Annotated in this window: 42 protein-coding genes and 1 pseudogene (1 of these 43 running past the window's edge); 14 read left to right on the plus strand and 29 right to left on the minus strand. The window is 51.9% G+C overall.

Annotation, left to right across the window (positions count from 1 at the left end; all coding sequences use genetic code 11):
- Positions 1–831 carry the end of a hypothetical protein gene (locus QSJ36_RS06095; protein ID WP_285467674.1) on the plus strand. Its footprint begins 8619 nt before the window's first position, so 831 of the gene's 9450 nt are visible here — the last part of the coding sequence; its start codon lies beyond the left edge, outside the window; its stop codon occupies positions 829–831.
- A 124-nt stretch (positions 832–955) separates the two neighbouring features.
- On the opposite strand, the gene QSJ36_RS06100 is transcribed toward QSJ36_RS06095, so the two are convergent.
- From QSJ36_RS06100 to ykgO, 4 genes are all read right to left on the minus strand, one after another.
- Positions 956–1366 (minus strand): OsmC family protein, encoded by a 411-nt coding sequence (locus QSJ36_RS06100; protein WP_022397240.1) that lies wholly within the window; start codon positions 1364–1366, stop codon positions 956–958.
- Between the two features lie 181 nt (positions 1367–1547).
- Positions 1548–1859 (minus strand): DUF1330 domain-containing protein, encoded by a 312-nt coding sequence (locus QSJ36_RS06105; protein WP_102722751.1) that lies wholly within the window; start codon positions 1857–1859, stop codon positions 1548–1550.
- A 279-nt stretch (positions 1860–2138) separates the two neighbouring features.
- Positions 2139–3302 carry a homoserine O-acetyltransferase gene (metX, locus tag QSJ36_RS06110; protein ID WP_102729200.1) on the minus strand — a complete coding sequence of 388 codons (1164 nt, stop codon included), beginning with the start codon at positions 3300–3302 and terminating at the stop codon, positions 2139–2141.
- 86 nt (positions 3303–3388) lie between these two features.
- Positions 3389–3553: a type B 50S ribosomal protein L36 gene (gene ykgO / locus QSJ36_RS06115; RefSeq protein WP_065529996.1), complete on the minus strand. Its 165-nt coding sequence runs from the start codon at positions 3551–3553 to the stop codon at positions 3389–3391.
- A 523-nt stretch (positions 3554–4076) separates the two neighbouring features.
- Here ykgO and QSJ36_RS06120 point away from each other — a divergent pair.
- The 3 genes from QSJ36_RS06120 (at position 4077) to QSJ36_RS06130 (ending at position 7614) form a co-directional block, all read left to right on the plus strand.
- Entirely contained in the window at positions 4077–4799 is a 723-nt protein-coding gene (locus QSJ36_RS06120) for a LamG-like jellyroll fold domain-containing protein (protein WP_102729199.1), read from the plus strand.
- 590 nt (positions 4800–5389) lie between these two features.
- Positions 5390–7258 (plus strand): glycosyltransferase family 9 protein, encoded by a 1869-nt coding sequence (locus QSJ36_RS06125; protein ID WP_285467683.1) that lies wholly within the window; start codon positions 5390–5392, stop codon positions 7256–7258.
- A gap of 74 nt (positions 7259–7332) precedes the next feature.
- Positions 7333–7614, plus strand: a complete 282-nt coding sequence (locus QSJ36_RS06130) for a helix-turn-helix transcriptional regulator (protein ID WP_102722744.1) — start codon at positions 7333–7335, stop codon at positions 7612–7614.
- A gap of 33 nt (positions 7615–7647) precedes the next feature.
- Here the strand turns inward: QSJ36_RS06130 and pflA are convergent, their stop codons facing one another.
- Entirely contained in the window at positions 7648–8430 is a 783-nt protein-coding gene (gene pflA, locus QSJ36_RS06135) for a pyruvate formate-lyase-activating protein (RefSeq protein ID WP_022397234.1), read from the minus strand.
- A 16-nt stretch (positions 8431–8446) separates the two neighbouring features.
- A complete protein-coding gene (gene pflB / locus QSJ36_RS06140; protein WP_285467684.1) occupies positions 8447–10714 on the minus strand; it encodes a formate C-acetyltransferase in 2268 nt (755 codons plus the stop codon).
- Between the two features lie 423 nt (positions 10715–11137).
- Here pflB and QSJ36_RS06145 point away from each other — a divergent pair, with 423 nt between their 5' ends.
- The 3 genes from QSJ36_RS06145 (at position 11138) to QSJ36_RS06155 (ending at position 14584) form a co-directional block, all read left to right on the plus strand.
- The gene (locus tag QSJ36_RS06145; RefSeq protein WP_285467732.1) at positions 11138–11767 is read left to right on the plus strand and encodes a GDSL-type esterase/lipase family protein; all 630 of its coding nucleotides are present in this window, start codon (positions 11138–11140) and stop codon (positions 11765–11767) included.
- A 155-nt stretch (positions 11768–11922) separates the two neighbouring features.
- The gene (locus QSJ36_RS06150) at positions 11923–12711 is read left to right on the plus strand and encodes a GDSL-type esterase/lipase family protein (RefSeq protein ID WP_102722747.1); all 789 of its coding nucleotides are present in this window, start codon (positions 11923–11925) and stop codon (positions 12709–12711) included.
- Between the two features lie 85 nt (positions 12712–12796).
- Positions 12797–14584 carry a sialidase family protein gene (locus tag QSJ36_RS06155; protein ID WP_285467685.1) on the plus strand — a complete coding sequence of 596 codons (1788 nt, stop codon included), beginning with the start codon at positions 12797–12799 and terminating at the stop codon, positions 14582–14584.
- 32 nt (positions 14585–14616) lie between these two features.
- Here QSJ36_RS06155 and QSJ36_RS06160 read toward each other — a convergent pair whose 3' ends face one another.
- Together QSJ36_RS06160 and QSJ36_RS06165 are read right to left on the minus strand one after the other, a co-directional pair.
- A complete protein-coding gene (locus QSJ36_RS06160) occupies positions 14617–15978 on the minus strand; it encodes an ankyrin repeat domain-containing protein (protein ID WP_022397229.1) in 1362 nt (453 codons plus the stop codon).
- Positions 15979–16225: 247 nt separating this feature from the next.
- Positions 16226–16486: a hypothetical protein gene (locus QSJ36_RS06165; protein WP_285467686.1), complete on the minus strand. Its 261-nt coding sequence runs from the start codon at positions 16484–16486 to the stop codon at positions 16226–16228.
- Between the two features lie 18 nt (positions 16487–16504).
- On the opposite strand from QSJ36_RS06165, the gene QSJ36_RS06170 reads away from it, so the two are divergent.
- Positions 16505–17329 (plus strand): Cof-type HAD-IIB family hydrolase, encoded by an 825-nt coding sequence (locus QSJ36_RS06170; protein WP_285467687.1) that lies wholly within the window; start codon positions 16505–16507, stop codon positions 17327–17329.
- A gap of 150 nt (positions 17330–17479) precedes the next feature.
- Here QSJ36_RS06170 and QSJ36_RS06175 read toward each other — a convergent pair whose 3' ends face one another.
- On the minus strand, positions 17480–18571 hold the full coding sequence (locus QSJ36_RS06175; RefSeq protein ID WP_285467688.1) for an MBL fold metallo-hydrolase: 1092 nt from the start codon (positions 18569–18571) through the stop codon (positions 17480–17482).
- Between the two features lie 193 nt (positions 18572–18764).
- On the opposite strand from QSJ36_RS06175, the gene QSJ36_RS06180 reads away from it, so the two are divergent.
- Both QSJ36_RS06180 and QSJ36_RS06185 read left to right on the plus strand, forming a co-directional pair.
- Complete coding sequence (locus QSJ36_RS06180) at positions 18765–19079, plus strand: NADH-quinone oxidoreductase subunit A (protein ID WP_285467689.1); 315 nt, start codon at positions 18765–18767, stop codon at positions 19077–19079.
- A gap of 230 nt (positions 19080–19309) precedes the next feature.
- Positions 19310–20470 carry an MFS transporter gene (locus tag QSJ36_RS06185; protein WP_102736466.1) on the plus strand — a complete coding sequence of 387 codons (1161 nt, stop codon included), beginning with the start codon at positions 19310–19312 and terminating at the stop codon, positions 20468–20470.
- 83 nt (positions 20471–20553) lie between these two features.
- On the opposite strand, the gene QSJ36_RS06190 is transcribed toward QSJ36_RS06185, so the two are convergent.
- Positions 20554–20925 (minus strand): hypothetical protein, encoded by a 372-nt coding sequence (locus QSJ36_RS06190; protein ID WP_253231370.1) that lies wholly within the window; start codon positions 20923–20925, stop codon positions 20554–20556.
- A 727-nt stretch (positions 20926–21652) separates the two neighbouring features.
- On the opposite strand from QSJ36_RS06190, the gene QSJ36_RS06195 reads away from it, so the two are divergent.
- Together QSJ36_RS06195 and QSJ36_RS06200 are read left to right on the plus strand one after the other, a co-directional pair.
- Positions 21653–23035, plus strand: coding sequence for a tyrosine-type recombinase/integrase (locus QSJ36_RS06195; RefSeq protein WP_285467692.1), 1383 nt, complete (start codon positions 21653–21655; stop codon positions 23033–23035).
- A 419-nt stretch (positions 23036–23454) separates the two neighbouring features.
- The gene (locus QSJ36_RS06200; RefSeq protein WP_285467694.1) at positions 23455–25383 is read left to right on the plus strand and encodes a hypothetical protein; all 1929 of its coding nucleotides are present in this window, start codon (positions 23455–23457) and stop codon (positions 25381–25383) included.
- Between the two features lie 951 nt (positions 25384–26334).
- On the opposite strand, the gene QSJ36_RS06205 is transcribed toward QSJ36_RS06200, so the two are convergent.
- Genes QSJ36_RS06205 through QSJ36_RS06220 form a run of 4 tightly spaced genes read right to left on the minus strand, consistent with a single transcriptional unit; the run spans position 26335 to position 28202 of the window.
- Positions 26335–26817, minus strand: a complete 483-nt coding sequence (locus tag QSJ36_RS06205) for a hypothetical protein (protein WP_285467696.1) — start codon at positions 26815–26817, stop codon at positions 26335–26337.
- Positions 26818–26840: 23 nt separating this feature from the next.
- On the minus strand, positions 26841–26999 hold the full coding sequence (locus tag QSJ36_RS06210) for a hypothetical protein (RefSeq protein WP_285467698.1): 159 nt from the start codon (positions 26997–26999) through the stop codon (positions 26841–26843).
- A gap of 9 nt (positions 27000–27008) precedes the next feature.
- Complete coding sequence (locus tag QSJ36_RS06215) at positions 27009–27305, minus strand: hypothetical protein (RefSeq protein WP_285467700.1); 297 nt, start codon at positions 27303–27305, stop codon at positions 27009–27011.
- A gap of 45 nt (positions 27306–27350) precedes the next feature.
- Positions 27351–28202 (minus strand): DUF932 domain-containing protein, encoded by an 852-nt coding sequence (locus QSJ36_RS06220; RefSeq protein WP_285467701.1) that lies wholly within the window; start codon positions 28200–28202, stop codon positions 27351–27353.
- 180 nt (positions 28203–28382) lie between these two features.
- On the opposite strand from QSJ36_RS06220, the gene QSJ36_RS06225 reads away from it, so the two are divergent.
- On the plus strand, positions 28383–28676 hold the full coding sequence (locus tag QSJ36_RS06225) for a hypothetical protein (RefSeq protein WP_285467703.1): 294 nt from the start codon (positions 28383–28385) through the stop codon (positions 28674–28676).
- Positions 28677–28771: 95 nt separating this feature from the next.
- Here QSJ36_RS06225 and QSJ36_RS06230 read toward each other — a convergent pair whose 3' ends face one another.
- The 3 genes from QSJ36_RS06230 to QSJ36_RS06240 all read right to left on the minus strand — a co-directional run bounded on the left by QSJ36_RS06230 (position 28772) and on the right by QSJ36_RS06240 (position 31095).
- Positions 28772–28969, minus strand: coding sequence for a hypothetical protein (locus QSJ36_RS06230; protein ID WP_285467705.1), 198 nt, complete (start codon positions 28967–28969; stop codon positions 28772–28774).
- 190 nt (positions 28970–29159) lie between these two features.
- Positions 29160–29924 carry a hypothetical protein gene (locus QSJ36_RS06235; RefSeq protein WP_285467707.1) on the minus strand — a complete coding sequence of 255 codons (765 nt, stop codon included), beginning with the start codon at positions 29922–29924 and terminating at the stop codon, positions 29160–29162.
- 13 nt (positions 29925–29937) lie between these two features.
- Positions 29938–31095 (minus strand): radical SAM protein, encoded by a 1158-nt coding sequence (locus tag QSJ36_RS06240; RefSeq protein ID WP_285467709.1) that lies wholly within the window; start codon positions 31093–31095, stop codon positions 29938–29940.
- Between the two features lie 85 nt (positions 31096–31180).
- Here QSJ36_RS06240 and QSJ36_RS06245 point away from each other — a divergent pair, with 85 nt between their 5' ends.
- Positions 31181–31645 carry a DUF6088 family protein gene (locus QSJ36_RS06245; protein ID WP_285467710.1) on the plus strand — a complete coding sequence of 155 codons (465 nt, stop codon included), beginning with the start codon at positions 31181–31183 and terminating at the stop codon, positions 31643–31645.
- A 129-nt stretch (positions 31646–31774) separates the two neighbouring features.
- Here the strand turns inward: QSJ36_RS06245 and QSJ36_RS06255 are convergent.
- The 12 genes and pseudogenes from QSJ36_RS06255 to QSJ36_RS06310 all read right to left on the minus strand — a co-directional run.
- A pseudogene (locus tag QSJ36_RS06255) lies at positions 31775–32713 on the minus strand (nucleotidyl transferase AbiEii/AbiGii toxin family protein).
- Positions 32706–33311, minus strand: a complete 606-nt coding sequence (locus tag QSJ36_RS06260; protein WP_285467713.1) for a type IV toxin-antitoxin system AbiEi family antitoxin domain-containing protein — start codon at positions 33309–33311, stop codon at positions 32706–32708. Before QSJ36_RS06260 ends, QSJ36_RS06255 begins: the two are co-directional and overlap by 8 nt.
- Before the next feature lie 303 nt (positions 33312–33614).
- Positions 33615–36755 (minus strand): DEAD/DEAH box helicase family protein, encoded by a 3141-nt coding sequence (locus tag QSJ36_RS06265; protein ID WP_285467714.1) that lies wholly within the window; start codon positions 36753–36755, stop codon positions 33615–33617.
- Between the two features lie 13 nt (positions 36756–36768).
- On the minus strand, positions 36769–37941 hold the full coding sequence (locus tag QSJ36_RS06270) for a restriction endonuclease subunit S (RefSeq protein ID WP_285467716.1): 1173 nt from the start codon (positions 37939–37941) through the stop codon (positions 36769–36771).
- Between the two features lie 17 nt (positions 37942–37958).
- Positions 37959–39458, minus strand: coding sequence for a class I SAM-dependent DNA methyltransferase (locus QSJ36_RS06275; RefSeq protein WP_285467717.1), 1500 nt, complete (start codon positions 39456–39458; stop codon positions 37959–37961).
- A gap of 270 nt (positions 39459–39728) precedes the next feature.
- Positions 39729–40598, minus strand: coding sequence for a PD-(D/E)XK nuclease family protein (locus QSJ36_RS06280; RefSeq protein ID WP_285467719.1), 870 nt, complete (start codon positions 40596–40598; stop codon positions 39729–39731).
- Positions 40599–40600: 2 nt separating this feature from the next.
- Positions 40601–41182, minus strand: coding sequence for a hypothetical protein (locus tag QSJ36_RS06285; protein WP_285467721.1), 582 nt, complete (start codon positions 41180–41182; stop codon positions 40601–40603).
- Positions 41183–41755: 573 nt separating this feature from the next.
- Positions 41756–41974 (minus strand): hypothetical protein, encoded by a 219-nt coding sequence (locus QSJ36_RS06290; protein ID WP_285467722.1) that lies wholly within the window; start codon positions 41972–41974, stop codon positions 41756–41758.
- Positions 41971–42291, minus strand: coding sequence for a hypothetical protein (locus QSJ36_RS06295; RefSeq protein ID WP_285467724.1), 321 nt, complete (start codon positions 42289–42291; stop codon positions 41971–41973). Before QSJ36_RS06295 ends, QSJ36_RS06290 begins: the two co-directional genes overlap by 4 nt.
- Before the next feature lie 80 nt (positions 42292–42371).
- Entirely contained in the window at positions 42372–42704 is a 333-nt protein-coding gene (locus tag QSJ36_RS06300; RefSeq protein ID WP_285467726.1) for a hypothetical protein, read from the minus strand.
- A gap of 71 nt (positions 42705–42775) precedes the next feature.
- Positions 42776–43066: a hypothetical protein gene (locus tag QSJ36_RS06305; RefSeq protein ID WP_285467728.1), complete on the minus strand. Its 291-nt coding sequence runs from the start codon at positions 43064–43066 to the stop codon at positions 42776–42778.
- An 18-nt stretch (positions 43067–43084) separates the two neighbouring features.
- Positions 43085–43359 (minus strand): tetratricopeptide repeat protein (locus QSJ36_RS06310; protein WP_285467729.1); only part of this gene is annotated, 275 nt, incomplete at its 5' end.

The raw sequence follows: 43359 nt of genomic DNA on the forward strand, positions 1-43359 counted from the left end.
GGCACCGGGTCTTATGCCAAGCTGGACACCAAGGGGGATGAAAGCGGCTATGAGCTCACCACCTGGGGCGGAACGGTAGGCATGGACGTGGACATCAACGACAACTTCACCGCTGGCGCGGCCTTCACGGCCAACTACGGAAGCCTCACGGCGAATGCGGCGGATACCGCGGACGGTGACCTGGACAGCTACTACGTCAACCTGTTCGCCCGGTACCAGTCCCGTAAATGGTCCCACCTGCTTATCCTGACGGGCGGCTGGAATGATGCCAAACTCACGCGCACGGTGGATTACGGCTCGGGCTCCTACCAGGCCCACGGCAGTACCACCGGGTCCGGCTTCGGCGCCATGTACGAGCTGGCGTACGACATCGCCCTCAATGAAGACAAGAGCGTGATTCTCCAGCCCCTGTTCAACGCCTCCATCGTGACGACGCGCATGGACGGCTACAGTGAAAGCGGCTCCGCCGGAAATGCCGGGCTGAGGGTGGAGGACCAGGAACTGACCACGGCCGCAGTCGCCGTGGGCGCCAGACTCTCCGGCCTCATGGGCTCCAACGTCTTCGGGCGTGAAGCGCTGGGTGAAATCCGGGTGAACGTCTCCCAGGACATGGGCGACCGCCGCGGGCAGGCCAATGTGGGCTTCCTGGCGGACCCCTCCTACACGCGTCCGGTGTACGGCGCCAAGGTGGGAAGCACGGCCTTCCAGGCCGGTGTGGGGTTGAGCGTCCCCGTAGGCACCCAGGGCGTCATCTTCGTGGACGGCAATGCGGACATCCGCAGCGGTTCCAGCTCCATCAACGGAAGCATCGGCTACCGCTACAACTTCTAAAGGAAGAAAACGTCAGTTAATCAGAAGGCCGCTGCGGAATAATCCGCAGCGGCCTTCTTCGTGAATGGGCGGGATTTCTTTATAGGATAACGTGAAGAGTGATTTCCGCCCTCTCATGGGCGGCTTACTTCCATTCCCATTCAACGGGCGTTTCCATGTCCGGCCTCAGCGCCTGGCGGACCGGGCAGCTCATGGCCGTTTTTTCCAGCATGGAACGGAGGGGATGGCTGCTTTCCAGGGGCATTACGGCCTTCAGCTCAATCTTTTCAATCCCCTTGGAGGATTCCACCGCGCGCGCCAGAACGCGCATGCCTTTCAGGTCCACGCCCTTTCTGGCCGCGACCACGGAAACCAGGCTCATCATGCAGGAGGCGAGCGTGGAACCGAGCATCACGCCGGGGGAGGGAAACTCCGCGCGGCCTTCAAAAGAGGCGGGCAGGTCCGTGGCAAAAGTGATGTTGGAGGGAATGTAGGTGGTTTCACAGCGGAATTGCCCGACGTTCTCCGTCTCGGAGGTGTAATGAGTATCAGTCATAGGAGTGTGACAGCGGAACCCTGGATCGAGTTCACCTGAATTTGGTTATTTTTTTAGTTGGGCCGTCGCGGAAATCCGATTTGCAGGGGTGCCGGTCCATTCCGGCATGCGCGGCAAAGCCCCCCCTTATCCCCGTTCTCCTGTGCTTGCCAGGAAATCAATCCTGATCTGATGCAGCCCTTCACCGAGCTTCATCACCATCCGTTCCTTTCACGATGATGGCGTGGCTGTCAACGGAATCTTCACGCAGTGACTTGATCTGCCGGTATTCTTCCGAAGAAAAGCAGCGTTCCAGGCTTTCCCTGGAGGGAAAACGGATGACGATCACGCGGTCCGGCTTCCACCCGGAGCTCAGCGGAATGACCTCATTGGTCCTGACCAGGTATTCGCCGCCGTGTTTTTCAACAATGGGCTTCACTTCCCGGATGTAGGAATCGTATGGAGTGTCTGCATCGGAGCTTAAAGAAACCGTTACGATAAAATAATAGCTCATATCCTTCCTTTCCCTGGTGGCCGGCCCCTGTGCGGCTGCCATGAAATGCTCCGTGGGGAATTCGCAGTTTTCATGATTCGCCGGAAGCGTCCGGTGCCTTGACAGGGAGACTAAAGCCGGAGGGCTTTGCTGTCAATCCGTCTTCCGGGCTTGCCCGGACCCGTGGCGCCTCCTTGTTTGTGGGAATCGCTTTACAAGGGCAGGGGCCCTTGTTTCCGGGGATGCGGTTATCAGGAGAACGGATGGGGAGGGAGGTTTCCCCGGCTTGAACGGAAAAGCTTACGGAGTGTGTTCCGGGTGCCCTTCCGCCAGAATGCGCCGGATGGGTTCCGCGTAAAGCTCCGGCTCCAGCAGGAAGGAATCGTGCCCTTTTGTGGAAACGATGGTATGGAACTCCACGGGAATGCGCGCGGATTCCAGCTGCGCCACAAAATCCTGCTGTTCCGCCGGGCGGAAGCAGCAATCCGTATCAATGGAAAAGACGAGCGAGGGAATTCCTGCGCGGCGGAAGCCTTCCAGAGCGGTTTTAAACGTTCCGTCCGGAGCGTGGTCGCGGATGTCGAACTCCGCCCACATGTCCGCAATGCGGATGTAGGCGTTCGCGTCAAAGCGTTCCGCAAACTTGGTCCCCTGGTGCAGCATGTAGCTCTGTGTGCTGCGGGTGGGCGTCATCCATGTGAGCAGTCCGGACTTGCCCCCCACTTCCTTTCTGGCGCGCTGTTCCAGGCCTTCCTGGTATACGAACGACTTGTGGCCGATGATGCGCGCGAACGCCAGCCCCTTTTTGGGGGCCGGTCCCTGGTAATAGTCGCCCCCGCGGAAATCCGGATCAAGCTCGATGGCCAGGATTTGTTCAAACAGGGACAAACGGTGTTCAATGGAAGCCCGGTAGCCGGAGCCGATGGAAATGAAGCTCCGGACCCGTTCCGGGAACTGGCACGCGAAGCTGAGGGCGATCAGGCCGCCTACGGACGGTCCTGCCAGATGGATGCGTTCTATTCCCAGGCTGTCCAGCAGAAGAGCCTGGAGGCGCGCCTGGTCCGCCGCCTCCACATGCGGGAAACGGGAGCCGTAGGGCAGGCCGTCCGTAGGGGATGGGCTGGCCGGTCCGGTGGTGCCGTAGCAGCCCCCCAGGTAATTGGCGCAGATGATGCAGAAGCGGTCCGTATCCAGCGGCTTGCCGGGGCCGATGATGCTGTTCCACCAGCCCTCGTGGTTTTCCGGCTTCCAGAGGGACCCGGTGCCCGGAACTTCCGGATTGTAACCGTAGGCGTGCTGGCTGCCGGAAAGAGCGTGGAACAGCAGGATTACGTTGTCCTTCTCCGGCGTCAGGGCGCCGTACTGCTCGTAGGCCACGCGCACCTTGTCCAGCACGGCGCCGTTCCGCAGGGAAAAGGAGCCGGGCAGGTCCAGAAATCTGGTTTGGACGGTGGGAAGCTGCATGGATGTGCGGGAAGGGGCTTTGTCAGCAAAAAAAGACCGGCACCCGGCGGGCGGCGGTCTTCTTGAAATCTGTGTTGGGCCAGGGTTTACTTGACGCCCTTCTTGGAAAGACGCGTACCTGCCGTGGCGCCCTGGCGGGCTTTAAACTTGGGATTGCTCTTGCAAATCACATACAGCGTGCCCTTGCGCTTCACGATTTGGCAGTCTGCGTGGCGGCGCTTCATAGAGGCTAAGGAAGAAAGAACTTTCATGGTGTGTAACTCCGGTTTGGTGTTCGGTTCGGGAGACGGAATATACCGTTTGGTTAAGAATTGTAAAGTCATTTCTTTACCAAAAGTAAAATTGCAGTTCCGGACGAACTGCTTCTGCGGCTTGCGGAAGAGAAGATAGTACGCATGGACGGATTTGTAATCCGAAGTCAAGCCTACAAAATTGAAAGAAAAAAGGTTTGGGCAAATTTCGCTTGCCGGTGCCCGGTGATTTTGCGGCTCCGTCGCCTGGGAGCGGAAGGCTCCCGCCTTTCGTGGTTGAAACCCGTTCTGTAGCGCAGCGGAAGCTTCCGTTCAATAACCGTTGCCGCATACCGCCTGGCTGGGGAAAGGAGCTGGGTAATATCAATTAAGGTTCGTACCCACGATGCCGGAGTTTCGCGAAGGACAGCTTTTCCCGACTGTAGAATCAATACCGGATTACAAATCCGGTATTGGTTTTGCATGGAAGGGAAGGTTCTGGATATTCCCTTCAACCAACTGACGATCAACTCTGTTTAAGATAATGAAAAAGACATTCTTAACCATCATGCTGGCTGCCGGCATTGGTTCCGCCTGCGCCGCAACTGCCGCCGCCTGGGAATTTTCTTCCGGCACTCCCTCGGAACAATTCATGACGGGAAGCGGCATCAATCTGGAAGGATGGAGCATTTCCTCCCCGGTCAATTCAGCGGCTTCCTATACGGACTGGGCGACGGTGACGGGCGGGGACCGCAACATTTCTACGCAGACGGTGGGCATGTGGCTGGATTTGTCCTCCCTGGGGTCTGCCGCCACTATTTACAGCTTTGGAGAGACGGGTTCTCTCCGCGGCCTCCAGCTTGTTTACAACGGGGACGGCACGTTTACTTCCAGGAGAACGGGAGAAGCGGGCCAGACCTTCACCATTGGGCAGGACGTCATTGACGGAGGATGGTTCAACCTCTCCATGTCCCTCAGTACGGATACCACCACCCGGAAAACGGATTTCCAGATTTTCCTGAACGGGGAAAACATCGTGGATACCCCCCAGTTGTTCGCGGGGCTCAACGGCGGCCAGAACGGAACCGTGACCGTCGGCGGAGGCACGACGGATGAACATTCCTTCAGCATCGCGGATTTCAAGGCTTATGGTACCGCATTGACGGGACAGGAAATCAAGGAGGCGTGGAACATGGTTCCCGAACCAGCGGCCGCCTCCTTGAGCGTTCTGGGACTGATGGCGCTGCTGGTGCGCCGCCGGAAGTGAGAGAGGCGGAAAAAATACATTTCAAACGGCAGGCAGCAGGGCGGACATTTCCGGTGGGAATGTCCGCTTTTTTATTGTTTCACGGAACTGTTGCAGAAAGACGGCTCTTCTTTTTCCAATGGCGGCTCTGGGCCGCCATGTACTGGTGAGTTTCTGTTTTTCCCGGCCCTTCCTTCGGACGTGCAGATGTCATGTAAACGGTATCCGCTGTCCGGACGGGATACATCTTTTCCATGATCTGCTGCGGTCCGGGTCCCTGTATGGCCCCGTGCTGCAGCTTGCGGCAGTTGCAGCCTTCCGGAAGCTTTTCCCTGCATTTGGGGGAGTAACAGTTCATGGTGAAATCTGGAACGGGGCGGGAGGGCGGTGCAGTTTCCGTTCCGGCAGCGGTTCTTTTCCGCCGTGGGAAGGAGGCATGGAACGGGGCTTCCCGGGACGGCAGGCCGCCGGAACGCGGGAGGGAAGCCGCATGCGGGAGAATAAAGGGTTTGTGGACCGGAAGGGATTCGTATAAAATGTTCTCCGGTTTTCTTATGACGAGCTCCCCTTCATCCTCTCCTTCCCGCCCTGCATTTGCCCATCAGCTGGGAATGAAAGGATTCCTGATCATGGAAGGGCTGCTGAAGCTCGTGGGCATGAAAACGCTTTACCGCCTGGGGCGCGTGGCGGGCGGCGTGGCGTGGTACTTGCTGCCGCAACGCCGGAAAATTGTGGAAAGAAACCTGCGCATTGTGCTGGATCCGGCCCTGCGCGGCAGGGAACTGCAAAAATTGAGCAGGGAAAATTTCAAAAGGACGATAGCCAATTTCCTGTGCTCCGCGAAGACGGCCACCCTGACGGATGAGCAGTTGAAAAAATGCGTCACCATCGCGGGGCATGAAGAATTTGCCGCTCCTGCGGCGGAAAGGCGCGGGCAGGTATGCGCCATAGCCCATTCCGGCAACTGGGAGGCGCTGGCGAGGATACGCGTGTTCTTTCCAGAAGTGGAACGTTACGGGTCCATGTACCGCCAGTTTGACAACCCGCTGATGGAGGAATACGTATACAAGCGGCGCACGGAGCGGGGCACGCGGATGTTTTCCAAGGAAGGCGGCATCAAGGCTCCCATGAAGATGGTCAAGGAGGGCGGCGCCCTGGGTGTGCTGAGCGACCAGTTCGTCTGGGAGGGGGTGTATGTCCCCTTCTTCGGCAAGGTGACCGGCACGACGCCGTTGCCCGCTTTGCTGCGGAAGAGGACGGGAGCGGATATGGTAGCCATAGCCATCGCAGTACGCACGGATTCTCCCGGACACTGGATAGCGGACATGGGGAACGTGGTGGATTTTTCCAACTCGGACGGTTCCCTGGCGGGGGACACCATTGAAGTGAACCGGAGCCTGGAAACGTTGATCCGCAAGTCCGTTCTGGACGTGTTCTGGATGCACCACCGCTGGAAGTCCATCGACCGCTTTGCTCCGCAGGATAAAAAAACGGACGGCCTTCTGGAAAACATGGAGCTGCAGCCGTACCGCATTCTGGTGGCTGTTCCCAGGGCGCTGGATGAAGCCCTGGTGACCGTTCCCCTGGTCCGTGCGCTGAAAGCCGTCCGGCGCGACATGCAGGTGAACGTCATCTGCCCGTCCGCGCAGGCGGGGGTATGGAAGGCGGTCCCGGAAATCACCCATGTTCTGCCGCACGATTCCCTGAATCAGCTCCGGGAGGCGCTGGCCGCGGATGAATTTTACAATGACGGTCCGCTGGACCTGGGCGTCATGCTGGACCAGGACATGGAAACGCTCAAGGCGCTGGAACCGTACGGGCCCATGATGTTCTCCGGGCTGGACACGCATCCCGGCGCACGGAAATACAAATTCCGGGTGAAGGCTCCCGTCCTGCGCGCCGCTCCCCCCATGCACCGGGTTCAGCTTTATCTGCAACTGGGGGGGCTGCACGGGCTGGATGCCTGGAATCCGTCCCTGTTCCCGGTGAAAAAGGCGGCTGCGGCGGAAAACGCCCCCATCCTGCTGGCTCCGTTCTCCAGCTTGGGCAGCGCCAGTGAATGGAGTGAGGAACAATGGGCGGAGCTGGTTTCCCTTCTGCCGGGCAGGCCCGTACTGGCCGCTCTGGAAGAAGACCGGGAACGCGCGTCCGCTCTGGCGGAACGCCTGAATGTGGAGCTGGCGGTGGGAACTCCGGAAGCCTTGTTCCCCGTGATGGATGCCGCCGTGGCGGCCGTGGCTGTGGATGGTGACATTCCGTCCCTCTGCTCCTTCCGCGGTCTTCCGGTGGTGACCCTGTTTTCCACCCGCCTCCCGGACGTTTGCCGGCCCATGGGCCCCTTCAACCGCTCCCTGTACAGCCACCAGTGCTGTTCCCCCTGCTTCCTGAAGGAGTGCGACCGTGATGTTCCCTGCAACCGCCATATTGCCGTGCAGGAGGTATTGGATGCTCTGAGGGAAATAACAACCTCTGAAATTTAACGGGTTTCTCTACCAAGAAAAGAGCTTAGTCCTTTTTCTTATGATGAAGAAACGCCTGTGTTAAACAGGAAGTCATGTCTAAAGGCATTAATTTTAAAAAGTTGAGAAATGATGCCGGTTTAACGCTGGCACATCTTGCTGAATTGTCTGGATATGACGTGACCGATATAGTTCGTTTGGAACAGGGAGAAAAAATTCCTCCCTGCATACGGGAATGTATTCTTGCGTTGCTGTTACAAGCACGGGAGGAGGGTCTGGCTTTGGATGTCAGAATATGGCGTGAACGTGCTTTAAAAGCTGAATATAAGGTAGAGATTTTACTTGGAATGGTAAAAGGAGGAATGGATGTTTTATAAACGCCTCATGGTTGAAAAGAATTTTTCCTGCCTTCAATGCACGGAACTTTTTAAATTTTCTTCCTGGCGGAAGATGTCGCGGACCTGTTCCGTCAGTTCCTCGGAAGGTTCCGGAACGTCCTTCAAGGTGTAGTCCAGCTTCAGTTCATCCCACTTGAAGCGCCCCATCTGGTGGAAAGGGAGCACGTCCACGCGCTCCACGTTGCCCAGGCGCGCCGCATGGCGGGAGAGCTCTGTGATGTCTTCCATGTTGTCCGTGAGGCCCGGAACCAGGACGTAGCGCAGCCAGACGGGTTTGCGGAGGGCGGCCAGGCGTTCCGCGAATTCCAGGGTGGGGCGCAATTCCCCGCCTGCCAGGGCCCGGTACCGTTCCGGGTTCCACGCCTTGATGTCCAGCAGGACGAGGTCCGTATTCGCCAGCAGTTCTTCATCCGCGTTCGCGCCCAGATGGCCGGAGGTGTCCAGGCAGGTGTGCAGCCCCAGTTTCTTGCATCCTTTCAGTACGGTTCTCGCAAAATCCGGCTGGAAAAGGGGATCTCCCCCGGAAAGGGTGACGCCTCCGCCCGCCGCCAGCAGGAAATCCCGGTAGCGGGCTATTTCTTCAAGGACGTCGGCCACGCTTCTGCGGCGTCCCCTCCGCACGTAGGAGGTGTCCGGATTGTGGCAGTAGCGGCAGCGCAGGCTGCACCCGGACAGGAAGAGGACAAAGCGGATGCCTGGACCGTCCACGGTGCCGCAGGATTCCACGGAATGGACCAGTCCGGTGACGGCAGTTTCACCGTCCGGGGCCGGATTCTGGGAGAAAGCCTGCGGCATCCGCTTCCTGGCTGGGTTAACGGGTATGGAAGGTGCGGTTGATGACCTCCTGCTGCTGTTCCCGGGTCAGCTTGATGAAGTTCACGGCATAGCCGGAAACGCGGATGGTGAGCTGAGGGTATTTTTCCGGGTGGTCCATCGCATCAAGGAGGGTTTCCCGCTCCAGCACGTTCACGTTGATGTGGTGCCCGGTGGCGGCAAAGTAGGCGTCCAGCAGGGAGACGAGCTTCGTGCGGCGTTCCCCTTCTTCCTTGCCCAGGGCCTGCGGCACGATGGAGAAGGTGTAGGAGATGCCGTCCAGGGAGTCGCCATAGGACAGTTTGGCTACGGAGAGCATGGAGGCCACGGCTCCGTTCCTGTCCCTTCCGTGCATGGGGTTGGCGCCGGGCGCGAACGGTTCCCCGGCGCGGCGGCCGTCCGGCGTGTTGCCCGTCTTCTTGCCGTACACCACGTTGGAGGTAATGGTCAGGATGGACTGGGTGGGCAGGGAATTGCGGTAGGTGTGGAGCTTGCGCAGCTTTTCCATGAAGTTGCTGACTAGGCTGCATGCGATTTCGTCCACGCGCGGGTCGTTGTTCCCGTAGCACGGGAATTCCCCTTCCGTCTTGAAATCCACAATCAGGCCCTCTTCATTGCGGACGGCCTTCACGGTGGCGTACTTGATGGCGGACAGGGAGTCCGCGGCCACGGAGAGCCCGGCGATGCCCGTGGCCATGGTGCGCAGGATTTCCGGATCATGCAGCGCCATTTCAATGCGTTCATAGCAGTACTTGTCGTGCATGTAGTGGATGATGTTCAGCGCGTCAACGTAGGTTTTGGCAAGCCAGTCCTGCATCTTGTCGTACAGGGCCATCACTTCGTCGTACTTGAGCACTTCCTCCGTATAGCGCGGGGAGGGCGGGGCCACCTGTTTCCCCTTGAGTTCGTCCACGCCGCCGTTCAGGGCGTACAGCAGGCACTTGGCGAGGTTGGCGCGCGCGCCGAAGAATTGCATCTGCTTGCCGATGCGCATGGCGGACACGCAGCAGGCGATGCCGTAGTCGTCGCCCCAGTGCGGGCGCATCAGGTCGTCGTTCTCGTACTGGACGGAGGACGTTTCAATGGAAACCCTGGCGCAGAAATTCTTGAAGGCTTCCGGCAGGTTCCCGGACCACAGCACCGTCAGGTTCGGCTCCGGAGCCGGACCCAGGTTGTACAGCGTCTGGAGCATGCGGAAGGAACTGCGGGTGACGAGGGTGCGCCCGTCTTCCCCCATGCCGCCGATGGATTCCGTCACCCAGGTGGGGTCCCCGGAGAACAGGTTGTTGTAGTCCGGCGTGCGGATGAAGCGGACGATGCGCAGCTTCATCACGAACTGGTCAATGATTTCCTGCACTCCCTCTTCCGTGATGAGGCCCTGTTCCAGGTCGCGGGTAAAGTAAATGTCAAAGAAGGTGGAGACGCGGCCCAGGGACATGGCCGCGCCGTTCTGTTCCTTCACGGCAGCCAGGTAGCCCAGGTAGGTCCATTGCACGGCTTCGCGGGCGTTCCCGGCGGGGCGGGTGAGGTCGCAGCCGTAGGAGGCGCCCATCCGGGCGAGTTCCTCCAGGGCGCGGATTTGTTCGCTCATTTCCTCGCGCAGGCGGATCAGCTCATCCGTAAGGGGGGAATTTTCACGGTTTTTGAGATCCTTGCGGCGTTCGGCAATCAGCTTGTTCGTGCCGTACAGGGCCACGCGGCGGTAGTCCCCGATGATGCGGCCGCGGCCGTAGGCGTCCGGAAGTCCGGTGATGATGCCGGCGGAGCGGGCGGCGCGGATGTCGGAGGTGTAGGCGTCGAAAACTCCCTCGTTATGCGTCTTGCGTATCTTGTTGAAAATATCCGCCGTTTTTTCGCACATCTTGAACCCGTAGGATTCCAGGGCCTGCTGGGCCATGCGCAGGCCGCCGAAGGGCATCAGGGCGCGTTTCAGGGGAGCGTCCGTCTGGAGGCCCACCACCACTTCCTGCTCCTTGTCAATATAGCCGGGCTTGTGGGAGACGATGGAGGAGACCACTTCCTGGTCCGCATCCAGCACGCCGCCGTTGTCTATTTCCCGTTTCAGCAGGACTTTCAGTTCCTCCCAGAGCCGGAGCGTGCGTTGGGAAGGGCCGGAAAGAAACTCTTCATTGCCGGAATAGGGCGTGTAGTTGTTCTGGATGAAATCCCGTACGTCAATGGACTCCGTCCATGCTCCCGGCTTGAATCCCTGCCATTCCTGCGGAAGGGCGGGGGACTCCTTCAAGTCTTTTACTATGCTGATCATAAATAGGATGTAGTGAAGAAGACCGGAGAAAGACGCTCCGCGCCCGCTGAAAGCCCGGAAGCGGCGAAACTCCGCACCGCCTGATTATACCGGGAATGTTAGCGGTCAACAAGGCCAATTCTTCCAGGAGGGGGAACGGGAGCGGTTGCGCTGGTCTGTTTCAGGCATCTGGCTGTTCCGGAATAAAAAATGAGGGAAATTTACGGTTATGGGGGATAGTTTTTTCTTTACTCTCCAAATTGCCGCCAACAATATTTAACTATCATTTTGATGAAATCCCATTCATTCCTCTGTTTGTTGCTGGCGGGAGTTTCTTGCGCGGCCTTTTTCTCCGGCGCGTGCGCCAATGAGCTGCCGTCTACGCTAAAGCCTCAGGTTAACGAGCGCGCCGTTTATGACTGGAATGGCCGTCATAAGGCCGTGATGGAGAGGAACCGGAGCGTTAATCCGGAATATGCCGTCTTTGGCGACAGCATTACCCACCGCTGGGGAGGGGAGCCTTCCGGAGACAACAGGGCCCTGGGGACGGGAAAGGAGGCATGGAAAAATCTTTTCTCCCCTCATACGGTGACCAATATGGGGTTTGGCTCAGATTACGTGGACAATGCCTACTACCGTGTGCAGCTTGGGGAACTGGACGGAATCTCTCCGCGCGTGATCATCGTGCTTTTGGGAACCAATAATCTTGGCGGCAGGAAGGATACTCCCCGGGCATGCGCGGACAACCTCAAGGCTTTTGTGAGCCTGGTGGGCCGGAAGTGCCCGGCCTCTAAAATCCTGCTCCTGGGCATTCTGCCCAGGAAGGAAAAGGCGGTGGCGCCCCTGATTGTGGAAACCAATAAAATGATATCCGTTCTTGCTGATGGAAAGAGGGTGTTTTTTGCCAATCCGGGCACGGCGTTTCTGGCAGAAGATGGCGTGTCGCCAAAGAGCGGCCTGCTGGTGGATGGCTTGCATCCCAGTGCTGCGGGATATGACGTGCTGGGGAAGGAATTGAGTTCGCTTCTGGAGAAAATAGACGGCAGATACAAGGGAGGTTCCGTAGTTCGGTAAGACAGGAATGGGAGGATGCGCGTCCTGATGTTCCGGCACGGCATGGCCGGCTGTCGGGGCAGTGGTCTTTTTCTTCCGGGAAAGGCCGCTTCAGCATGTGGTCTTGATGCGCGGAAGTATTTCCTTAAACTGCTTTTCAATTCCGTTTTTCCGTCATGAATTCCCTGCTGTATACGTTCACTGCGCTGCTGGGCGCCGCCTGCCTGGCGCTCCCCGCATTTTCCGCTCCTGCGGCCGCGCTGCCCGCCACCCTGAAGCCGGAACCCCACCAGCGGGATCCGTATGACTGGAATGCGCGGCATGAAGCCGTCAAGAAGCGGAACCGGGCCGTGAAGCCGGAATACGTGATGATAGGGGACAGCATCACCCATCATTGGGGAGGGGAACCCTCCGGAGACAGCAGGAAGGCGGGGGAGGCCTCCTGGGAGAAATTGTTCGGTCCCCATGCGGTGACCAACATGGGCTTTGGCTTTGATTATGTGGACAACGCCTATTACCGCGTGCAGGACGGGGAACTGGCCGGCATCTCCCCGCGGGTCATCATTATTCTGCTGGGAACCAACAATCTGGGGCACCGCAAGGATGCGCCGCAGGCCTGTGCGGACAATATCAAGGCATTTGTCCGCCTGGTGCATCAGAAATGCCCCTCTTCCAAAATCCTGCTGCTGGGCATTCTGCCCAGGAGGGAGAAAAACCTGGCGGAGCCGGTGAAGCAGACGAACAAGCTGCTCGCAAAGCTGCAGAATGGAAAAAACGTCTTTTTTGCCGATCCGGGGAAGGCTCTCCTTTCCGCGGACGGCGTTTCTCCGCGCAATGAATTGATGAAGGATGTAGTGCATCCCAATGCCAAAGGGTATGAGGTGCTGGAGAAGGAACTGTCCGTACTTCTGAAAAAGCTGGATGCGAAATACCGCGGCGGGAAATCCGCGGACAAGCATTCCTGACGGTGGTCTTTTTGCGGAAGGAGGGAATTGTGCTTGAAGGGAAAGTCCTGTTTGAGGAAAATGTACCGCCTTTAGTATTTGATTTATGAAAAACCTGTTGTTTGCGTTGTTTGCCGGTTCCGTCTGCTGCTGTTATGCCCAGCAGAACGCCGCTCCCGCTCCGGAGCCTGAAATTGTCGCTACGCCGCCGTCCGATGCCGGACGCGGCCTCATCCGCGTGAACTCCCGTGAAATCCGCCATTACTCCGGCACCCGCAAGGAACCGGACTACCTGGTCAGCAAGGACAACGGAAAGACCTGGGAAATGAAGGCGGCCCCGAGCGGCTACCCGCCCAACTATGGAGGCATTCCCAAGGAATCCCCGGCGATTGCGCGCAACCCCGTGACCAGGGAATTCATCCGCGTGCAGCCCATCGGAGGGTTCATCTTCCTCTCCAAGGGAGGCCTGGACGGCAAGTGGTTTGCGGTCACGAACGACGGCAAGCTGGAGGAAGACTGGAAAAATCCGGAGAAGCAGAAAAATCTGAAAAAACTGGGCGGCATCATGCGCACGCCCACCTTTGTCAACAAGGGCAGGAGGGTGATCGTGCCGTTCCATAACATGGGCGGCGGCACCAAGTTCCATATTTCCGACGACGGAGGCCTGACCTGGCGCGTGTCCAAAAATGGCGTTACCTCTCCCAAGCATGAAGCCAAGCCGCCCCACCAGGGCGTCAGGTGGTTCAACAATGCCGTGGAAGCCACGGTGCTGGAAATGAAGGACGGCACCCTTTGGGCGCTGGCCCGCACCTCCCAGGACCAGGCGTGGCAGGCTTTCTCCAAGGATTTCGGTGAAACATGGAGCAAGCCGGAGCCGTCCCGTTTCTTCGGAACCCTGACCATGAATACGCTGGGGCGCCTGGATGATGGAACCATCGTCTCCCTGTGGACGAACACGATGGCCCTGCCTGAAAACGCCACGGCAGGCAACGGCACGTGGGAGGACGTGTTCACCAACCGTGATTCCCACCACATTGCCCTTTCCAATGACGAGGGCAAGACCTGGTACGGATTCCGGGAAATCATTCTGGACGAACACCGCAACCATCCCGGCTATGCCACCCTGGACGGTCCGGAGGACCGCGGCAAGCACCAGAGTGAAATGGTGCAGCTTGACAAGAACCGCATCCTGGTTTCCCTGGGGCAGCACAAAAACCACCGCCGCCTGGTCATCGTGGACCGCCGCTGGGTGGCTGCCAAGACGCGCGCCACGCAGACGGGCAGGGACCTGGACGGCCAGTGGACCATCCATACCTATATTCCCCAGAAAAAAGGCCATTGCAGCTATAACCGGAAGCCCTCCGCTGAACTGGTGCCCGACCCCTCCGGAGGTGGAAAAAAAGTGCTGCAAATCAAGCGCCTGGACGATACGGAACTGGTTAATGAAAAAGCCGGGGTAGATTACCAGAACGGGGGCGCCACCTGGAACTTCCCGAACGGGACCACGGGGCTGGTCAAGTTCCGCTTCCGTGTGGCGGACGGGGACCAGGCGGACGATTCCGGCCTTCAGGTTTCCCTGACGGACCGCCTGTTCAATGCCTGTGATACCACCACGAAGGATTACGCCCTGTTCACCTTCCCCATCAAGCTGAAGCCCGCGCCCCATCTGCTGCTGGGCATGAAAAAAGTTCCTTTTGCGCCCGGCGCGTGGCATGAAATTTCCATTCTGTGGCAGGGGCCGCAGGCTGTGGTCTCCCTGGACGGGAAGAAGGCCGGAACGCTGAAAATGGCCAATCAGTCTCCCAACGGAGCCAGTTACATCCATTTCATCAGCACCGGTTCCAAACCGGATGCCGGCGTCCTGCTGGATACGGTGAACGCCCGGGTGAAATAAAAGGCGTCCTGCCGCAGGGGGGCGGCAGGAACTCAGCGGCCTCTCTTTTTCGGAAGCGGTGAAGCGTTTAACTCCGGCAGGTTCTTCAGGACCATGTGCAGATGGTCGTTTGACCGGTTGCCTATCTGCTGAAGGACCGTGCGCCCGTACTTGTCACGCAGGGAAGGGTCTGCCTGGTGGTCCAGTAGCAGGCGTGCAATGCCCAGTTTCAGGCGGTCAAGGGAATCGTCCCCCAGCAGCATGTCACGGCAGCACAGCATGAGGGCCGTTTCTCCGGCTGCGTTTTGATGGTTGACGTCCGCCCCCTCGCTGATGAAAAGATTGACCAGTTCCCTGATTTGGGGGAGATGGGATATATCAATGAAAGCCAATTGGCGGCACAGGTTCAGCAGGGCCGTGTCTCCCCCGGAATCCGGCGGAGCCGTGTTCATGGGCATGGCCGCGTTGACGTCCGCCCCGTACTCCAGCAGGGTATGCGCGATTTGCAGCGCGGTTTTCGGGGTGTTCAGGTTCAGGGAAAGAAGGGGAGGGGTCATCTCTCCGCGGAAATTGGGATCATACCCGGCTTCGCAAAGCTTGCGGACCAGAAGAGGGTATCCGGCAGCGGCGGCCCAGGTCAGCAGACTGGTTTTTTTACCCCTCAATTCCGGCTGGAGGGAAATATCCGCCCCGCATTTCAGAAGAAACAGAGCCGTTTCCTCATAGGGCGCACCTCCGATGCCGGCTACGCAGGTCATGACGAGGGGAGGCCAGCCCATCGGGCCCGGTTTGTCCACATCCGCGCCGTTCTGGATCAGCAGGTTAAGGCAGGAAAGCCTGTTGTGCACCGGCAGGGGCCTGGTATCGTCCATTCCGGGCTGGCAGGCATAAGTCAGGGGTGTATCCCCCTGTTCGGACCCCGGGATGGAGGGAAGGGCTTGGTGCGGCAGGATGATCTGGAGGTTCGGGTCCGCGTTGCGCTGCAGAAGGCGGCCCAGCAATTGCACCTCTCCGAGCCCCGCAGCTAGGTGCAGCAGGGTTTCGTGGGACGAGGTGCTGCAGCGGCCGTCCGCGCTCTCCGCCGTATTCCGGATCATCTGGAGCCTTTCCCTGATTTCGTCCTGCATGTACTGGCGCATGGAAACCTCGGAAAACATGTGCCAGTCAATATGGCGGGAATTGGGGGAAAGCCCGCGGAAAATGAAACGCTCCGGGCTGCGGTGCGCCGTGAAATCCGCTGCGGTAAGAATTTGCTCCCTTTCCGCTTTTGTCCAGATAGGGTTGAATTTCCATTCCGCGGGGGAAGGGTCATTCCTGAGGAACCAGAAAATGGTGGAGCCTGCAACAAGAGCCGCAAAAACGCTCAAAGCTCCAAGAAACCAGAGGGTTTTCTTTCTTAAGGTCGTGTGTATCATAAGCAGGGGAACTGCAAAAAGCCATGATGCAGGAATCCGTAACTTCGGGCAATGAAAAAATGGTACGCGCAAGGAATGCCCGGAGCGAATTATATGGAAATTTAAACGGCGGATTGTGAATCCGGAGGGAGATTTTTTCCCGCCTGATATGGAAAAGAAGCCCGTGGATAAAGTCATTTGCGAGGGTGGCGGAAAATATGGTGTCATGCCCCGGACGTCATATTGGACATGGGTCTTATGATGTGGTTCATTTAATTCCAATTATTTGAATTATGTCCGGATTCACAATCCGGTATGATGCGTTAGGCGTTGTGGTTGTGACGTCTGTCTTAAAATTTCTTTCATTTGCTGTTGTTGCCATTGAAGTTAAAAAATGCAGGGAGCACCAGTTTTCCGTAAAAACAGCCGGAAAAAAGGCGGTATTTCCGTTACTGTGTGCTGAAACGTCTCTTCCGCCGCCTGGCCCGTGCTGTCTGAAGCCGCTCTTGCCTTGGAAGAAACGGCGCATGATGATTCAGGCAACGTTATGGACTCCGTCAAACTTATTGCGTCCGATATGGATGGAACGCTGCTCAATGGGAAGGGAGAACTGGACCCCGCGTTTTTCTCCCTCTTTAAAAAACTTGAACATCGGGGCATCCGCTTTGCGGCGGTCAGCGGGCGCCAGTATGACGGACTGCGCCGGACTTTTGCCCCCGTGGCGGACCAGATGCTGTTCATTGCCGAAAACGGCGCCTATGTGGCGTCTGGTTCCAGAGAATGGCTGGTGCTGGACATGGACCGTGAAACGGTGGCCGGGCTGATTGCCATGATCAGGCGCATTGAAGGGACGTGCATTGTCCTTGCGGGCCTGGACTCCGCATATATTGAAGATAAACAGCCGGAATTCGTCCGGGAGGCCCGCCGGTATTACACCCGCTGCAAGGAGGTGGATGACCTGCTGGACGTGCAGGGGGACAAGCTGCTGAAAATAGCCGTATATGACTTCAAGGGAGCGAAGGAAAACAGTTATTCCCGCCTGAAGCATTTGGAGCATGGCTTCCAGGTGGCCGTCTCCGGAGAAAAATGGATGGACATCAGCCGGAAGGGGGCCGATAAGGGCGCCGCCCTGGAGCTGATTCAGCGGAAACTGGGCATTTCTTCGGAGGAAACGATGGTCTTTGGGGACCAGATGAATGATGCGGAAATGATGCGGCAGGCCCGGTTCAGCTATGCCGTGGCGAACGCCGTGCCGGAAATCCGTGCCATGGCCGCGTTTGAGGCCCCGTCCAATCAGGAAAACGGAGTCATGCAGGTGCTCGGAAAGTTGCTGGAGGTCCATGCTCCGCAGGGTGGGGCCGGGGACTGCTGAGCCGTCCGGTCCATATTGCCGGGAGTAGGGAAACTGGTAAAACAAGGGCATGGGGCATGCTGGCGTGGCTGGCAGGCTTATGTTCCATGCCGGTGATGGCCGTGTTCGCCTGCGTGGGCGGCGTTTTGCCGGGAACTGGCTTTCTGCTGTTCAAGCTGGAGGATCCCCTTCTTGGGATTCTGGCGGGGTGTCTGGTTCTGATGGAAGCGGCTGGGGACTGGGTTCTCCATTTGATGGGAGCGTAAACCCGTTGTCCGCGGCAATGAAGGATGCTTCCTCCACGCCTTCCCGGCGAAGGGCTTCCCGGAAATCGTCCAGCGTTTCCTGGTAGCCGTCGTCCGCCAGTTGCCAGGTGCCGAAGTGGAAGGCCATGCCCTGCCTGGCGCGCAGCGTTTTAAAGGCCCGGACTGCGTCGCGCGGCGACAGATGGACGCCTGCCATGAGTTCTTCCGGAAGATAGGACCCGATGGAAAGAAGGGCCAGGTCCGGAGAGCCGAGGCGGTCCCGTATTTCCGCGAAAAAGCGTGTCCGGGCCGTATCTCCGGCAAAATAAATGCCCGGACCGTCCGCCGCGCGCAGGAAAAAGCCTCCCCACAGGGACCGGTTGGCGTCTCCGTGGAATGGACTGCGGCCGCTGTAATGCCGTGCGGGGGTGAAGGTGACGGTGGTTTCCCCATCCCCGGACGGCAGGGCGGCGGACTGCCACCAGTCCAGCTCGCGGATCTGCGCCTGTGCGCCGCAATGGCGGAGAAGCAGGCGGCGCAGCCCCAGAGGAACAAGAAAGACGGGGTGGAAGCGTTCCTCCAGCCTTTTCAGGGTGGGCGCGTCAAAATGGTCGTAATGGTCGTGTGAAACCAGTACGACGTCCACTTGCGGCAGATCCTCCCATGCGATACCCGCGGGCCGCTTCCGTTTGGGGCCCATCCATGCCACGGGGCTCACGCGGCCGGACCAGACGGGGTCCGTCAGCACGTTCAGGCCGTGCAGCCGAATCAGGATGGTGGCATGATTGACCATGACGGCCTCCCATTGCCCCCGTTCCACGGGAACATGAAAGGAGGGAATACGGGCGTTTTCCGCCACGGACGGATAGGGGCGCGGACGGCGCGTGAGCATCCATTTAACGATGCTCCAGTGGCTGCGGTGCGGTATCGGTTCCGGAGAGTGGAACCGTTGCGCCGCCCGTTTTTCTAAGGAAAATGTGCGGCAGAGCCGTGACTGGAGGAAGGAATGCAGGGACATGGGGAACGCGGTCCATCATAACGGTTCCGGTTCCGGGAGGAAACGGGCGCCCCCGTCAGCATGAAAGCCGCCGCCCTTTTTAGTTTTGCTTTTCCGGGGCGTATATGGTACATCCGTGCCAGACGTCATGAATCAGGAATTCTTTTCAGTGCTTGTGCAAGTGGTGGCAGCCTTGGGGCTGGCCGGCATTATCTTGTTGCTCAGTATCTTGATGGGCAAGCGCTCCTCCGTGCGCAAGCCTGCGGACATTCCCTACGAATGCGGGATGATTCCCATGGGGGAAGGCGCTCCCATGTTCTCCGTGAAATTCTACATGGTGGCCATGCTCTTCGTCATCTTTGACCTGGAAGTGGTATTCCTCTATCCCTGGGCCGTCAACTTCCGGGACTATGTGATGATGAATCCGGAATCCTTCACGGCCATGTGCATCTTCATCGGCATTCTGCTGGTGGCCTACCTGTACGCGCTGGGCAAGGGGGCCCTGAACTGGCACCACGATCCCCGCTGACCCTTCCTTATTCCATTTCATCAAACGCCGTGCTCCGTCGGGAACGCGGCGTTTTTCATGGGGAAGAGAGGGGACAACCCTGGGAAATCCTATGGCGGGGAAAAATCCCCTTAAGGCTTATTCCTTGCCTCTATGTCTCTTTTGCGGATAAATTCTTATTGTATGAAAGATGATTTCTCTTGCCAGGGAAAGGGAATGGGGATAGCGTCTGCGTGACCAGGAAATCCAGCATGAATCTGCCTCTTCCCAAAACGACGCAGGGCGTCTACCGCCTGTCGGTCAGCACCTTCTATTTTCTCCAGGGCCTGGTATTCGCCAGTTGGGCGTGCCGCATTCCGGACATCAAGAATGCGCTGGGACTGAATGACGCCGACCTTGGCTCCGTGCTCTTTGCCGTTCCGGTGGGGCAAATGTCCGCCATGGCGCTGTCCGGCTATCTGGTGGGCCGTTGCGGCAGCCGGAGGATACTGATAGCGGCTTCCATCTTTTATCCCGCCGTGCTTGTGTATCTGGGCATGGCGTCCTCCTTCTGGGAACTGGCGGCGGGGCTGTTTTTCTTCGGGGTGGCCGCTAATTTGACGAATATCTCCGTCAACACGCAGGGCGTGGGAGTGGAGCGGCTGTACCAGTGCAGCATCATGGCCCGGTTCCATGGCTTGTGGAGCCTGGCGGGATTCTTCGGCGCCCTGCTGGGGGCGTTGATGGTGGACTGGAAGGTATCCACGGAAATGCACTTCATCGCCATTTTCCTGATGTGCATGGTCATTCTGGCCGTCTTTTCCCCCTCCCTCCTGCCGCGGGATGCACGCCGCTCCTCCACCCAGGGCGGAGGCATGTTCCGGAGCATGGATGCCTATGTCTTGGTGATCGGACTGATCGCCTTCGGAAGCATGGTGAGCGAGGGAACCATGTTTGACTGGAGCGGCGTGTACTTTGAAAGCGTGGTGCAGCCCGGTCCCGGACTGGTGCAGATGGGCTACGTGGCGTTCATGAGCACCATGGCCCTGGGACGCTTTACGGCGGACCGCATGGTGATGCGCTTCGGCCCCGTGCGCGTGCTGCGCGCCAGCGGCATTCTCATTGCCTCCGGGCTGCTGGTCTCCGTCCTGTTCCCCATGCTGTGGTCCGCCACGCTGGGCTTCCTGCTGGTGGGCTTCGGTACCTCCTCCATCGTTCCCCTTTGCTACAGCATGGCCGGAAAATCCAAAAAAATGATACCAAGCGTAGCCCTGGCTTCCGTCTCCACCATCGGCTTTCTGGGCTTCCTGCTGGGGCCTCCGGTCATCGGCCACATTGCCCATGCTTTCTCCCTCCGGTGGTCCTTCTCCCTCATTGCCCTGGTGGGGCTGGGCACGGCGTTCATCGCCCCCTTCCTGAAAAAGTTCAGGTAAACTTCCGGAAAAGGGAATGAAAAAACTCAGGGCTGCTTGTTTGCCAGGGAAAAGGAAATGAGCGCGGGCATGCGGGTACGTCATTAAGCGCAACCTATGCAGCCCTTATTATCTATTCCAAAGTTATCTACAGGCAATTCTTCTATTTCTATGATGTTGTTTATGAGAATATCGCATTCCGGCAATTTTTTGATTTCCACTTCATATAGATTGTTGCTGCCGAGGTGGGCATAGACTAGATAGATTTTACGGGGATCGGGTGAATAGCCTGGATTGTCCGGGTAAAGAGACTGGATAGCTTGATAAATATCAGCTGGTGTGAGGGGTCCGCAATTGGCGTGATGAACATGGGCGCATGCTTGAGCGTGTATGTCTGTCGATGTGTAGATGACCGAAACGCACGATCTCAGGCCGACGGAGGACAATACTGCCGGATTGGCGTCAAATGTTAACAAGCCTTTATAATTGGTAATCAGCGGGTTGGTTTTTACTCTCCGCCTTCTGGGAATAAATGGAGCCGGGCCCTGATAGCGGCTGGGAGACAGTTGTGACCGTATTGTTGGGGGTATGGTATGAAATTTCCGATATTAACGGGTTCTATTTTCTCTTGGGTATGGTATGCATGATTGTTTTTTTGTATTGATAATAAGGATTTTAAATTAATTTTTAATAAGGATTTTAGAATATTCTCTTTGCCGGAGGCACGAATTGACTTCCAAATGTACGGACAGGGCAGGCGAGTGCGAAGGGCGGCCGCCGGCTTTTCTGTTGGGAGCCGTCAGCCGGGTACTTCTTGTCATTACTGCGGAGTAATTCATTCAATCGCCTTACCTGATGGTGACAAGCGTAGATAATGATGAATAAGGCACTGGATTGTTGTTTTACATGGCGGCCAAATACCCGTGCATGATGTAGCTTGCATGGCGGAAATACCTTGTCAAATAGGGGCGAAAGCGGCTTGAAAGGGTCCAATTTTTCACCATAAACAAAAACCCCCCTTCAAGTTGTTTACTTAAGGAGGGGCATAAATGGTGCGCCTGGCAGGACTCGAACCTGTACGCCTTTCGGCACCAGATCCTAAGTCTGATTCTGTACGTTAACTATCAATTAGTTATATGACTGTACACACTTTGTACACACTTTTGGTTTGTCAATATAAATGATCATGGGATACTTTCAACCGTGAGAAGATCCCGAAAAAATCAATACGGTTCACATGCCTCTCTTTCCCCGAGAAAGCACCGGGGAAAGAAAAAATGGCTGGTGCGTGATATGTCCGGCGACCGGGAAACTCACCGACTCTTTGATTCCTACGAAGAAGCTCTTGATGCCTATCAACGGCTTCAGCATCAATCATTGGACGATATGTTGCCGGAACACTTGCGAAAGCAGGAATGGAGGGAACATGTAGATGAACAGGACTACAATGCTATTCTTTTATGGAGAGAATTCAGGAACATCTATGATGAAGTAACCCAACAATCTTCTCTCCCTTTGTATCTGGTAGTACGTGAAGCCTTGAAGAACCTGAAGCGGGAAATAGCCAGTGGCGCGATTTATGGTCGGAAAGACGCTAATGGCAACTGGATGGTAACGCGTACGGACGAGGAAAATTTGAACAGGCTGGAAGAACTGACCAATTTGTTTTCTCTGACCAGATTCCTTGCAAACAAGAAAGAACAGGTCAAAGTTGACTTCAAAAGAAAGTTCGGCACCCTCGCAGAACAATATCAGGAAGTTATCGATAAGAAGCTCGAATCTAACCTGATCAAAAAAGCCCATCATGACAGCATGATCATGGAACTGCAGAAATGGTCACTGGGATGGGAAGACCTTCCGCTCAATCAGATAATGCCGGACATGATTGAAGAAAAGCTGGCCTCATTCCGATATCGGAAACAACCACTCAGTAATGCTACCAAACGGCGTTACCGTACAACCCTGCATGGATTCTTTGTCTGGGCGCAGAGCAGGGACCTCATTGCGTATAACCCGGTTGAAAGAACGCTTGCTCCGAGAGCGGAATCTGTCCAGATTGGTATCATCTCTCCGTCTGAACTGAAGAAACTCCTGCAAGCTGCCCTTGAGCACGACAGAGGAATGTTGTTCCGATTGGTCCTGGCCGCCTTTTGCGGGCTGCGCCGTTCCGAATGCGTTAGAATAACGCCGGATGCCATCCTTGATGAAAAGGATGAAGTATTTGTCTCGGCCTCCATAGCCAAAACCGGGAAACAACGTTTTGTTCCACTTCCTGCTGCCGCCAAGGCTTGGCTCGCCTTGGCAGAATATAAACCAGCTCCTGACGAAATTGACAGATTATACGAGAATCGCCATGGACGCTGCCTCAAAAAAATGGCAGAAATTGCAGGCATAACACTACCGCATAATGCCCTACGCCATTCGTTTGCCTCATATGCTGCAGCCAAAACACACGATATACCCCGGGTATCCATGTGGCTAGGGCATTCAGGAACTAACATGACGGAAAAGCACTACCGGGAAGGTGTTCGTGCAATTGAAGGCGAAGCATGGTTCAATGTGTTGCCGAAGGAAGCAGGTCATTAACTTGTTGTTCTTGTTGACCTTTTTCTTTGGATATAGTAATTGATTTCTGTTGTCTGTCAGTCGCTATTAAGCGCAGGACTTCTTGACGCTCTCAAGCGTTTCATTGGGTTTTCTATAAACCCGGAACGTACAAGGAATGGTGGTCTAGCTCCTCATACCCGTTCCTTGAGTTCCACCCCCAGCGAGTTCGCCGGGGTTCCACGACAGGGGCATTTTTCATATTACTTAATAAGGTTAATTGTCCTGCGTTCTTGATGAAGGCAGGCACTCCGGTATAGCCGGGAAGGAGACTCGCTGAGTCTCATAAAACTTGAACGGGAGATCCAAACGAGATCCCACATTATTTTCCCCCTTCAGTATCAAGAGCGCCTGAAGGTACCATTTTCACTAGCAAAGTATGCTCTTGCTTCATACCAATCATGAGTGCCCACAAAAAACAAAGGAAGCGTTCCGACGCATCAATCGAAGCACAATATACCGAAATAAGAGGAAACTACACGCCTTTCCCTCGGATTATGCTTTCATTCTTCGAAGATCACAACCAGGCAGTTGTCTGGTTCTATCTTTACGCACGCGATTGCTTTTCCGTACATACCATCAGTTCAATCAGTAAAGCAACAGGCATTTCCGTAAGAACCCTGCCTTCTGTACTAAATGCCCTCGCGAGAAATAGTTGGTGCAGTAAACAGCAAATACCAAAAAAAGAAGGAACGCCTCTGTATTATCATGACCTGCAAAACTGGAGGGCCAGGGCCGCTTTCCCTGATAATTGGATGGGAGTAGCCAAAGGAGGTGTTCCTAGAGATTTTACCACTTACGATCGCCAAAACTATCAAAGTTCCACGCAAATCATTCGAAATATCGACAAAAGAGGAATAAAGAATATAGAAATCCCCGTTCCCAACGGGCCAATGTTGGATACTCGACTTACTGCCAAGGACCGGGCATTCTGGCTCTGGTTATACATCCATTGCCAGACGACACCTCCGAAAAATCATACCCTCAAGGCTATTCATCAGAAACTGCCTCATTTTTTGAACAAGAATATCACTGTGTCTGCGCTGAAGTCTCGCCTTAACAAGTTACGAAAAGCCGGGTATCTGGAAGAATCACCTCTCCGGAGCAAAAGGGATGTTCGAGCTACCCTTTGTCTATACAAAGCTGTTTCGAACCCTCCTCTGAAGATACCTGATGGACGTCGGGTACGAATTGAAGCTATGCAAAACCAAGATGAAAATTTGCGTATGACCGAGATGAAGAATTGCGTCGTAAATAATAAAAGTCTGGTAACGATAGGTCTCGGCCTTGCCTCTAACCTATCGTTACCGACGACTTCGACGAGAATGAATAGCTCGCCTGCGGCGGCAGGGCTGCGCCCTGACCGCCCCAGTCTCGACTCTTCCCCCGGGATACAGGGTGATGAGCCGCTGATCCCGGAATGGGTTCCTTATCGAAAGGAAGGAGAGGAGGTTTCCTTGCGGGAGCTGAACAGGCTGCTTCAACAGTGGCAGAGAGCTGCCATGGCCGATGTAAGAAAGGCTATTGCACTGTACAAAAATGAAGAGAACCTGTCTCCCGGTGCTATCATTTTATGGCTGCTTGAATATACCCATTGGGCCCGGCTTCTCTTTGATTCCACCATGACGGACTACAAAGACTATCTGGATGATCTTGGAGCTTTTGCTCTCAAGTGCTCGATTCAATTTGTCGATTGGATTGTCCAGAGATTTAACGTTAGCAAGCAACCGTTCAGAGTGATTCATGAAATTCATGATTCTCCCGAATTTTATCACCCTCAAAGGATAGGTTCCTGGCTGTCAAAAATAACAGAGCGCATATGCCGTATCGTATCTCTGTGCCCGGAGATGTTGTCGGAATTCAAGGAATGGCCAAAACCGGCTGACGGGCACCAGATCCCCTCCTGGACAGAAGATGGGCTGCGGTTGTATTTGAAAGACCAACGCGAAACCCACCTCAATGCCAGTATTAAACATTGGGAAACAGGCCCATTTGACGACAAAGGAATTCCTTGCTGGTACGGCTTTAATTCGGATGGTATCGAAGCGTATGTGTTGGGCCACTACCTGGGCAAGATCAAAATCCCGAATAAACAGGTGCAGGAATTTCATCAGTCACAAAACTGGAAAGAACTTTTCGAATATCCTGACCTTTTCAGGTATCTGGAGGAGAAAGCAACAGACATCGATTATCAAATTTTGTTCGGAATGAAAAGATGGCAGCTCAATGCGCTAAAAGCCGAGTTTGTCAGGAACCTTGTGGCCGAACTTATGCAGTTGCGAACCTACGGACTCGACCTCATGGAATATCAGGGTGGTTCAAAAAAATAACCTGTTTGCAACAAGCAATCCACACGGGAAGTCTGCTTGTGGTAGAGAATCCTCGATATTTGAGCATAAATGGCTTCAGGCCGCTTTGGAAGGCGCTGTTCTGAATGTCTTCATCTTCGGAGGACAAACGGGCGTCCTGGGCCATTCTAAAGCTAAAAACTCTCACAGCCCCCGGAGAACCATCTCCGGGGCTGTGAGAGAATGCTGCAAGATGGTCGCAATTATTCGGCAGAAGGGAATTTATTTCTTTTCGTTGTCAGCAACGCACTTCTTCTTTAGAAGAAGTGCGTGAGGAAAGTTTGCCTGTGCGGTTTTATTCCGGGAGGAATGTTTCGTACGCGTGTTATTTCAAGAGTTATGGTGTACCGATCTGCTACACCATAACTCACTTTTCGACAACAGACTAATCATCAATCATTCGCACCGAATAGCCCTCATTAGACTGTTGCCATTCTGTGCCTTCTGTGCAACATTTACCCTGTTTCAGTGCAGGATTTTGTAAGAAAGTGTTGCACTGAGTGCAACACTGGGTTCAGTGACAGCACCGGCAGCATGGAGGTTTGCACACCCGGCTTCTCCTGCGAGGATCTTCCGGGATACGTGCAATGATCTTCCTGTCGAAGGTATTGTACTTGGCTTGCTTGATCTTCTCGATCCGCACTATCTGCCAGCCATGGTTTTCGAGGTACCTGACACGCTCATTCACTTCCCTTATACTTGTTGTACTCATGTTTTTCATACGTATACGTATTCCGGAATCGGAAACTGGAATCTCCCTATGGCAGCTAAAAAACAGCCCGACTTCATGAAGAAGAGCTGCTGAATGAAGGCATTCATTTACATTTGCCTTCCAATGCCCTGACAATAGCCTGGGCTCCTCGTTTGTACACGGTCACGGCCAACAGTTCTCCGTCGCGAAAGACGGCCCAGAACCGGGTGCCCTTGTACTTTTCAATCGTCAGCATCAGGCAAGTCCTCCTTTCCTGGGTGATGGTGTGAGCCGAACAGGTGTTTCAGCACTGCCCCGATATTGGCTTCATACATGTCCCGCGTGTGCTTGTTGCAGGCTATGGCGTACAGGCAACGGGCATCAAGGATGTCGATGCCTTCACCACAGAGCCGGATACAGCTTTCCAGTGTATCCAGTTCCGTTTCCGAAATCGGTGAGGTAAGCAGGATGCTTTCGTCTTCGTCCAGTGACTCCTGCTGTTCTTCCGTCAGTTCCGGGAGGTTCACCAGTGCCGTCATGGATGGGCCGCGAATCGTCAGCTTGCTCAACCCCAGTGAGGGATCGTTCTGATGGCTGCTGTAAAGCGACACGGCTCTCTCGATCCGGGCCAATAGTTCCGCGTCCAGTTCCATGTACACATACGGAGCATCCGTATCGTATCCACTCGTGGAGCGCAGTTGCGCGATGATGGGAATCGTCTTCATGTCTCGTTCCTTTCCTGTCAGAGTTACTTGCAGAAGAAGGCGATGACGCCCAGGATCAACAGCACGGCAAGTAGATACGGAGCCACGGCCACCAGAGCCGACAGGATTCCGATTACGACCGGCCCCAGCAGACACAGCAGTACGAGTGCTACCAAAGCGATGATGATATCTTTCATGTTCATGGCCGTGTCTCATGCGGGAACTCTTGTCCTGGATGATCGACGAGTCAGAGCCGCAGAAGACACCCATTGCTTGAGCGCCAGCCGTCCGGCATACGTAATCAGCCAGCAGTCGGCACGAAGCAGGAATTCTTCCTTCGTACGGATGATGAACTCACTGTCTGCTAAACCACGGATGGCATGCCTGACGCTTTCCTGCTCGATATTATGGCATTCCGCCGTGATTTCCTCATCGCTTCGTTCAAAGTCGCCGTGAAGGTACAGGAGAATGGATAGTTCCAGCCCGGTCAGGGATGGAATCCGCCCCATACGCTTCAACCGTAGATGATGTTTTCTTCTCATGGTCCTCTCAGGTCAGTTGTTCAGGGTATAGCTGTCAGCCAGATCCCAGAGCTCCCGGTTCAGGCGTGTGTTGCCGTCGATGCCATTGAGCACCCGCAGGGAACGGCGACGATATACGCCGTCCTTCTGTGGCTTCAACGGAACGCCTCCCCGTATCAGGTTTTCCTGAACCCGGTTGAAGCACTGCCAGACGGTAGCCGGGCCCCCCGCCGTAAAGCCAATGTCGTTCCAGCGCCGGGACGATAGAAGGGCTTCAGGACGTATCCTGTCTTCGTAGTCGTCTCCCATACGTAGCTGTGCCGCTTCATGAACGAAGTCTACCTGTCGCTTGTAGTGTAGTTCGACTCCCTGCATGCGATGGATGTCGTCCATGATGCGGGGCGTTTCTCCGGCCAGCCGGAGACTGGCGGCAATCACATCCTCACCGGTATGGCCCATGTGGCGGATGTTGATGGCGGCGATGCGTGCCCCGACAATCAGGCCGTTGGTGCAGACCAGCCGGAAGATCCCGGCCATGAGCTGGTAGGAGCAGCTGCCGTTGTGACTGTTGATCATGACCACTTCGATGCGCTGGTCACGGTTGTGTTCCAGCACATCCCGGTGGGCGAAGCGAATCAGGTGCTTGCGAGTGGGAGTGCCGTCCGGTTTCCGGGTACGCTGTTCCTGGGCTCCGACGACGAGGAATCCAGCCTCTTCCATCTGGTCAAGCAGGGAATCGGAGGAGACGAAGCGGTATTTGCCCGAACGGCTGTCGTCCTCGCGGTCAGCGAAGACGGAGGGGGCGACGCGCCGGATCTGGAATCTGTCCAGAGGGCTGTTGTCTCGGTTGCGATAGAGTTCACGTGTGGATGTATGAGTATTCATGTTTTTGATGATTGGTTTGTTGCAACAAAAAGCCCGCCTCCCGGAACAAGGCCGGGAGGCGGGCACAGACAGGAAGCGGAGAATCTACTTCCTCAGGAATATATGACGTGAGGAGAGGGGGATTTTCAGGAGCCCCAGTTCGGAATTGACAGAAAATATGATAATATTTATATTATAAATATGGTTACTACAGACTTTAAGGAATGGCTCGGCGATAGAGTCAAGGATGTTGATGAAATGCATAGCGTATATAGATCGGTCTCAGAGAAAAGCGCTTATGGTTGTTATTCTACTGAAGAGAAAGGGGAAAGGCTCTTTCTCTCTGATAATGGTGATTTAGATAATATTCTCCTGCTAGCCTCAGAAAAGGCCGTTAAATATTTTCTAAAATATATAAACGATGATCTCTATGGGCAAGAGGGAGGCATCGAAGCCGCATACGCGTACTATCAAGCAATGAGTAAAGAAGACTAACAAGAAGCCATGCCTTTACAGCAGACTTTTGAATAAGAACTGCTTTGTTATCTCCCACACCACCCGGCACATTCTCTGTGCTGGCACCATGTGTATTACATCCCGGGCTGAGAGTGGAAACGTTCAGTAGTGATGCCTTCATAGACGATCCTGTACAGGTCGGTGATGCGCTGCTTACGCTTTTCGTTGGCTGGCGGGATTTTGACTCGGATTACCTGCGAAGTCTTCGTTTTGAACAGGTAGATCAGATCCAGCGACGGAGGCGTGTCTCCCGTGGCTTCTTCGATCATCATCTGGTAGGTGACCAGCTGAAGTTCATGATCAAAGGCGGCATGCCCGGTGTCCGGTTTGGCTGCAGCAGATTTGTAACCTTAACACCTATTATTGTATAAGTGACTTGCTAAAAATGAACCTGCTAGTTACCATAAGGTTACCGAACGAGGGGTAAAGAATTAATATTGATAACTACTTGTCAATTATTTGTCACATGGGAGGGGTATTAACTTTTCCCTTTGGCAATGGAGTAGAGTCATTCCATAGGTGAACATAATAACTTTCAAAAAAATGTTGAAACCATCGTTCATTTTTCTGTAATTCAAAGAATGGAACAGTCGTATGGTTATCTTTATAGGCTTTAAGCTCTAATCTCATTTTACCATATCGTTTTGTAGGATCGCAAAAAGTCAGTGTAGGATTGGGTATATCGACTCTATATCGAATTTCAATAGAATCATTCACGTTAATAGATTGTAATTTTTCTATAGTTTTTTTAGCATTTGAAAAGTGGTCGTGTACAACTTGTTTCCCATAAACATTTCGTTCGTCATGACTGTTTACAATTGTTTTATAATGCCCCTGAACAGAAGGATTAACTAACAATATTTTAAATTTAGTTCCTTTAGCAATCGCTGATTTTATAGTTTGCAATTCAGATACAGCTAAAAATCCTAAATCAATCCCGATTATCATTACTTCTTTTGATTCTGAAATAAATTCTCTGAATTGAGTCATATTTTTATCTCGTGATAATAGAGTAATTTTTTCTGGTTGCTTGCTTTCTATAAGTCGCTCGTATATTTTATCTAAAATCCCTATTCTTTCTAAAAAAATATCTAAGGCTAGAATAGAAATTAATGTAGTAATTAGAGAATTTATTATATCACGATCTTTTATGAAAAGACTTGCTATCCCAATAATTATTATAAATAGAGTCGGTATGTTCCTTGTTTTAAATATTTTCTTAATCATAATATATAAATTTTCAAATAAAATAATCCAATTTAGTTTCCTCGTTAGATAAAGAAATTATATTATCCATATTGTTTAATAAATAGATATTCATTAAATTTCTGTTGCAAAAAAAATTACATTCTTTCTGAGGAGTAACACTAGAAACAATATTTTCTTTTAGAATACCTTCCCATCGATTGCAAAATTCTTCTGCAGATTCAAATAATTTATGTTTAGGATCGCCTCGAAAATAATTGCATGGATAAATTCCGTGAGGAGTTATAAGCAAGCGATAAGTTATTATGAGGCAGCGATTATATAACTTTTCTGAAGGAGATAGTTTTCCTTTCAGAACAAGATGAAAAGATTCTGGATAAATTACGCGAAATGACTCAGTGATCAATGAATTTACTTTATCCATCTCATCTTTTATTTTTTGAATTGTATCGTAAGGAAGTTCAACTAAAAAATGGAACTTATTTAATATTGGCTTTATTTCAAAATAATCACATCCTATTTCTTTTGCAAGTCGAGCAGATTGATATATTTCATCAATATTTGAAACACGAGAGAATGGAGGGCTATGCATTAAAAAACTGAAGCCGACTTTTCCTTTTTTATTTTTATTCAAATTGGATATATTTGATATGACTTTTTTGAATGAATCATCCCCTGTATTTTTTAATATTTTATATGTATCGTTTTTTGCGGCATCTACTGATATTCTCGTCCAAGAGGATTGCTCAGAAAGTATATCTAAATATTTATTTATGAAATATCCATTTGTTACAAGAGCTGTAGTAATATTTTTTTCATTTGCTTTAGTAAAAGCAATATCAAATTTGGGATAAGTCAATGGTTCTCCCCCTCCAGAAAATAATATTGCCCTGACATCATACAAAGAAGATTTATCTATAAGATTTAACAATGTTTCTATTGGTATACTTTTATTTCCTATAACAGAATGGCTTATACAATTGTCACAACGATAATTACAACTAGTTGTTAAATCTATTTCAAATACGATTGGTCTGAATAAGCTTTCTTTCTGACTCTGCACCATTCGTTGGTAAAGACAGGGGTGTTTGAGCTTTCCTACAAAGTCTAGTTCATTGATGTCTTTTTCCTTTTCCATAACATTAAAATGATTTTTCTTCGTACGAACCGCATTTTTGAACTGGTTCCACATTGTCATAAGATATTAGAATATATTTTCAAAGTCAAAGTATTTTATGATATTGAATGAATGCGCTTAAGGATTCTAGATTGATAGAATGGGTTTATTCAAAATCCAAGTGGCTTGCTTTTCTTTCATGGAAGACAGGGGCATTTTATGGACATTGCCTCCGTCCCCGGATCAGATCATTCAGGCCCTGGCTCGTAAAACAGGTTCCCGCATCATGCCGTCCGGGGCAAGCCTTGCCAACAAACTCGGGTTGAGCGATCAGGTTCCCGCCTCTTATGAATATTTGACAGATGGACGGTCAAAAGAATTCCGTATCGGAGCTTTGCAAATCAGGTTACGCCGCATGGCCAAAAACCTGATGGATTTGTCAGGCGCCATCATGGGAGAAGTATATATGTCATTGCGTTTCCTCGGTAAGAATCAGACTAGTGTGGAAGAAGTGCGTTACCGCTTGTCGCAAAATCTTTCGTTGAACGATAACAAACAACTCAACCAGTGGGCACCCCAAGCTCCTGAATGGATGCGCTCCATCATCTGCAATTTGCCGTCATGATTCCTTATTTTCAGCTTGTCCCCGAACAGTAGCGTGATGTGCTTGCTGAAACTCAGAACCAATTAGGTTTGCCTGCTCTTTTCTTGGAGAAAGACTACTGGGTATGCCGGGTGTGGCTTTGAACTTTTTTCAACTTGTCGATCCATCTTCTGAGCCGGAAGACCTGTCGGGGGAAGCCCATGCTCCTGATACAGAGTTCCATGTTAGAAAAAAGTCCGCTTCATCAAGAACAGCCTGAAACGGTCCGGAGATAAATGAGCGAATCACCGATAAGATCGTCTGGAAATTGTCTGTTTTCGTATGAAGTTTTCGGGCGAAGTTATTCCATTTTTGCGGCATTCCATTGTTGGCATCGAAAGTCATGATCTGCTCGAACTACTCGATCGTATAATGCCTCTCCCGGTTCCGGAAGGTTTTCTTGATGGCCTCGGTCAATACGGTGCCGTCAAAGTCAAACTTGTTTGCCAGATAATAGAGATCATAATAATCCTTCATCCGGGTAGAAAATTCCATCAGGAAAAGAATTGCATCCAGCTTTTCCGCAACAGTTGTTTCTATGGAATAAGTATGAACTTCCGGCGCTTCAAAATCTGGTAGTTGTGTCGGAAGTCTTCTCTTTTGCTGGCGAGGAACGATAATGTCACCGACGCCGAAATCGATATCAATCGGTGTCCGTGTATTTTTGATTTTTGCCACCAGAGAAGCACTGATGCCGGAGTACTTCTTTGTTACGGAAATAGGTGCCAGGTTTTTAATCTCGAAGGTGATGAAGTAATTCCCCGTATCGACGGCAATAATTTCTTCCAGAATTTCCCTCAGTTGTTCCGGGGTGTTGGGCACCCGTCTCAGAAGGAAATCAACATCTACCGTAACGCGGCTATCAAAGTTTGTGAGAGAATAGAGAAAAAGTCCCCCCTTCAATATGAGGTTCTCCGCATACCGGGATTTTTCTACGCGTCGAAGAAATTCTTCCTGACAAAAGAGTTGCATGCAGAGTTGATAACTTCGCCCGCTTTCCACAGCCTTGTTTTTCAACCTTGCTAGAAGGGATGCTCCCGGATCAGACATTCAACATCACCTCCATCAAGGCATTTAATTTTTTGAAGAGCCTCATTTCTTTGGCGTATTTGGCAAGATTGCTCAGATTTTTTTTGTCGTCTGCAATATAGGCGTGAATTGCCTTGTTGAAGGTTTCATGATCCAGCTTCGTTCGATACTTGAAGCAATCGCAAATCGTACGTTCTCTATCGTAGATGGGAAGTTGGACGCCATTGATCTTTTCCGTTGTCCTTCCGATTTCATAATATGCTTTGGGAATATAGTATGCTCGGAAACGTACAGCTTCTGTTTTCAGTTTTACGCGAGAAATCGTGCGAGGCACGGCAATCGACCACATTCGAGGAGTAAAGTCACTGTACCCATAGTAGAAAAGGGCTGATTCCATACACACGATTCCTTCGGGAATCAGCGCGGACAGAAGCAGTTCCTCTGATACGGACTGATTATCGGCCAATTGGTAATAGCCGTGACGAATACGCTCAAGAAACCCTTCGTGACAAAGAAGAGCCACATTCGTTTTACTCAGGCCGGCAGAGAGAAAATCCGCCGTTTTCGCAATACCTCTTGATGATGCAAGCACTTGTTTTGCTAGTTCCCGTTTTGTCATAGGCTCTGTTCATTTCGGATTGACGAAGAGAAATCCGGCTCCCTGCGGTAATATGAGGCAATCAGAGCCTGCTTGCAATACTTTCTGCACGCAATTATGAAACTCTGTGTGCAGAAAGTATAAAATTACATCATCTCCAAGCTAAAAAGAAGCCGACCTCACGACAGGATTCTGAATGAATAGTGGCTACCTACTTCCCGCACCATTCGAGGTTAAACGCAAGCGCCTTCTTTGACTGATGTCTTTCATGGAGGGGTATTTTCTCGTTAGGTCGAGAAACATACCATGAAGACTATTGATGCCTTAAGCAACCGCAGTAATGATGGACTTGTGGAGCACATCAACAACCTTAATGATATCCCGTATCTTCACTCCAAAAATTGCTGTGAGATCGTAGTTGTTGAAGGGGGTAGTATTAACCATATCCTCTCGCTTCACATCACCGTTCTCCCGGACGTAATTGATGACCGCATGGACGAATTCCTGCTGAACCGAGTTTAACACGGAGCCATTCAGGTATTCACCGAATTTTTCGTTGACGGCTTCCTGGCTCAAGCCGACCAGGCTACGGACAAATGCCGCCAGATTGTCTATGTTCGTTGTTTCGTTGTAGTCGTCCCTACTCCCCAGTTCATGCCACAAGATGTGTTCAAGCTCCCGCAGATCATCTTCATCAATAGGCTGTAAATTGTAAATTTTGTGAATGACAGGGCTATCAATATTTTCCATCAGGTAGTCGAAAACCTTTTCCCGATAGGTTCGTATGTCAATAATCGTATCACCGGGCTGATAGCTCGATTCTGTTACGTCATCAGAAATATCTATATCGTATTGTTTTTGTCCCTCACCCTGCAAGAACTGCATCAAATCACGCAGACTTGCGCGGAGGCGTTCAATTTCTGCGATATTGGGGTTCTCCCAGAAAGTATTATTCATAAGCAACTTCAGATCTGTGGCCTTAGCCAGAACCTGAGGTACTGATGCTTTTTCATTCAATAAATACCTGGCGATTTCACGGACCTTCTTCACATCTGAAGCCGCAGCTTTGATGTTCTTGTCGCAAATGAGGGAAAGTGCCACATGGTACATACGGCAATCGTATGCCACGGCCAGGGAATCACCATTCAATCCGCTATCTAGCAATGGCACTAGGTGACTCTTGATTTCCTGTATGGAGACCGGGGACAGAGCCGTCCATGAAACCAAGTCGTAGTATTGATCGACGTGCCGCATGGCCGCTCGTACCTGAATGCGGTTACTATGAGATTTGATTTTGACTATTTCCTGATGCAGCTCTGTCTTGAGCTTATCGTAAAAGGATTTGAACCATTCGTTCTCCTGATACTCGATACTCTGCAGTTCGCACAAAATATCAAGCCGAATGCGGAACAACCGCTGTGTCAGACTTGATTGCGATACAATGTCAGTCTTTCCTTCCGGCAAATTGTCGAAGAATTCGAAGTTGCCACAGTAGTCAAAGATATAAAACCCGCTCTTATGCTTGCTTGGGCCGAGCAGGTTCTCACAAAGGCGAGTGCCTCGCCCAATCATCTGGACAAACTTGATTTTTGAGCGCACCGGCTTAAAGAACACAAGATTGAGGATAGAGGGAATATCTACCCCGGTATCAAGCATATCCACCGACACAGCGATACGAAACTCCGGGTCGCTATCAAACTGCAGGACAAGATTATCAGCGTAGTTGACATAATTATCGACCAGCTGGCAGGTATTGGCCGGATAATCGGGATATAATTCATGGAAGCACTCCACAATCATCTGGGCGTGTTTGTGATTGTAGGCAAAAATAATGCTTTTGCCCAGCGTCTCACCATTGTTCACCCTCAGTCCACTTTGCATGAGCTCCTCCACAACCTGACGACAAGTTTCCTTGTTGAAAAGAATACGAAAAATTTTGTTACCCGGCACCGTAGAATCAGGCGAGGAAGGATCATCGCTCAAATATTCGTCAAGCTGCTCGCGTTCGTCCGCTGTCAGGCTGCTCCAATCAATCCCGGCCTTAATCAGACGGGAAGTGCGGTTGATGGGGTGGTAACCGACAAGGTAATGCTCCCTGATTGCCTCCTCCAGTGTGTAATCGAAATTGGGCATGCCCGCCTCACAACCGAAAATGCTGTAGGTATTCGCGTCCACCTCATTCTTTGGCGTTGCCGTTAGCCCCACCAGAAAACTGTCGAAATACCTGAAAATGGCACCGTAGCGCTTAAATATGCTGCGATGAGCTTCATCTATGATGATAAGGTCGAAACGCCCTGTCGTGAATCTCTTGTCCTCAGAATCGATGTAATTAATCATCGTCTGATAAGTGCAGAACATCAATCGCGCGTTGAAATCCTTTTCCCCATTGCCGGACAGCTCGCAAACGTTCATGTCAGGCAAAAGCTTGGCAAAGTTTCGTTTGGCCTGATTGACCAGTGTGGTTCGGTCAGCCAGAAACAACATGTTCTTGACCCAATCATTACGAATCAGGATGTCGACCAGTGAAATAGAGACCCGGGTCTTGCCCGTGCCCGTAGCCATCACAAGCAGTCCTCTGCGATGTTTCTTGTTCAGCCACTCGCAAATGTTGGTAATGGCCATTTTCTGATAAGGGCGATTCGTGATCTCATCGTTGATGCACAGATCAGTGATATCCCCGCGTGTACGCCGACTGATGATCAGTTCCAGCTCCTCCATCGAATGGAACGCCATGACGCTGCGATCCGGGTAAATCCCATCAATGACCTTTGTGCTGTACCCATTAGTGTAATAGAGCACAGGTTTGTAACCGTACTCTTTTTCCATGCAGTCACCATAAAGGTCTACCTGATGGCGTCCGCTTTCCGGAGACACGGATGTTTTCTTGACCTCCACAATGGCAAGCGGTTTGCCGTCTCTACCATAAAGCACATAGTCACAGTATCCGACACCTTGGGTGTTGGGCATCCCCTGCACCTCAATCTCGACACAGGCCTTGCCGGGTTGGGCAACATGATTCGTGTCAAGCACATCCCACCCGGCTTCCTGAAGGTACAAGTCGATGTAGAGCTTGCGCGTTTCCGCTTCGCTCATGTATGGAGGCTTTTGGTAGTTTGCTTCGGTGCCTTGTTCCTTCGCTTCCATCAGCCCCACGAAATAAGACATGTTGGCAAGGCTGAGAGAAGACTCCTTCTTGCGTACATTACGTCCATGTTCGGCGTTCATGCCCAGGATTCGGACATAGTGCAGTGCCTGGACGATATCCGCGTCATTGACGAAACCAGTTACCGTGGGGCTGTCCAGCAACTCAAGAAGAGTTGCCTTCCTGGGCATCGGTTCTCCTGCCTGCTCATAAATGTAGTCAACGGAAGAGGAAAGCAGTAAACGACAAAGCTTCGCACGCTCCGCTCGGGATTCGACACCCTTGGCTTCGCTCAACATCCTGTTTAACTGCTCGCTGGTCATTTTCGTAGATTGTTCAGGCAAAATACTGTTGCATCAGGCTATCAAACAATTGTTGCGTTTTGTCAAGTGCTTGTTGAACGGCTGCCTTTGATTTGTCGATTTGGTTATAAAAATCCACAAATTGTTCTTGTAGATCAATAGGAGGCAATGAAAAAGACAATCTTTTTATGATAGTAAGATTCAATCCGTCCATAATTGCACCTTTACTTTGCTTTTGAAGTTGGGTCCGAATTACTGGGTGTATCTGAAATGCACACGATAGAAAATACGGATTTGCTTGATCTCTATCCAGAGTTATACAGGCTAGATGTTTCGTATTGATAGCTCTTGGTATGTTTCTAGGAATAACTGCCGATCTGCCTACAGTACCCATGATCGTAATAATAACATCGTCGGGATTCACAGTATACCGCTTTAACTGCTGATATTTTTCCTCTGTAATATATCGCATTCGATTATATGAAAATTTATTCTCAACAGCATTATCAATCCCAAGGACAAAAATTCCAGAGTCCACAAATTCATCGTGAAGGAGGGCACTTCCAAAAGGCCCTGTCCTCATATCAGTAGAAATGTCCATAATTTTCTTTTCTGGCCAATCTTCCATGACATCTTTTTTTACAAACATCTCGACAAATCGGGCTTTTACTAGATCGTCTAGCTTCTGAAGTTGTGACTTATACAGGATAATAATTTGCCTAAGCCTGTCTAAGGTTGCAATCTTCATGTCTTGTTCCGCCAACGAGGGAAGCGGAATAGGGTATCCCTGCAAATATGATTTTGGCACTCGTTTTTGACCTGCGCTTCCAGTCATATTTTTTTCGCAGTTAAGCCTAAATAACTTTTCGATGGTAAAATAATAAATCCATGAGCTTCGGACTAAGTCCTGATTGGGCCTCAATACATGGAATTCTGTGCTTCCATAACCGATTCCATTATGCAATCCCGATGCGATCGCACCCTTTCCATTCTCCATACATGGAGTGATTTTTGCCATTAGAATGTCACCATCAACGAATGCTGTGAATCCTTTACATACCTCTTTTATTGATCGAATATCTGACGTATCGATATCACCCTGATCAGAAACCCTCTGCATTGGTATGAATGAAACATTCATATCTAAATCCTCAGGAGTTCTCTTCGGATTTATTTCGCAAATATCACCAAGCTTAACTCTCATCATTTCAATAAATTTGAGTCTTACAAACTAAGCAACTTATTCAACACGTCCAGCTCAGAGCTGATTTGCGCATTCAATTTGTGGATATCAGCCATAATCTCAGAAGTCGGCGGATATTTGACGGGAACGTAATTGGTCTTCTTGTATTTATTGATGCTCAAGTCATATTCATGATCAACGATTTCTTTCTTCGGAACGAAGAAGCTCTGCTCGGCACGCTCGCGGGATTCCTCTGCGTCCGGATTATTGAAGCGGGTGATGAGATCGGGAATGTCGTTTTGCGCGATCGGACTGCGCTTGTCATCAAGGCTGAAGCCATCGGCCCTCATATCGTAGAACCAGACCTTATCCGTACCTCCGGCATTGGTCTTCGTAAAAATCAGGATTGCCGTCGATACGCCGGCGTAGGGTCTGAAAACCCCGGAAGGCATGGAAATTATCGCCTGGAGTTGCTGATTTTCGACAAGCTCCTTGCGCAGGGCCTTGTGAGCTTTGCTGCTGCCAAACAGTACGCCATCGGGCACAATAGAAGCACAACGGCCACCGACGGCAAGCATTTTCGTAAAGAGAGTCATGAACAAGAGTTCCGTCTTGCTGGTCTTGCAGAGGGCGAGCAGATCCTTGTTTATTTCTTCTTGGAACACGCTACCTTTAAAAGGAGGATTGGCCATAATGAGCGTATAGGCCCCCCGCTCTGTATTTTCGCCGGAAAGAGAGTCCTGATACCTGATATTCGGATCTTCTACTCCGTGAAGCATCATGTTCATGGCTCCGATGCGCAGCATTGATTGGTCCGTATCGAAACCAGAGAACAAACTGGTCTTAAAATTCGCCATGTGTTCCGTTTTCATCAGTTCCCTGCTCTGGTGGGAACTGATATAGACTGCGCTTTCCAACAGAAACCCGGCGCTGCCCATGGCCGGGTCGAGGATTTTATCCTTCAGGGTAGGCTTCATCAGTTGCACGATCATGGAGATGATATGCCTGGGGGTGCGGAACTGTCCGTTGTCTCCGGCGGAGGCAATCTTGCTCAACAGGTACTCATAGACATCACCCATGATATCCTTGTCGTTCATGTCCAGAGAATCAATATCACCAACGACCTTCGAGAGAACCCTGGCTGTGGGAATCAGAAACACCGCATCTTTCATATAACGGCTGAATGCAGTATCTTTGCCTTCTCCGATTGTCTTGATGAAGGGGAACACATAAGTCTGGATATTAACCAGCATTTCACCCGGCTCAAAGTTATGGAACACGTTCCAGCGAAGATTTCTGTACTCCGTCTCAATAAGCGGATTTTCACTGATAACGCATACACCATCCTTAAAGACCTTGTTGGTCAATGGCACGCCCAGAATATTGGCATTCGCCTCTGCCTTGAGTTGGTTATCGTCCAGCAGCTTCATGAACATCAAGTAGGTTATCTGTTCGAGAACCGTAATCGGACTGGTAATGCCTCCTGTCCAGATAGTGAGCCAAATGGTATCAACCTTGCTTTTGAGTTCGCCAGTAATCATGATATAAAAATTTTGTTCCCTACAGATCAATGCTCACACATCAAATTCATCAGGTAGTACTTGCCGGGAATCTATCCTATTATATGGAGCTTGGCAAAAGAAAGTGCCTAGATATCGAAGTATTGGGTGAGGGGCAGTAAAACAAATACAGCTTCAAAGAGACACTCTAGACTATCCCGTGTTGAGAACATGACAGATAAAATAAAACCTCCCGCCAGAGTCTTTCTTGTGGAAAAACTCTGGAAGAAGATTGTGCTTTTACTAATTTTGTTATCTTTTGCACCATCCGGAACATTCCTTCCTGTACTGGCACCACGAGCATTGCATCCCGGGCTGTGGATGGAAACGTTCGGTGGTGATGCCTTCGTAGGCGATCCTGTACAGGTCGGCGATACGTTGCTTGCGCTGATCGTCAGCGGGTGGAATCTTGACTCGGATCACTTGCGGCGTCTTCGTCTTGACCATGTAGATCAGATCCAGTGATGGAGGAGAGTCTCCCGTGGCTTCTTCGATCATCATTTGGTAGGTGACCAGCTGAAGCGCGTGATCAAAGGCGGCATGCCCGTTGTCAGGTTTGGCGGCAGTGGATTTGTAGTCGACTGCCGTCAGGTCGTGCTGAACAAGATCAATGACGCCTCGCACGGGAACCGGCAGGCCGGGGATGGTAGCTGACAAACCTACTTCCACTCCCAGAGGCATTTGTGAAGAAACCTCGTCGGAACTCATGTAAGCCTTGATTGTGTTCCAGGCGCAGGAACGTACCTTCTGTCTCGTCTCTTCGTCGATGTAGTCCACGGGGCCTTCTGTCTTCTCCAGTTCCAAGAAGTGGGTGGAGAAGGCTTCTGTCATGGCCGTTTCTCCGTAATCCTCTCCTCGCCATCGGGCGAGGTTGAAGGACTGGAGTGTGGCGTGGATGGCCTTGCCGATATGCAGGGCGACTGTCGTCGGCTTCCGTATCTGCGCTACCCTCTCGAAGAAAAAACGCAGGGAACACGACAAGTAAGATTTGACCGACGAAGGAGACAGGTAGTCCGGACGTATGTCAGAGGAAGGAGAAGTCTCGGGAGGAAACTTCTTCGCCAATGCCATAGGTGGGTTCAGGGAGTATGAACGTATTGGCCGGGTTGCATGAGCGATCATGGTCAGTACGGGTTGGAGTTGCCGGCATAGGCCGTAGCGGGACGGCGGGTGTAGTTGTTCCTGCCTGATGCCGAACGTTTGGATGACGAGCCAGAGCGATTCATCAGCTCGTCGATCAGCCCGGAGGCTTCCATGCGGTTGAGCATGGCAACGGACTTGTTGAATCTCCGGGAAGCCAGTTCGTTCAGGGCAGAATCATCCAGCCCGGATTTCCCGGCCAGTTCCAGGATGAGCGACTGTTGCTTTTCCGAGCACTTCCATGCGGGAACAGTTTCAGCAGAGCTCTCAGGAACGCTTGCAGGAGGCGTTTGCCTCACGGATGATGTGGATGCCGTCTGCGAACTGAAAGCCCCGGGAACAGACGTTTGAGCAGCTTGTGTACCGTAATGCTCGTCGGGTACGAACCCGACCTGCTGGATCTGGGCGTCTACGGCCGCCTGAAGGGAGCCGTAGAGTCGTTCCGTTTCGAATGGCAACTCTGATGTGTTGCTGATTTCCGTTTCGATGGAGACTTCGAACTGATGGGAGGAATACCCCGGCAGGCCGAGGCGTTTGCTGTAGTTGGCGATGAGTTTGATAGCCATGATGGTTGTTCTTTCCTTGTTGATGGGTGGATACAGAAAAACCGCCGTGTCCCGGGATGGGAGCATGACGGCTTTTCGAAGTATGACAGGCAGGTAAGTACCTGTGTCTGGTATATATGACCGTGAAAGAAAGGTTATTTCAAAAGAGAAGGTTTCATATCCCGTTGCCCCGGGAAAGTAGACATGACTCTGTCGTACCCGGAACCATGAATCGTAGCAGCTGTCTTGGTCAGCTGATGCCAGTAGGAAGATCGCATGAACAGTATTTTATGACTGAGCTAAAAGAAAAGCAACACTCCCGGCACAGAGGCTGCGCCGGGAGTGTTGCTGAGTGATCAGTATATCAGAATGTGATCTCTAATGTACTCGTCAGAGTTTACGATGTCGTCTAACTTGCAGCTCAAAACTCCTATATAGGCAGCAGATAATGCTAATAGGACACCCAGCACCCACACAGTGATTTTCGCACTGCGAGGCCACGGTTGTTTGATTTCTTTCATGATATTTCCTTTCGTTGAATTTATTTTTTCAAAATAATTACCCCGGAAATCGTGCTGATTTCCGGGGTAATTGCTATATGGGAAATGGCCTGTCACAATGAATGGTAATGCCGCCTGTGATAACACCGATTATAAACAATAATACAATTAGTAGAATCGCGACACGGAACCAGTCAGCCAAGGACATGTCTTTGAGCTTCATCTTCATAATAAAGAATCCCCTTTCGTTGAGTTGTTCAAAAATCACCACCTGCTGAAGCCGTTCTTCAGCAGGTGGTTGTGATTGATTCATTTTTTGACTGGATACTTATCCGACCATATATGTCGATAAGTATCTGCCAGTCCGAGTTTGCGATATAAAACCTCTTGCTGCCTGAAATATTCTTCTGTTGGAAATGGAGGATCAGTACAATTCAGATTTACCTCAATACCCAAATTACATATATCGTTCTTTTCTTTCAGCTCGACGTTTGCGTTTGCCAATTCGTCTGTAATTTGTTCCAGCTTGATGTTACGATGAGCCGTCTCTCCCGTGCAGGCAAAAACGGCACAGAACGCCACACCCAGAACCCATACTGTAATCTTTGCACTGAGGGGCCATTTATTCATTGTATCTTTCCTTTCTACAGATTGGTTTCTAAAATCAACACCCCGGCACAGAGGCTCTGTGCCGGGGTGTCGGTATTAATTCATTTTTTGACTGGATACTTATCCGACCATATATGTCGGTAAGTACCTGCCAGGCCGAGTGTACGGAACCGATCCTCCTGCCGCCTGATATATTCTTCTGTCGGATGTGTAGGATCAGAGGTATTTAGCTCTGGATCGAAAACCCAATTGATTATATCATTCTCTTTTTTCAGCTCGATATTTGCACTCAAGAGTTCAGATGCTACTTGCTCTTGCTTGATATTGTGATGCGCCATCTTGCTCCAACAGGCGAAGCTGGCAAGGAGCAAGATACCCAGCACCCACACAGTGATCCTGGCACTCCGGGGCCAGCGATTTGATTTGTCCTTCATGATATTTCCTTTCGTTGAGTTGTTCAGAAAATCAATCCCCTGGTTCTTATGTAAAAAACCGGGGATAAAGGTTATGTTGTGGGCTCCAACGCAGGATATTCAAAATCAATTTTATGTAAATCAGGAATATCCTCTAGCGCTGGATCATCAAGATCAGGCATAATGATAGGAACATCTTTCTCTTTTGGTGCTTCTAGCGGAAAGTGGAGAGTACTGTAATCAGGCCACTTCTGATATGGACCATACCATTGCGTAATAGCAACAATGTTAACTGCAGCAGAAGCAGCGATAATAACGCTCAGCACCCACACCGTCACCCTGGCACTCTGGGGCCACGGTTGTCTGATTGATTTGTCTTTCATCTAAATGAACTAATGTTCCTAACGTTGTTGTTCCTTAAGTTTATTCAACAGATATTTTGCTTCCCCGTTTCCCAAATTGGCAGCTTTATTGTACCACTCGGCCGACTTATCAAGGTCCTTGGCAACTCCATCACCCGTTTCATAACAGTAGCCAAGATTAATTTGCGCTCTGGTAAATCCTTGCTCGGCTGCTTTCATGAGCCAGGTCACGGCGGATTTACGATCGCCGATACTTTGAAAAGTATTCGCTATTTCAAATTGAGCTTCCGGATCTCCCAGGGTTGCGGCCCTGG

The sequence above is a fragment of the Akkermansia sp. NBRC 115031 genome, assembly GCF_030268505.1.
Classification (GTDB): domain Bacteria; phylum Verrucomicrobiota; class Verrucomicrobiia; order Verrucomicrobiales; family Akkermansiaceae; genus Akkermansia; species Akkermansia massiliensis.

Excerpts from the sequence above, each read along its gene's own strand:
- QSJ36_RS06100 (WP_022397240.1), bottom strand. The coding sequence starts at position 1,366 with ATGACTGATACTCATTACACCTCCGAGACGGAGAACGTCGGGCAATTC.
- QSJ36_RS06105 (WP_102722751.1), bottom strand. The coding sequence starts at position 1,859 with ATGAGCTATTATTTTATCGTAACGGTTTCTTTAAGCTCCGATGCAGAC.
- metX (WP_102729200.1), bottom strand. The coding sequence starts at position 3,302 with ATGCAGCTTCCCACCGTCCAAACCAGATTTCTGGACCTGCCCGGCTCC.
- ykgO (WP_065529996.1), bottom strand. The coding sequence starts at position 3,553 with ATGAAAGTTCTTTCTTCCTTAGCCTCTATGAAGCGCCGCCACGCAGAC.
- QSJ36_RS06120 (WP_102729199.1), top strand. The coding sequence starts at position 4,077 with ATGAAAAAGACATTCTTAACCATCATGCTGGCTGCCGGCATTGGTTCC.
- QSJ36_RS06125 (WP_285467683.1), top strand. The coding sequence starts at position 5,390 with ATGAAAGGATTCCTGATCATGGAAGGGCTGCTGAAGCTCGTGGGCATG.
- QSJ36_RS06130 (WP_102722744.1), top strand. The coding sequence starts at position 7,333 with ATGTCTAAAGGCATTAATTTTAAAAAGTTGAGAAATGATGCCGGTTTA.
- pflA (WP_022397234.1), bottom strand. The coding sequence starts at position 8,430 with ATGCCGCAGGCTTTCTCCCAGAATCCGGCCCCGGACGGTGAAACTGCC.
- pflB (WP_285467684.1), bottom strand. The coding sequence starts at position 10,714 with ATGATCAGCATAGTAAAAGACTTGAAGGAGTCCCCCGCCCTTCCGCAG.
- QSJ36_RS06145 (WP_285467732.1), top strand. The coding sequence starts at position 11,138 with ATGGAGAGGAACCGGAGCGTTAATCCGGAATATGCCGTCTTTGGCGAC.
- QSJ36_RS06150 (WP_102722747.1), top strand. The coding sequence starts at position 11,923 with ATGAATTCCCTGCTGTATACGTTCACTGCGCTGCTGGGCGCCGCCTGC.
- QSJ36_RS06155 (WP_285467685.1), top strand. The coding sequence starts at position 12,797 with ATGAAAAACCTGTTGTTTGCGTTGTTTGCCGGTTCCGTCTGCTGCTGT.
- QSJ36_RS06160 (WP_022397229.1), bottom strand. The coding sequence starts at position 15,978 with ATGATACACACGACCTTAAGAAAGAAAACCCTCTGGTTTCTTGGAGCT.
- QSJ36_RS06165 (WP_285467686.1), bottom strand. The coding sequence starts at position 16,486 with ATGCGCCGTTTCTTCCAAGGCAAGAGCGGCTTCAGACAGCACGGGCCA.
- QSJ36_RS06170 (WP_285467687.1), top strand. The coding sequence starts at position 16,505 with ATGGACTCCGTCAAACTTATTGCGTCCGATATGGATGGAACGCTGCTC.
- QSJ36_RS06175 (WP_285467688.1), bottom strand. The coding sequence starts at position 18,571 with ATGTCCCTGCATTCCTTCCTCCAGTCACGGCTCTGCCGCACATTTTCC.
- QSJ36_RS06185 (WP_102736466.1), top strand. The coding sequence starts at position 19,310 with ATGAATCTGCCTCTTCCCAAAACGACGCAGGGCGTCTACCGCCTGTCG.
- QSJ36_RS06200 (WP_285467694.1), top strand. The coding sequence starts at position 23,455 with ATGAGTGCCCACAAAAAACAAAGGAAGCGTTCCGACGCATCAATCGAA.
- QSJ36_RS06205 (WP_285467696.1), bottom strand. The coding sequence starts at position 26,817 with ATGAAGACGATTCCCATCATCGCGCAACTGCGCTCCACGAGTGGATAC.
- QSJ36_RS06210 (WP_285467698.1), bottom strand. The coding sequence starts at position 26,999 with ATGAACATGAAAGATATCATCATCGCTTTGGTAGCACTCGTACTGCTG.
- QSJ36_RS06215 (WP_285467700.1), bottom strand. The coding sequence starts at position 27,305 with ATGGGGCGGATTCCATCCCTGACCGGGCTGGAACTATCCATTCTCCTG.
- QSJ36_RS06220 (WP_285467701.1), bottom strand. The coding sequence starts at position 28,202 with ATGAATACTCATACATCCACACGTGAACTCTATCGCAACCGAGACAAC.
- QSJ36_RS06225 (WP_285467703.1), top strand. The coding sequence starts at position 28,383 with ATGGTTACTACAGACTTTAAGGAATGGCTCGGCGATAGAGTCAAGGAT.
- QSJ36_RS06230 (WP_285467705.1), bottom strand. The coding sequence starts at position 28,969 with ATGATGATCGAAGAAGCCACGGGAGACACGCCTCCGTCGCTGGATCTG.
- QSJ36_RS06235 (WP_285467707.1), bottom strand. The coding sequence starts at position 29,924 with ATGATTAAGAAAATATTTAAAACAAGGAACATACCGACTCTATTTATA.
- QSJ36_RS06240 (WP_285467709.1), bottom strand. The coding sequence starts at position 31,095 with ATGTGGAACCAGTTCAAAAATGCGGTTCGTACGAAGAAAAATCATTTT.
- QSJ36_RS06245 (WP_285467710.1), top strand. The coding sequence starts at position 31,181 with ATGGGTTTATTCAAAATCCAAGTGGCTTGCTTTTCTTTCATGGAAGAC.
- QSJ36_RS06260 (WP_285467713.1), bottom strand. The coding sequence starts at position 33,311 with ATGACAAAACGGGAACTAGCAAAACAAGTGCTTGCATCATCAAGAGGT.
- QSJ36_RS06265 (WP_285467714.1), bottom strand. The coding sequence starts at position 36,755 with ATGACCAGCGAGCAGTTAAACAGGATGTTGAGCGAAGCCAAGGGTGTC.
- QSJ36_RS06270 (WP_285467716.1), bottom strand. The coding sequence starts at position 37,941 with ATGATGAGAGTTAAGCTTGGTGATATTTGCGAAATAAATCCGAAGAGA.
- QSJ36_RS06275 (WP_285467717.1), bottom strand. The coding sequence starts at position 39,458 with ATGATTACTGGCGAACTCAAAAGCAAGGTTGATACCATTTGGCTCACT.
- QSJ36_RS06280 (WP_285467719.1), bottom strand. The coding sequence starts at position 40,598 with ATGATCGCTCATGCAACCCGGCCAATACGTTCATACTCCCTGAACCCA.
- QSJ36_RS06285 (WP_285467721.1), bottom strand. The coding sequence starts at position 41,182 with ATGGCTATCAAACTCATCGCCAACTACAGCAAACGCCTCGGCCTGCCG.
- QSJ36_RS06290 (WP_285467722.1), bottom strand. The coding sequence starts at position 41,974 with ATGAATCAATCACAACCACCTGCTGAAGAACGGCTTCAGCAGGTGGTG.
- QSJ36_RS06295 (WP_285467724.1), bottom strand. The coding sequence starts at position 42,291 with ATGAATAAATGGCCCCTCAGTGCAAAGATTACAGTATGGGTTCTGGGT.
- QSJ36_RS06300 (WP_285467726.1), bottom strand. The coding sequence starts at position 42,704 with ATGAAGGACAAATCAAATCGCTGGCCCCGGAGTGCCAGGATCACTGTG.
- QSJ36_RS06305 (WP_285467728.1), bottom strand. The coding sequence starts at position 43,066 with ATGAAAGACAAATCAATCAGACAACCGTGGCCCCAGAGTGCCAGGGTG.